Origin of the sequence: Streptomyces sp. NPDC127114 (genome assembly GCF_042677525.1) — a bacterium.
In the GTDB taxonomy this organism is placed as follows: domain Bacteria; phylum Actinomycetota; class Actinomycetes; order Streptomycetales; family Streptomycetaceae; genus Streptomyces.
In genome coordinates this window covers 168,295-225,965 of sequence record NZ_JBHXTJ010000009.1, presented here as the reverse complement: position 1 = coordinate 225,965, position 57,671 = coordinate 168,295, and the positions used below count along the sequence as shown (strand labels likewise).

Sequence of the window (57,671 nt, the reverse complement as noted above, 5' to 3'; positions counted from 1 at the left end):
AAGGCATGCACCAGGCCATCGAGGCCAAGGAAGGCGTGCCGATCAAGGACGAGAACCAGACGCTCGCCACGATCACCCTCCAGAACTTCTTCCGCCTCTACGACAAGCTCTCCGGCATGACCGGTACGGCCATGACCGAGGCGGCCGAGTTCCACCAGATCTACAAGCTGGGCGTCGTGCCGATCCCGACGAACAAGCCCATGCAGCGCAAGGACCAGCCGGACCTGATCTACCGGACCGAGGTCGCCAAGTTCGCCGCCGTCGTCGACGACATCGCGGAGAAGCACGAGAAGGGCCAGCCGGTCCTCGTCGGCACCACCTCGGTCGAGAAGTCCGAGTACCTGTCGCAGCAGCTCAGCAAGCGCGGTGTGCCGCACGAGGTGCTCAACGCCAAGCACCACGAGCGCGAGGCCGCGATCGTCGCGCAGGCGGGCCGCAAGGGCGCCGTCACCGTCGCCACGAACATGGCCGGCCGTGGTACGGACATCAAGCTCGGCGGCAACCCCGACGACCTCGCCGAGGCGGAGCTGCGCCAGGCGGGCCTCGACCCGGTCGAGCACGTCGAGGAGTGGGCCGCGGCGCTGCCGGGCGCCCTGGAGCGTGCCGAGAAGGCCGTGAAGGCGGAGTTCGAGGAGGTCAAGGAGCTCGGCGGACTGTACGTCCTGGGCACCGAGCGCCACGAGTCCCGCCGTATCGACAACCAGCTCCGCGGCCGTTCCGGCCGTCAGGGCGACCCCGGCGAGTCCCGCTTCTACCTGTCGCTCGGCGACGACCTGATGCGCCTGTTCAAGGCGGCGATGGTCGAGCGCGTGATGGCGATGGCGAACGTGCCGGACGACGTGCCGATCGAGAACAAGATGGTCACCCGCGCCATCGCCTCCGCGCAGGGCCAGGTCGAGAGCCAGAACTTCGAGACCCGCAAGAACGTCCTGAAGTACGACGAGGTCCTCAACCGGCAGCGCGAGGTCATCTACGGCGAGCGCCGCCGCGTCCTGGAGGGTGAGGACCTGCACGAGCAGATCCGCCACTTCATGGACGACACGATCGACGACTACATCCGCCAGGAGACCGCCGAGGGCTTCGCGGAGGAGTGGGACCTGGACCGGCTGTGGAGCGCGTTCAAGCAGCTCTACCCGGTGAAGGTCACCGTGGAGGAGCTGGAGGACGCGGCGGGCGACCGGGCGGGCATCACCGCCGAGTTCATCGCCGAGTCCATCAAGAACGACATCCACGAGCAGTACGACGCCCGCGAGAAGCAGCTCGGCTCGGACATCATGCGTGAGCTGGAGCGGCGCGTGGTCCTGTCGGTCCTCGACCGCAAGTGGCGTGAGCACCTCTACGAGATGGACTACCTCCAGGAGGGCATCGGCCTGCGCGCGATGGCGCAGAAGGACCCGCTGGTCGAGTACCAGCGCGAGGGCTTCGACATGTTCACCGCGATGATGGAGGGCATCAAGGAGGAGTCCGTCGGCTACCTGTTCAATCTGGAGGTCCAGGTCGAGCAGCAGGTCGAGGAGGTCCCGGTGCAGGACGCGGCCCCGTCCCTGGAGAAGGACGCGGTCCCGGCGGGCGCGAACGGCCGCCCGGAGATCCGCGCGAAGGGCCTCGACGCCCCGCAGCGTCCGGACCGCCTGCACTTCTCCGCGCCGAAGGTCGACGGTGACGGCTCGGTCGTCGAGGGCGACTTCGTCTCCGACGGCGGCGCGGCTGACGCGGGCGACGGCATGACGCGCGCGGAGCGCCGTAAGGCCCAGAAGAACGCGGGCGGCCGCCGCCGCAAGAAGTAACACGCGGAGCGCGCGGAGCGCGCACGCGGAAAGGGGCCGGTTGCTTGGGCGACCGGCCCCTTGTGTGTGAGGGGGCGCCCGGTCCCGCCCTAAGCACGCCGGGCGGGTGCCCCGCCGTCCGGCCGTGGCGTCGATACGGCGTGAGCTTTGCCGGGCGGCCGGGTGGACCGGGGCATTGCTGGGCCCCAGGGCGGCCCCAGCCCGCCCGGCCCGCCCGGCCGCCCGGCCCGCCCGGCCCGCCAGGCCCGCCAGGCCCTCCGAGGCCCGGCCTTTCCGGGCCTCCGGCCCCGGCCCGGCCCGGGCCGGCGCCCGCCCGATTCCGGGTCCCCAGCCCCGCTCCCCGGGCTCTGACTGGCCCCCCTGGCCCCGCCTCGGGTTCGCCGCGGTTCGCGGCCGCGGGCCGAATCGGGGGCCGGCGCGGCTTGCGGGCGGGAGGGCCCAAGAGGGGGCTCCCTTTGCCGGCCGGTCCGTCTTCCGCCCTCTCCAGGCAGGACTCATTCATCCTTCCGGTGGTCCGGAAACCTGCCCCGGGTGCCCCGGTTGCCCTACGGGCGCGACAGGCCCGGTCGCGGGCCCGGCGGGAGGCCGTCGAGTTCTACGGCCGCGCAGCGCCAGCGGTGGTCCGGGCCGCGTTCGAGGCGGAAGGCCATGGCGCGGACCCGGTCGCCCGTGGCGATGGTCGCGAAGGCTTCGACCGCCGCGTCATGCCCCGGCAGGTGGGCCGTGCAGCGGCGCAGGACCGGGCGGGGGCCGGGGGAGCGGAGCGGGGTGGCCGGGGCGAGCTGGACGAGCTGCTCGTACGCCTCGCCGATGGTGTGGCCGAGCATCCAGTGCACCGGCCGCTCCCCGGTCAGGACCGCGAGCAGCCGCTCCGCGAACATGACGTGCGGCGGGAGCAGACGGCGCGGTGCCGCTCCGGCGCGGCCGCGCGGGTGGGTGCCGGCGGGGCCGGACGGGCCGGACGGGCGGCGTGGTGCGGTGCGTGGGTGGGTGGTCATGCGGGTCCCCGTTCGTCGCGTTGAGTCACCGGCTCGTACCAGTCGGTAACTTCCGTCGGGGATCTTGTACGGGGTCGCCCGCCGAACCGGCAAGTGGCGCTCGGTATCCGCAGGGCGCGCAGTGTGATTCACCTATCAGGGGGACGCCGGGGCAGGCCCGAGGATGCGGAGGGCGGGCGACGGGAGCCGTGACGGGCCCGGGCCGGGGTCCCCTGCCGGAGCTCCGCACGTATCCTGAGGGCGTCTCCGACTACGAAAGCGGCCAGCCATGCGCGTGTACGTACCCCTGACCCTTCCCGGTCTCGCACAGGCGCACAAGGCGGGCGAGCTTGGTCCCGGACCGCTCACCGCCTACGCCGTCACCCCCGCCCTGCGCGAGTGGTACGTCTCCGACGACATCGAGGAGCTGGAGTACGCCGCCCTCAACCGCGCCGCCGCCGCCTCGCTCCGCCTGCTCGCGGGTGACCCCGAGGCCGCGCGCCGCCGGGTCGTCGTCGCCGTCGACGTACCCGACAAGGACGCCGTCGTGGACCCCGACCGCGGCCTCGACCCGAGCTCCCTCGGCGAGGTGCGGATCGCCGCCGCCGTGCCGTTGGCGAAGGCCGCGGCCGTGCACGCCGACGCCGACGACGCCGAGGCGGACGTCTCGGCCGCCGCGGACGCGCTCGGCGCGGCGGACCAGGGCGACGACGACGCCCAGTTCGTCGTCGACGGGGCCGAGGACCACGAGCTGCTCTGGTACGGCGTGCAGGAGATCCCCGCGCTGCTCGGCTGAGGTCCGGGCCGGCCGGACCGGGCCGGACCGCACCGTCCCGGCCGGTACCGTGGCTTCCCATGGGGAAGCACGCGAAGCATCTGGTCTGGGACTGGAACGGCACTCTGCTCGACGACATCGGCGCGGTCATCGGCGCCACCAACGCGGCGTTCGCCGAGCTCGGGCTCGAAGCGATCACCCTCGAGCGGTACCGCGAGCTGTACACGGTGCCGGTGCCGAAGTTCTACGAACGCCTGATGGGGCGGCTTCCCACCGAGGAGGAATGGCTCGTCATGGACGACGCCTTCCACCGCCACTACTGGCAGCGGGCCGACGGCTGCGGGCTCACCGTGGGCGCGGCGGAGCTGCTGGCGGCGCGCCGGGCGTCCGGGTCCACGCAGTCGCTGCTCTCGCTGGCGCCGCACGCCGAGCTGATACCGCTCGTGCGGCGGCACGGGATCGCCGAGCACTTCGTCCGGATGGACGGGAGGGTCGGGAACTCCACGGACGGCAAGTCCGGGCACATGGTGCGGCACCTGGCCGCGCTGGAGAACATCCCGGCGGAGCGGATCGTGGTCATCGGCGACGCGGCCGACGACGCGGTGGCGGCGGCCCACGTCGGCGCGAAGGCGGTGCTCTACACCGGCGGCTCCCACAGCCGGGCCTCACTCGAGCGGGTGGGCGTGCCGGTCGTCGACTCGCTCGCCGAGGCGGTCGCCGTCGCGGACGAGCTGGTCTAGGCGGACCTCGAAGGCAGGGTGGGCCGGGCGTAGGGCAGTGCAGGTCAGGGCCGGGCGTAAGCCCCGCCCCGCCGCGTTCTCCGGCGCTGCGGCAAGCCCGGCCGGCCTCGCGCCCCCGGCGCCTCGGCCGACCCGCCGCGTCCCGACCCCCAGCCTCCCCCGCCCCTACGCCTTCGCCTCCCTCAGGACCTTCAGGAACTCCCTCATCCAGCTCGGGTGGTCCGGCCAGGCCCTCGACGAGACCAGGCGGCCGTCGATCACGGCCTCCGTGTCCTGGAAGGTCGCGCCCGCTGCCTGCATGTCGAGTTCGAGGGCCGGGTACGCCGTCACGCGGCGGCCCTCCAGGGAGCCCAGGGCGGCGGTGAGGAGCGGGCCGTGGCAGATCTGGGCGACCGGCTTGTCGGCGTCGAAGAAGGACTTGAGGATCTTGCGGAGTTCCGGGTCGTTGCGCAGGTACTCGGGGGCGCGGCCGCCCGGGATGACGACCGCCACGTACTCGCCGGGGTCGACCTCCGAGAAGGCCAGGTCGGCGGGCCAGGTGTAGCCGGGCTTCTCCGTGTACGTGTCGTAGCCGGGCTCGAAGTCGTGGACCACGAAGCGGAGCTGCTTGCGGGACGGGGCCGCGATGTCGACCTCGTACCCCTCTTCGAGAAGCCGCTGGTACGGGTACAACACCTCCAGCGACTCCGCCGCGTCTCCGGTCACGATCAAGATCTTCGCCATGGCGACTCCCAGATCCGTCAGAACCCTGATGTCGGTGTGTGCCCCGGGGAAACATTCGTCGCTGTCCACAGTGTCAAACTTCCCGCCCCGCTTTTGTACACATAAGGCTCATGACGGCCGGGGGGGCAACAGCGATAGGCTTCTAACGTGATCAGCGCGATACGCCGAGGGGGCAGCGCAGCCCCCGGCTTCCGTCCGGTCCGCAGTGGCGGCCGGACCGAGAGTGCGTACGCCGATTCCCGCCGGGTGGCCGAGAAGCACCCGGTCATCTCTCATCGCGGCATAACGTCTCTTCCGACCGGTACCACCGCGTCGTGGCGTTGTGTCCTTTCTTCCACCGACGTCACGCAACGGCGCGCGACAGGAGTCAGAGGACATGCAGACCAAGCTGGACGAAGCCAAGGCCGAGCTGCTCGATCGGGCCGCCCGGGTAGCTGAGAACAGCCCGGTCGGGGGGCGACTTCCGACAGGGCCGGACAACGGGAAGCGTCCGGACCACGCGACCGTGCTCGACTACCTCCAGCGCTACTACCTGCACACCGCGCCCGAGGACCTCACCGACCGCGATCCCGTGGACGTCTTCGGCGCCGCGCTCTCGCACTACCGGCTGGCGGAGAACCGCCCGCAGGGCACCGCGAACGTCCGCGTCCACACCCCGACGGTGGAGGAGAACGGCTGGACCTGCAGCCACTCCGTCGTCGAGGTCGTCACCGACGACATGCCCTTCCTCGTCGACTCCGTGACGAACGAGCTGTCCCGCCAGGGGCGCGGCATCCACGTCGTCATCCACCCGCAGGTCCTCGTCCGCCGTGACGTGACCGGCAAGCTCATCGAGGTCCTCGCCAAGCAGCTGCCCAAGGACGAGCTGCCGCACGACGCGCTCAACGAGTCGTGGATCCACGTCGAGATCGACCGCGAGACCGACAAGGCCGACCTCAAGCAGATCACCGCCGACCTGCTGCGCGTCCTGTCCGACGTCCGCGAGGCCGTCGAGGACTGGGAGAAGATGCGCGACGCCGCGCTGCGCATCGCCGACGGCCTGGCCGACGAGCCCACCGCCTCCGACCTGCGGCCCACCGAGGTCGAGGAGGCCCGCGAGCTGCTGCGCTGGCTCGCCGACGACCACTTCACCTTCCTCGGCTACCGCGAGTACGAGCTGGTCAACGGTGACGCCCTGGCCGCCGTGCCCGGCACCGGCCTCGGCATCCTGCGCTCCGACCCGCACCACAGCGGCGACGACCACCACGCCCACCCGGTCTCGCCGTCCTTCAGCCGGCTGCCCGCCGACGCCCGGGCCAAGGCGCGCGAGCACAAGCTGCTGATCCTCACGAAGGCCAACAGCCGCGCGACCGTGCACCGGCCCTCGTACCTCGACTACGTCGGCGTCAAGAAGTTCGACGCCGAGGGCAACGTCATCGGCGAGCGCCGGTTCCTCGGACTCTTCTCCTCGGCCGCCTACACCGAGTCCGTGCGCCGCGTCCCCGTCGTCAAGCGCAAGGTCCAGGAGGTCCTCGAGGGCGCCGGCTTCTCGCCGAGCAGCCACGACGGCCGCGACCTGCTCCAGATCCTGGAGACCTACCCGCGCGACGAGCTCTTCCAGACCCCGGTCGACGAGCTGCAGTCCATCGTCACCAGCGTCCTGTACCTCCAGGAGCGGCGGCGCCTGCGGCTCTACCTGCGCCAGGACGAGTACGGCCGCTACTACTCGGCGCTCGTCTACCTGCCGCGCGACCGCTACACCACGCGCGTCCGGCTGCGGATCATCGACCTCCTCAAGGAGGAACTGAACGGCACCAGCGTCGACTTCACGGCCTGGAACACCGAGTCGATCCTCTCCCGGCTGCACTTCGTCATCCGCGTCGAGCCCGGCACCGCGCTCAGCAAGCTGACCGAGGCCGACGTCGACCGCATCGAGTCCCGGCTGGCCGACGCCGCCCGCTCCTGGGCCGACGGCTTCGCCGAGGCGCTCAACGCCGAGCTGGGCGAGGAGCGCGCCGCCGAGCTGCTCCGCCGCTACGGCAACGCCTTCCCCGAGGGCTACAAGGCCGACCACTCGCCGCGCGCCGCCGTCTCCGACCTGTGCCACCTGGAGGCCCTGGCCGGCAGCGGCAAGGACTTCGCGCTCTCCCTCTACGAGCCGGTCGCCTCCGGCACCGGCGAGCGCCGCTTCAAGATCTACAAGACGGGCGAGCAGATCTCGCTGTCCGCCGTGCTCCCGGTCCTCAACCGGCTCGGCGTCGAGGTCACCGACGAGCGCCCGTACGAGCTGCGCTGCGCCGACCGCACCCACGCCTGGATCTACGACTTCGGCCTGCGGATGCCGCTGCCGGCGGGCAACGGCGGCGACTACCTCGGCGACGACGCCCGCGAGCGCTTCCAGGAGGCCTTCTCCGCCACCTGGACCGGCGAGGCCGAGAACGACAACTTCAACTCGCTCGTCCTGTCCGCCGGGCTCACCTGGCGCGAGGCGATGGTGCTGCGCGCCTACGCGAAGTACCTGCGCCAGGCCGGTTCGACGTTCAGCCAGGACTACATGGAGGACACCCTCCGCAACAACGTCCACACCACCCGGCTGCTGGTCAACCTCTTCGAGGCCCGGATGGCCCCGGAGCGCCAGCGCGCCGGCACCGAGCTGATCGACGGCCTCCTGGAGGAGCTGGACGGCGCCCTCGACCAGGTCGCCTCCCTCGACGAGGACCGCATCCTGCGCTCCTTCCTCACCGTCATCAAGGCGACCCTCCGGACCAACTTCTTCCAGAAGACGGCGGACGGCAAGCGGCACCCGTACGTGTCGATGAAGTTCGACCCGCAGGCCATCCCCGACCTGCCGGCCCCGCGCCCCGCCTTCGAGATCTGGGTGTACTCGCCGCGCGTCGAGGGCGTCCACCTGCGCTTCGGCAAGGTCGCCCGAGGCGGTCTGCGCTGGTCCGACCGTCGCGAGGACTTCCGTACCGAGATCCTCGGGCTGGTCAAGGCGCAGATGGTGAAGAACACCGTCATCGTGCCGGTCGGCGCCAAGGGCGGCTTCGTCGCCAAGCAGCTCCCGGACCCGGCGCTCGACCGTGACGCGTGGCTGGCCGAGGGCGTCGCCTCGTACAAGACCTTCATCTCGGCGCTCCTCGACATCACCGACAACCTGGTCGCCGGCGAGGTCGTGCCCCCGGTCGACGTGGTCCGCCACGACGAGGACGACACCTACCTGGTCGTCGCCGCCGACAAGGGCACCGCGACCTTCTCCGACATCGCCAACGGCGTCGCGGAGTCGTACGGCTTCTGGCTGGGCGACGCCTTCGCCTCCGGCGGCTCGGCCGGCTACGACCACAAGGGCATGGGCATCACCGCCCGCGGTGCCTGGGAGTCGGTCAAGCGGCACTTCCGCGAGCTGGGCCACGACACCCAGACCCAGGACTTCACCGTCGTCGGCGTCGGCGACATGTCCGGCGACGTCTTCGGCAACGGCATGCTGCTCTCCGAGCACATCCGGCTCGTCGCGGCCTTCGACCACCGCCACATCTTCATCGACCCGAACCCGGACGCGGCCACCTCGTACGCCGAGCGCCGCCGGCTGTTCGACCTGCCCCGCTCGTCCTGGGCCGACTACAACACCGAGCTCCTCTCGGCCGGCGGCGGCATCCACCCGCGTACCGCCAAGTCGATCCCGGTCAACGCGCAGATGCGCGCGGCCCTCGGCATCGAGGCCGGCGTCACCAAGATGACCCCGGCCGAGCTGATGAAGGCGATCCTGCAGTCGCCCGTCGAGCTGTTGTGGAACGGCGGCATCGGCACGTACGTGAAGTCCTCCGTCGAGTCCCACGCGGACGTCGGCGACAAGGCCAACGACGCCATCCGCGTCGACGGCCAGGACGTCCGCGCCAAGGTCATCGGCGAGGGCGGCAACCTCGGCGCGACCCAGCTGGGCCGCATCGAGTTCGCCCGCTCCGGCGGACCCGAGGGCGAGGGCGGCAAGGTCAACACCGACGCCATCGACAACAGCGCCGGCGTGGACACCTCCGACCACGAGGTCAACATCAAGATCCTGCTCAACGGGCTGGTCGCCGAGGGCGACATGACCGTCAAGCAGCGCAACAAGATCCTCGCCGAGATGACGGACGAGGTCGGCTCGCTCGTGCTGCGCAACAACTACGCGCAGAACACGGCCCTGGCCAACGCCGTCGCCCAGTCGCCGTCCCTGCTCCACGCCCACCAGCGCTTCATGCGCCGCCTGGGCCGCGACGGAGCGCTCGACCGCTCGCTGGAGTTCCTGCCCAACGACCGGCAGATCCGCGAGCTGCTCAACACCGGCCGTGGCCTGAGCCAGCCGGAGCTCGCCGTCCTCCTCGCGTACACCAAGATCACGGTGGCCGACGAGCTGATCGGCACCGACCTGCCGGACGACCCGTACCTGCGCGGGCTGCTCCACGCGTACTTCCCGACGCAGCTGCGCGAGAAGTTCACCGAGGCCGTCGACAACCACCCGCTGCGCCGGGAGATCGTCACGACGGTCCTGGTCAACGACACCGTCAACACCGGTGGCTCGACCTTCCTGCACCGCCTCCGCGAGGAGTCCGGCGCGTCGATCGAGGAGATCGTCCGCGCGCAGACAGCCGCCCGCGCGATCTTCCGCCTGAGCGAGGTCTGGGACGCCGTCGAGTCCCTCGACAACAAGGTCGCGGCCGAGTTCCAGACCCGGATGCGACTGCACTCGCGCCGTCTCGTCGAGCGCGGCACCCGCTGGCTGCTCAACAACCGGCCGCAGCCGCTCCAGATCGGCGAGACCATCGAGTTCTTCGCGGACCGGGTCGAGCAGGTCTGGGAGAAGCTGCCGCAGCTGCTGCGCGGCGCGGACCTGGAGTGGTACCAGTCGATCCTGGACGAGCTGACCGGCGTCGGCGTCCCGGAGGAGCTGGCGCTGCGCGTGGCCGGGTTCTCGTCCGCCTTCCCGACGCTCGACATCGTCGCGATCGCGGACCGCACGGGCAAGGACCCGCTGGCGGTCGCCGAGGTCTACTACGACCTGGCCGACCGGCTGCGGATCACCGACCTGATGGACCGGATCATCGAGCTGCCGCGGGCCGACCGCTGGCAGTCGATGGCCCGCGCGTCCATCCGCGAGGACCTCTTCGCCGCGCACGCCGCGCTCACCTCGGACGTCCTCGCGGCCGGGAACGGCACCTCCACGCCGGAGCAGCGGTTCAAGGCGTGGGAGGAGAAGAACGCCGCGATCCTGGGCCGTGCGCGCACCACTCTGGAGGAGATCCAGGGCTCGGACGCCTTCGACCTGGCGAACCTGTCGGTCGCGATGCGGACGATGCGCACGCTGCTCCGGACGCACAGCTGATCCGTCTGACGGAAAGGGGCGCCCCCGCCGGTACGAACCCGGCGGGGGCGCCCCCTTTTCCTCTGCGAGTGACGCCGCTACGAGGGGACCGTGGACGTCCACAGGCGGCGTGCGGCGAGCACCGCCGCGGCGACGAGGAGCGAGTTGCGCAGCACCATCACGGCGAGGCCCTGCCAGGTGCCGGCGACGACGTCCAGGTAGAGCACCGGGTACGCGAGGGAGCTGAGGGCCGCGGCCGGGAGGAGCAGCAGGGCGACCGGGCGCATGACCGTGCGGCGTGAGGTGAGGCAGACCGCGGCCAGGCCGAGCAGCCAGATCATGTACTGGGGGCTGATCACCCGGCTGGTGACGGTGAACAGCAGGACGGCGGCGAGGGCCGCGTCGAGCGGGGTGGCCTCGGTCCAGCGGCCGGCCCTGATCCGCCAGAACAGCAGCCAGATGAAGGCGGCGGCGGTCAGGAGCAGCGCCAGGTGGCCGATGGTGGAGACGTACGGGCCGACGTACTCGAAGGCGCCGTAGCGGAACTGGGTGGTGCCCGGCCAGATGCCGGCGGCCCTGGCGAGGGCGAGTCCGGTGCCGCCGAGCGATTCGATCTGGACGCCCCGGCTGCCCTGCTGGCGCAGGAAGCCGAGGGGCTCGGCGAAGAGCAGCGCGAGGACGGCCAGCAGGGTCGTGGCGGTGACCACGGCGGCGGTCCAGGCGTCGCGGGTGGTGCGGCCGCGCGGGGTGCCGATCAGGGCGAGCGCGGGCCAGACCTTGACCATGGCGCCGATGCCGGCGAGCGCGCCGCCGATCCGGTGGGCGGCGGCGGAGCGGGAGGCGAGGGCGAGCAGCGCGAGGACGGCCAGTGCGGTGGTCTGCACGTCGTAGCGGGCGAGCGGGATGTGCAGGAGCAGCGGCAGGCCGAGGGCCCAGTACCAGGCGCCGTGGGTGAGCCGGGCGCTGTCGGCGCGGGCGAGCGCGGCGGTGACGGCGGCGTCGGCGAGCAGGGCGAGGAGGACGAAGGCCTGGAAGTAGGTGAGCCAGGGCAGGGCGCCCGGCGACATGATGACCAGGCCCGCGCCGGGCGGGTACTGCCAGGTGACGTCGCCGGGCGGGAAGGTGCCGTGGGCGAACTGGTCGTACCAGTGCCGGTAGAGCCCGTACACCTCGCTGGCGACGCCGCCGATGCCGAGGCTGTCGCGGACCAGGAGCAGCAGCATCCCGGCGCGGGTGAGCACCCAGACGGCGGCGAGGGCGAGGAGCGGCCCGCTGCCGACGGTCACGAAGGTCGCGGAGGTGAAGGTCTCCGACTCGAAGGGCGAGCGCGTGAGGGCGGGCGGCGCCGGCTCGGTGCGGGTGGGGCCGGGTGGCCCTGACCCGGCACCGGCGTGGGCGGCCGCGTGCGGGGGCGGGCCGGTGGTGCGGGTGGGTTCGGGTGAGGGCGGATCGGTCGTCACCCCACCGCACTGTAGTCCGCTATGTCGCCTTTGTTACGGTCTTGGCGGCCGTTCCGGTGACGCCGCCCGTGAAGCGCTCGTACGCCGCCACCACCTCGTCCGCCGGGCCGTCCATCCGCAGCGTGCCGGCCTCCAGCCACAGCGCCCGGTCGCAGGTCTCGGTGATGGTGGAGTTCGAGTGGCTGACCAGGAAGACCGTGCCCGCCTCGGCGCGCAGCTCGTCGATGCGCCGCCGGCTGCGGCGCCGGAAGGGCGCGTCGCCGGTCGCCAGGGCCTCGTCGATGAGCAGGACGTCGTGGCTGCGGGCCGCGGCGATGGAGAAGCGCAGCCGGGCGCCCATGCCGGAGGAGTAGGTGCGCATCGGGCGCGAGATGGCGTCCTCGTCCTTGTCGTTGATGCCGGAGAACTCGACGATGCCGGCGTAGCGGGCGGCGATCTCCTTGCGGCTCATGCCCATCGCGAGCCCGCCGAGGATGACGTTCCGTTCGCCGGTCAGGTCACCCATCAGGGCCGCGTTGACCCCGAGCAGGGCCGGACGGCCGCGGGTGTAGATCCGGCCGCCGCTGGTGGGCAGCAGGCCCGCGACGGCCTTGAGGAGGGTGGACTTGCCCGAGCCGTTCGAACCGATCAGGCCGATCGCCTCGCCCCGGTACGCGGCGAAGCTGACGCCCCTGACCGCGTGGACGCTCCGGGAGCGGCCACGCTCGGTGTAGGTGACGTGGACGCCGTCGGCGACGACGGTGGGTTCGCGGTCGTGGGGATCGCGGCAGTCCCGGCGCTCCCGGGGGCCCTGGTTCGTGTGTGCGTGGTCAGCCACGGCCGTAGGTCTCCTCCGCCTTCCAGAAGTAGATGAAGCCGCCGGCGAAGGCGAGCAGTGCCCAGCCGGTGGCGAGCGCCCACACGTGCGGCGGGAGCCGGTCGCCGGTGAAGCTCTCGACGAGCGCGAAGCGCATCAGGTCGATGTAGACGGCGGCGGGGTTGGCCTGCAGCGCCAGGACCACCCCGTGCGGCAGGTCGCGGCCCCGGGTGAGATGGGCGATGGACCACATGACCCCGGAGGCGTACATCCAGGTGCGCAGCACGAACGGCATCAGCTGCGAGATGTCCGGCGTACGGGCCGCCAGCCGGGCCGTCACCAGCGCGAGGCCGGTGCTGAACAGGGTCTGGAGCGCCAGCGCGGGGACGGCCAGGAGCCAGCTCGGCCGCGGGAACTCACCGAAGCAGAAGAGGATCACGACCAGCGCGCCGAGCGAGAAGACCAGCTGCTGGAGCTGCTGGAGCGCGAGCGCGATCGGCAGGCTCGCGCGCGGGAAGTGCAGGGCGCGGACCAGTCCCAGATTGCCGCTGATGGCGCGGGTGCCGGTCATGATCGTCTGTGAGGTGAAGGTCCACACGAAGACGCCCGTGAGCAGGAACGGGACGTAGTCCGGGACTCCCCGCTGGACGTCCATCAGGACGCCGAAGATCACGTAGTAGACGGCCGCGTTGAGCAGCGGCGTCACCACCTGCCAGAGCTGGCCGAGCCGCGCGCGGCTGTACTGCGCCGTCAGCTTGGCCGTGGCGAACGCGGTGACGAAGTCCCGGCGGGACCACAGCTGCCGTACGTACGCGGGGAGCGAGGGGCGGGCGCCGCTCACGGTGAGTCCGTGGCGCAGCGCGAGGGCGCGCAGCTCCTCGGAGGAGGGCGGGGCCGGGGGAGCGGGCGCGGTGCGCGCGAGGGTGTCGCTGTGGGTGGTCACGTCACGTGGTTCGCTTTCGATGGAACGGGTCCGTATCGTCGCTACGTGGAGAGTAGGACGGCTCTACGTCGGAACGCAACCGTTCCGTCGTTCCGTGAGCCCGCGCGTAACCGCTGGTTAAGATCCTGTGCATGACGACACCTGACGGAAGCCCGCGAAGCCCTCGCCGCGCCCCCGCGGGAGCCGCCGTGCTCCGGGAGGACGTCACCGAGGCCATCCGCGCCGCCGTCTTCGAGGAACTGGCCGCGGTCGGCTTCGCCCGGATGTCCATCGAAGGCATCGCCCGCCGGGCCGGAGTCGGCAAGACCGCCGTCTACCGCCGGTGGAAGTCGAAGCTGTCGCTGGTCCTCGACCTCGTCGGCGCCCTCGCCGTCCAGGGCCTGCCCACCCCGGCCACCGGCTCCCTGCTCGGCGACGTCCGCGCCCTCCTGGAGGTCGCCGCCCACGCCCTGCGTCACCCGGTGGCCTCGCAGGTCATCCCCGACCTGCTCGTCGAGGCCGCCCGGCACCCCGAGATCGCCGACACCCTGAAGGCCGCCCTGCTCGACCCGCAGCAGGGCGTCGTGGCCCAGGTGGTGCGCGGCGCCGTCGAGCGCGGCGAACTGCCCGGGGACGCCGACCCCGACCGGGCCCTGGACCTCGTCGTCGGCCCGCTCTACTGGCGGCTCGTGGTCGTGCGCACCGAGCTGCCGGAGGGCTACCTCGACGACCTGGCGCGCTCGGCGGTCGCCGCGCTCACGGCGTGACGCTCCTCAGGGCGGCGGCGGCCGCGCTCACGGCGTAACCCCTCAGGCGGTCCTCGCCCTGCCTCGCGCAAGGCCCCTCAGGGCGCCGTCACTTCACGGCGCCCGCCATCACACCGGACACGAACTGCCGCTGGAACGCGAAGAAGACGAGCAGCGGGATCACCATCGACACGAACGCGCCCGGCGCGAGCACGTCGACGTTGTTGCCGAACTGCCGCACCTGCTGCTGGAGCGCCACCGTGATCGGCGGCGACTGGGCGTCCGCGAAGATCAGCGCCACCAGCATGTCGTTCCACACCCACAGGAACTGGAAGATGCCGAGCGAGGCCACCGCCGGACCGCCCAGCGGCAGCACCACCCGGGTGAACAGCCGGATCTCGCCGGCCCCGTCGAGCCGGGCCGCCTCCAGGAGTTCGCGCGGGATCTCCGCGAAGAAGTTCCGCAGCAGGAAGATCGCGAACGGCAGGCCGAAGGCCGTGTGGAACAGCACCACGCCCAGCGTCGTCTCGAAGATCCCGACCGCGCCGAACAGCTTCGACACGGGCACGAGCGCCACCTGCACCGGCACCACGAGCAGGGCGACGACCAGCAGGAACCACCAGTCCCGGCCCGGGAAGTCCAGCCACGCGAAGGCGTAGCCGGCGAAGGCGCCGATCACGATCACCAGGAGCGTGGCCGGGACGGTGATCAGGACCGTGGACACGAGGGAGCCGGTGATCGCGTCGTTCGCGAGCAGATCACGGTAGTTCTCGGTGGTCAGCTGCGCCGGCGCGGTGAAGACCTGCCACCAGCCGCTGGAGGCGATGTCGGAGGGCGAGCGCAGCGAGGACAGCAGCAGCCCGACCGTCGGCATCAGCCAGAACAGCGCGACGAGGACGAGGAAGACCCGCATCGCGCCCGAGGCGGCCCGCGAGGCCAGGCGGGCGGCCGTTCGCGAGGTCGTCCGGGCGGCGGGCCGGGCCGCGGTCCCGCCGGCCGCGCGTGAGGCGAAGGACGTCACCTGCGGTTCTCCCTTCGCATACGGCGGATGTTGACGGCCATCACCGGCAGGACGAGCAGCAGGAGCAGCACGGCGATCGCCGAGCCCACCCCGAGGTCCGCGTCCGTGCCGAACGACGAGCGGTACAGCTGGAGCGCGAGCACGTTCGCGTCGTCCTGCGCCGAGCCCGGCGCGATGATGAAGACCAGGTCGAAGACCTTGAGGACATTGATCATCAGGGTGACGAGGACGACGCCGAGGACCGGCGCGAGCAGCGGCACCGTGATCCGGCGGAACACCTGCCACTCGTTCGCGCCGTCGACCCGGGCCGCCTCCAGGACGTCGCGCGGCAGGCCCGCGAGCCCGGCGGCGATCAGCACCATCGCGAACCCGGCCCACATCCACACGTAACTGCCGATGATCGCCGGGGTGACGAGGTTCGGGCCGAGCCACGCGACGCCGTTGTACTGCTCGCGGAAGTTGCTCGCGGGCAGCCGCAGCACCGCGCCGTCGGCGGCGGCCGGCAGGGTGAAGCTGCCGTCGGCGGCGGCCGACGCCCGGGCCACCACCCGGCCGTCCTTCACGGCCTCGATGCGCAGCCCCTTGAGGCCGAGCTCCTTCGGGTCGACGGCGTTCGGCTTCCCGCCGCCGCCCCGGGTGAAGTCCAGCCACGCCGTGCCGGAGATCCCGCCGCCGTCGCCCGAGGCGGCGGGGGTACGGGCCGGGCGGGCGTCCTCGGGCATCCGCGCCGGCGGCACGCCGATCAGCGGCAGCGCGACCGGCTCCCCGGCGCGCACCGGCGACTTGGTGACGTACGCCCCGCCGCCCGCCGCCTTCAGCGGGTGCACCGGCAGCGGCCTGGCGCGCGGGAAGCCCGACGACTCGGCGAAGGTGTCGTGCACCCCGACCCACACGGCGTTGGCCACGCCGCGGTCCGGGTCCTGCTCGTAGACCAGCCTGAAGATGATCCCCGCGGCGAGCATGGAGATCGCCATCGGCATGAAGACGACCAGCTTGAACGCCGTTCCCCAGCGCACCCGTTCGGTGAGCACCGCGAAGATCAGCCCGAGGGCCGTCGCCACGGCCGGGGCGACGACCACCCAGACCAGGTTGTTGCGGACGGCGGTGCGGATGGTGTCGTCCGTGAACAGCGTGACGTAGTTGTCCAGGCCCGCGAAGGAGTCCCCGGACCGGTCGAAGAAGGAGCGCTGGACCGAGTACCCGATGGGATAGACGACGAGCGCGCCGAGCAGGAGGAGGGCGGGGAGCAGGAACGCCGCGGCCGTGACGGTCCTGCGGTGACGGGTACGCGTGCCGCTGCGGACGCCGGCGGCGGGGGCCGGCCCGGGCGGCCGGCCGGATCCGTCGCCGACGTCGGTGCGGGTGGTGCTGGGTGCGCCGGCCACCGGTCAGCCCTTGTACGCCTTGGCCGCCTCGGCCTCCAGCCTGGCCTGCGTGCCCGCCACGTCCTTGGGGTTCTTCAGGAAGTCCTGGAGCGCCTTCCACTCGCCCTTCCCGGGCGTCCCGCCGAACGACTGCGGCATCTGGTCCGACATGTCGAAGCGGAAGGCGTCACCCGCGCCGATCAGCGACGTGGCGATCTTCCGCTGGACCTCGTTCGGGTACGCGGCCGGGTCGAGCGCCTTGTTCGGCGACAGGAAGCCGCCCTCGGCCGCCCAGATCCGCGCCGCGTCCGGCGAGGCGAGGAAGGTCAGCAGCGCCTGCGCGCCCTTGGTGTCCTTCAGCGCCACGGCCGCGTCGCCGCCGGTCACCACGGGCGGCTGGGCGCCGTCGCCGACGGCGGGGAACGGGAACACCTTCGCGTCCGTACCGATCTTCGCGCCGGTCTCCGCGATGTTCACCGCCGAGAAGTCACCCTCGAAGACCATCGCCGCCTTCGCCTGGTCGCCGCCCGTGAAGGTCTGCGTCACGGAGACGGGGAACTCGGTCTGCAGCGCGCCGTTCGTGCCGCCCGCGAGGAGGTTCGGCTTGCCGAACAGCTCGCCGAGGGTGGTGAGCGCCTGGGCGACGGACGGGTCCGTCCACTTGAGGGTGTGCTTGGCCAGCTGGTCGTACTTCTCCGGACCCGCCTGGGAGAGGTAGACGTTCTCGAACCAGTCGGTGAGCGTCCAGCCGTCCGCGCCGCCGACCGACACCGGCGTGACGCCCGAGGCGGAGATCGTCTCGGCGGTGGCGAGGAAATCCTTCCAGGACTTCGGCTCGGTCGCGCCCGCGTTGTCGAACGCGGCCGCGTTGTACCAGACGAGGGACTTGTTGGCCGCCTTGAAGTAGACGCCGTACGACGTGCCGTCGACCGCGCCGAGGTCCTGCCAGCCCTTCGAGTAGTTCTTCGCGAGCTGGGCCTTCGCCTCCGGGCCGAGCGGCTTGAGCCACTTCTGGGCGGCGGCCTGCTGGATCGCGCCCACCTGCGGCAGCATCGCCACGTCCGGCGGCGAGCCGCCCGCGATCTTCGTGCCGAGGAAGTTCACGATCGGGTCCTGGGCGGGCACGAAGGTGACGGTCGCGCCCGTGCGCTTCTCGAACTCCTTAAGGACCTTGGTGAAGTTCGCCTGTTCGGGGCCCGTCCAGACGGCGGCGACCTCGACCTTCTCACCCTTGAGGGAGGGCAGCGCGACGCCTGGCGCGCCGCCCGGGGCCGAGGTGCCGGGCGCGGTGCCGTCGCCACCGCCGCCGTCACCACCGCAGCCCGTGGCGGCGAGCACGGCGACCGCCGCCACGACACCGAGTCGAAGAGTTCTGCCGTTACGCATCCGAGCCCCGCCTCTCCCGCGTCTTCCGGTCCCGTGCGCTCAGGTCTACGCCGGGTGCCGGAGGGCCGCAATACCGCCTTCCGTGTCAAGTGGGCATTCGTGATGCGCTCGTGACGTCGGGTCAAGCGCGGATCGAGGCGGGGTCCGCCGGTGTGCGAGCCACCGACCTAGGCCGTCTCTTCCGGATCTTGCCGGGCTCCCGGCGTGATCCGAAAGAAGCGGCCTAGGCGTGCGTGGGTGAGACCAGCGGCGGTATCGGAGTGGCCTCCACGGACCGCGCGGCCCGGTCCAGGGCGCTGGCTAGCAGGGCCAGGTCCGTCGGGCCGTTGCCCAGCTCGCGCACCGGGCGGCGGGCCGGCGGGTCGCCCATCCGCTCCCACTCCAGCGGGACGACGGTCGGGCGCAGCGTCGCCGTGCGCGGGATGCGCCCGGTGACCCGGCCCGTCTGGAACGGCGTGACCCGGCCGTCCGGGTGACCGAGGCGGCCCCGGCCCGGCTGCGGCTCGTCCGGGCCGGGCGCGGCGGGCGGCGGCGCGTCGAGCACGATCCGCAGCCGGGCGCCGTGCGCCAGCTCCGTGTCCGCCGTGCGGTCCGGGCGCGCCGAGGCGGCGATCAGATGCACCCCGAGCCGCGCCCCGTTCCGCGCGACCGCCTCGAGCGCGCGCACCACCGAACCGGCCGCCGGCCGGCCGGGCGCGCCGAGCGCGGGCGCGACCAGCGCGTCGAAGTCGTCCACGAGCACCACGAGCCGCGGCAGCGCGCCCGCGCCCTCGGCCGCCGGCCCGCTGCGCACCGGGTCGGTGCGGCTGCTCGGCGCGTCGCCCAGGGTCCCGTCGGCGGTCAGCCGCAGGGTGCGGCTGCTGGGCCGGTCGCCGAGCAGGTCGGAGCCGGGCGGCGGTGTGCGGTACGGGGCGGTGTCGGCCTGCTGGTCGTACACCTCGCGCGGGCGCGCGGTCCGGCCGCTCGCCGTGTCGCCGAGCGGCAGCGCGCCGGTGCGGTGGGTGCGGCCGCCGGGCGTGTCGCCGACCGCGCCGTCCGGCGCCACGCGCAGGGTGCGGCCGCTGGCCCGGTCGCCGAGGAGGTCCGAGCCGGGGGGCGGCGTGCGCTCGCCCAGGAGGTCCGAGCCCGGGGGCGGCGTGCGCTCGCCCGCCTGGCCCGGGCCGCTTCCGTTGCCCGTCCCGGTGCCGGTGCCGGTGGCGCGGCCGTGGGGGTGGCCGCCGGCGGTGTCCGTCGGGTCCGCCGCCGAGCGGGCGTCCGGGATCCGGGCGTCCGGGATCCGGGCGGAGGCGCGGCCGGCGGCCGGCACGGATTCGGCCGGGCTCGCGGAGCGCTGGCCGATCAGCCGGGTCGAGCGGCGGTCGGCGAAGTGGGTGTCGCCGAGGAGCTCGGCGCGGCGCTTCAGCTCCGCGCCCAGAGCCTGCGCGAACTCCCGCATCCGCACCGGGTCGGAGGCCACCAGGTGCTCGGTCGCGTGCGGCAGCTCCGTACAGGCCGCGAGGCCCTCGCCGCGCTCGCCGCCCGCGCCGTCGACCAGGAGCAGGCCGAGCCGGTCGGGGCGGGCCCCGGCGGCCAGCGAGGCGGCGATCGACCGCAGCAGCTCCGTACGGCCGCTGCCCGCCGGGCCCTCGATGAGCAGGTGCGGGCCCTCCTGCGTGAGGTCCACGGCGACCGGGCCGCGCGGGCCCGCGCCCAGGACCGCGGTGCCGTCCGCGGCGGAGGCCCAGCGCGCCATGAGGGACGCGGGAGTGGCCCGGGCCAGGCCGAGCTCGTCCAGGAGCCGGGCGGACGGCGGCAGCGCGGCGGCCGTCCGGCCCTGCCCGGTACCCCCGGCCGTCTCCGTACGCAGCGGGGCCAGGGCCCGGCCGAAGCGCTCCGCCCAGGCGACGGACACGGCGTCGACGACGCCGACCGTGCCGTGCCCCGCGGCCCGGCCGCCGGCCGTCCGCAGCAGCCGCAGCGCGGTCGCCACGTCGCCGCTGAGCAGTGCCGCCGCCCCGCACTCGCGGAAGGCGAGGGAAGCCGCGCAGGCCGACTCGTAGGTCGCGGCGACGGGCGAGGCCGGTGAGGCGGCGGGCGCCTCGGCGAGGCAGAGCAGGTGGATGCCGGAGGCCGGTCCGGCCCCGGCGAGCCGCGCCGCCGTCTCGCGCAGCGCGGCGGTGCCCGGGTCGCCGTCGACGATCACCACGGTCGCGGGTCCCTCGTGGCGCGCGGCGGCCTTGGCGACGGCCGTCCGGTCGGCGCTGGGCCAGCCGGGGCCGAGCGGGCCGTCGTCGAGGCGCCGGGTGAGCTCGGTGAACCGCGCGTGGGCCTGGTCCCGGTCGTAGGCGAGGAGCAGCCGGCAGTCCTGGCCGTGCGCGGGCCGCGTGTGGGGGAGCCAGCCGAGCCAGGCCCAGGACCGGCGCCGCTCGTCGAGCGGCCGGTTCCGGTCGGCGCTGACCAGGACGATCTCCAGGTCGCCGGGGGCGTGCAGGGCGGCGAGCTGGGCCACGACGGAGCGGGCGAGCCCGGCGAGCCGCGGCGCGGGTCCGGCGAGGCCGAGCGAGCCCACCTCGCGCAGTCCCACGGTGACGGGCACCCCGGACAGCTCGGCGCGGTCCGTCGTGCCGAGCCGGACGACCAGGGCCTCGGGGTGGCCCGGGGGCCGCTCCCACAGGCGCGGGCCGGGGCCGAGGGCGGTGAGCAGCACGGCGGCGGGATCCGGCCAGGTGTCGGGCGGGGTGCCGGCGCCGCTGCCGGGCGCGGAGCCCGGGCGGGCGCCGGCGAACGCGGGCACGGGAGTCACGCCGTACTCGCCGTCCCCGGCGTCGTCCCGGCCGCCCGCGAGCCGCCGGGCCCAGGCGCCGAGCCCGCGCCGCCGGGTCTGCCGGGTCCTGCTGTGGGACTCGATCTCACCCTCGGGTTCGGCGGGCTCCTCCGCGCGCGCGTGCCCGTGTCCGGCGTCGGAGCCGGTGCCGGGGTCGGAGGCCGGGGCGGTGCCGAGGCCGGGGGAGGCCAGGCCGTCGGTCCGGCCGGGCGCCCGCTCCTGCCCGTACACCCTGCCCTGTCCGTGGGTGGCGTCCTGGCTGCCCGGTCCCGCCTCCGCGCCGTACGGCGGGGAGTACGCGCCGGGAGCGGGGCCCGTCCCGGCCGGGGAGGCGGTGCCGGGGGCGGCGTCCTCGGTGAGGGTCACCCGCAGGTGGCCCTCACCGTCCGGCGCGGTCGCGAGGGCCGTCTCCGGACCGCCGGGACCGCCGGGACCGCCCGGGCCGGTCAGGCGCAGGGCGGACTCGCCGACCCGCAGGGTGCCGCCGGGCGGGAAGCGGACGGGGCGCGGGCCGACCGCGGTGCCGTCGAGCGTCGTGCCGTTCGTGGAGCCCTCGTCGGTGACCGTGACCCGGCCGTCGGGGCCGACCGTCACCGTGCAGTGCGCACGGGAGACGTCCGGGTCGTCGAGCGGCACGTCCGCGTCCACAGAACGGCCGATTCTGATCGCTCCGCCGTGCAGCAGATGCACACCGCCGGCGTCCGGTCCCGACACCACGTGGAGCCGGGCCGGGGCGCCCTCGCCTATGGCGTCGTCCGGGCCCGGCACCTGGAGAGAGAGCACGGCCCCGTCGACCAGCGGGGGCTCGCCGAGCAGACGGCGGCGGCTGTCGAGCCGCTCCCCGCCCGCGTACAGCACGGTGGTCCCGGAGGAGGAGGTGTCGGGGCCGGAGACGGCCGCGGCGAGCGAGGAGGCCACGGCGGCCAGCTCGGTCCCCGCGGGCGCGGTGACGAGCACGTCGCAGGCGCGCCCGGCGCCGTGGCCGGCGTGCGGCGCGAGGACGGTCAGCCGGATCTGCATCGCCGTCAGCGGTCCCTTCTGCGCGGCGCACCGGGCAGGGGACCGGACCACTGGCTCCCCCCGCCCCGTACGGACGCGTCGTCCGGTACAGGTCGGCACGGCGCGGGGCTCCCGACCCCGACACGACGTGCTGCAGGCATCCTCGCACCTGCCACTGACAACCCGCCCCCGGGTCGCCCGGAAGTGATCTTGTTCGGTCGCGCATGGACGCTATTTCGCCTGGTTGCGTACGTCTCGCCGTCCTTCCCGCAACCCGGGCCCTGTGCAGGGCGTCTCTTTTCCGGACACGTACGGCGTGGGAATCGGCCATCCCGTGGACGGTCGATGACCCGTTCGGCGGCACTAAAGTGGGTCGGACACCCGGACGGGTCACAGAACACACAGGGACTCCGGGGAGACTTCGACGCACCACCCCGGGAACCCGTCCCGGGTCCCCAGGACCACGATCAGCAGGGAGCGCGTGACGTGCGGCCTATCGGCAGCAAGTACCTGCTCGAGGAGCCGCTCGGCCGCGGCGCCACGGGCACCGTCTGGCGAGCCCGCCAGCGGGAGACGGCCGGCGCGGAGGCGGCGGTGCCGGGCCAGCCCGGCGAGACCGTCGCGATCAAGGTCCTCAAGGAGGAGCTGGCCAACGACGCGGACATCGTCATGCGCTTCCTGCGCGAGCGGTCCGTGCTGCTCCGGCTCACCCACCCCAACATCGTGCGCACCCGCGACCTGGTCGTGGAGGGCGACGTCCTCGCGCTCGTCATGGACCTCGTCGAGGGCCCCGACCTGCACCGCTACATCCGGGAGAACGGCCCGCTCACCCCGGTCGCCGCCGCCCTGCTCACCGCGCAGATCGCCGACGCGCTCGCCGCCAGCCACGCCGACGGCGTCGTCCACCGCGACCTCAAGCCCGCCAACGTGCTGCTCGCCGAGCGGGACGGCGCCATGTTCCCGATGCTGACCGACTTCGGCATCGCGCGCCTCGCCGACTCCCCGGGCCTGACCCGCACCCACGAGTTCGTCGGCACGCCCGCCTACGTCGCCCCCGAGTCCGCCGAGGGCCGCCCGCAGACCTCGGCCGTCGACATCTACGGCGCCGGCATCCTCCTGTACGAGCTGGTCACCGGCCGTCCGCCGTTCGCCGGCGGCACGGCCCTGGAGGTCCTGCACCGCCATCTGAGCGAGGAGCCGCGCCGCCCCTCGACCGTCCCGGGCCCGCTGTGGACGGTGATAGAGCGCTGCCTCAGCAAGGACCCGGACCGGCGGCCCAGCGCCGAGAACCTGGCCCGCGGACTGCGCACGGTCGCCGCCGGCATCGGGGTGCACGCCACCCCGGCCCAGATCGAGGCCGCCGACGGCGTCGGCGCGCTGCTCGCGCCCGACCCGGCCCCGGCGCCGGTCCCGGAGACCCCGGGCGTCGACCCGGCCGGTGCCACCCAGGTGCTGCCCAGCGGCTCGGCCGCCCCGGCGGGCGCCCCGCAGCCGCCGCAGTACGACCCGGCGGCGCCGACCAGCGTGATGCCGACCAGCGGCCCGGCCGGCGGCCCTGCGGACGTCGCCGACCCGACCGCGGTCATGCCGCCCGTACCGCAGGACGCGCCGGGCGAGCAGCCGCACCCCTGGCAGACCCAGCTGGGCGCGCTGCGCGACCGCAACGAGCAGACGCAGGTGCAGTACCTCGACCCGAGCGAGGACCCGCTGCGCCGCCGTCCGCAGCGGCGCCCGCAGCCGCCGCAGGGCGCGCCGCAGCAGGGCTACGGGCAGGGATACGGGCAGCAGCAGCCGCAGTACCGGCAGCAGCAGCGTCCGCCGCAGGCGCCGCAGCCGTACCAGCAGGCCCCGCAGCCCCAGCCGTACGCCCCGCAGCCCCCGCAGCGGCAGCAGTACGCGCCCCAGCCGCCGCAGCAGCAGTACGTGCCGCCGCAGCCGCCGCCCCAGGCGCCCGCGCCCGCCCCGGCGCCGCGCGAGCCGCGCCCGCCGCGTCAGCGCAGCGCCAACCCGATGCGCATCCCGGGCCTCGGCTGCCTCAAGGGCTGCCTGTTCACGATCCTGCTGTTCGTGGTCGCGGGCTGGCTGATCTGGGAGCTCACGCCGCTCCAGGACTGGGTCGCCCAGGGCAAGGGCTACTGGGAGGCCATCGGCGACGCGATCAGCTCCTTCACCGACTGGGTCTCCTCGCTCGGCGACAGCGCGGGCGGTACCGGCGGCAGCGGTGCTACCGGCGGTACGGGGCAGTGACGGGGCGGTAGCGGCAGGCCACGACATCGATTTGTCGACTTCCGAGGGGTGATTTCCCCTCGGAAGTGCCGGTCGGCGCCTTCGGACGCGTAACTTTGAGCCGAACCGCAGCCGCTGAGGGAGCAGTCTTGGCACGGAATATCGGCAGCCGCTACACGGCCCACCAGATCCTCGGGCGGGGCAGCGCCGGCACGGTGTGGCTCGGCGAGGGCCCCGAGGGCCCCGTCGCCATCAAGCTGCTGCGCGAGGACCTCGCCTCCGACCAGGAACTCGTCGGGCGCTTCGTCCAGGAGCGCACCGCGCTGCTCGGACTCGACCACCCGCACGTCGTCTCCGTCCGCGACCTCGTCGTCGACGGCAACGACCTCGCGCTCGTCATGGACCTGGTCCGCGGCACCGATCTGCGCACCCGCCTCGACCGCGAGCGCCGGCTCGCGCCCGAGGCGGCCGTCGCGATCATCGCCGACGTCGCCGACGGCCTCGCCGCCGCCCACAAGGCCGGCGTCGTCCACCGCGACGTCAAGCCGGAGAACATCCTGCTCGACATGGAGGGCCCGCTCGGGCCCGGCGGCGCCCACCCCGCCCTCCTCACCGACTTCGGCGTCGCCAAGCTCATCGACACCCCCGGCCGCACCAAGGCCACCCGGATCATCGGCACCCCCGACTACCTCGCCCCCGAGATCGTCGAGGGCCTGCCGCCCCGCGCCGCCGTCGACATCTACGCCCTCGCCACGGTCCTGTACGAGCTGCTCGCCGGGTTCACGCCGTTCGGCGGCGGCCACCCCGGCGCCGTCCTGCGCCGCCACGTCACCGAGACCGTCGTCCCGCTGCCCGGCATCCCCGAGGAGCTGTGGCAGCTGATCGTCCAGTGCCTGGCCAAGGCCCCCGCCTCCCGGCTGCGCGCATCCGAGCTCGCGAGCCGGCTGCGCGACGTGCTGCCCATGCTCAAGGGCATCCCGCCGCTCGACGTCGACGAGCCGGACGCGGACCCGGCGACCGAGCCCGGCCACGAGGAGGACCCGTACGCGACGGGCGGAGCGGGCGCGGGGACCGCGGGCGAGCCCGCCCCGCGTAGGGCGGCCGTCCCCCTGGTCCCCGGCGCCTCCACCGACTCCAACCGCGACACCCACACCTCCATGCGCGTCCCCGGCCCCGACGAGCTCTCCGGCGGCCCCCTGGGCACCGCGCGCGCCCCGCGCCCGGCGGGCGCCCGGCGGCCCGGGTCGGCGCGCCACAAGGCCGACGCGGTCCGCAAGCGGCGGATCACGCTCACCGTCACCGCGGTCGTGATCGCGGGCGCGCTGGGCGTCGGCGGCTACGTGGCGGCCTCGGGCGGCGAGGAGGCCCCGCCGCAGGACTCCAAGCAGTCCCAGCAGCCGTAGGGCCCGTCGGGCGGATCAGGGCCCGGGTCCGCGGCCCGGTCCGCCGGGCAGGCACCGGCCCGGGCCGCCGCGGGAGGCGCGTCGCGGACCTGAGGGCCGTGGGGGAGTCCGGGTCCCGGCCGGGAGCCGTTACGCTGGACGCGTGGCAGTCGTCGATGTATCCGAAGAGCTGAAGTCCCTCTCCTCGACCATGGGGTCGATCGAGGCCGTCCTGGACCTCGACAAGATGAGGGCAGACATCGCCGTGCTCGAAGAGCAGGCCGCGGCCCCGTCCCTGTGGGACGACCCGGAGGCGGCGCAGAAGATCACGAGCAAGCTTTCGCACCTCCAGGCCGAGGTGCGCAAGGCCGAGGCACTGCGCGGCCGCATCGACGACCTCGCGGTCCTCTTCGAGCTGGCCGAGGAGATGGACGACCCGGACACCCGGGCCGAGGCCGAGACCGAGCTCGTGGCCGTCCGCAAGGCGCTCGACGAGATGGAGGTCCGCACCCTCCTCTCCGGCGAGTACGACGAGCGCGAGGCCCTGGTCAACATCCGGGCCGAGGCCGGCGGCGTGGACGCCTCCGACTTCGCCGAGCGCCTCCAGCGCATGTACCTGCGCTGGGCCGAGCGCCACGGCTACTCGACGGAGGTCTACGAGACCTCGTACGCGGAAGAGGCCGGCATCAAGTCGACCACCTTCGTGGTCAAGGCCCCGTACGCCTACGGCACCCTCTCCGTCGAGCAGGGCACCCACCGTCTGGTCCGCATCTCGCCCTTCGACAACCAGGGCCGCCGCCAGACCTCCTTCGCGGGCGTCGAGATCCTCCCGGTCGTCGAGCAGTCCGACCACGTCGACATCGACGAGTCGGACCTGCGCGTCGACGTCTACCGCGCCTCGGGCCCCGGCGGCCAGGGCGTCAACACGACCGACTCGGCCGTGCGCATCACGCACATCCCGACCGGCATCGTGGTCTCCTGCCAGAACGAGCGCTCCCAGATCCAGAACAAGGCGAGCGCCATGAACGTCCTCCAGGCGAAGCTCCTCGAGCGCCAGCGCCAGGAGGAGCGGGCCAGGATGGACGCCCTGAAGGGCGACGGCGGCAGCTCCTGGGGCAACCAGATGCGCTCGTACGTCCTCCACCCGTACCAGATGGTCAAGGACCTCCGCACCGAGTTCGAGGTCGGCAACCCGCAGTCCGTCCTGGACGGCGAGATCGACGGCTTCCTGGAGGCGGGCATCCGCTGGCGCAAGCAGCAGGAACAGGGCGCCGGCGCGTAAGACCGCGCGCTTCCCGGCACGTTGCGGACGGGCCCCGCTCACGATGGTGAGCGGGGCCCGTCCGCGTACGGCGACCTGACGGTCCGTTCGCGGGAGCAAGCGGCGATCGGGCGATGCTGACGCTTTGTCGACAAGGGAACTGCTGTGGTGGGGGCCGGAGTTCCGGGTTTACGTCACAGTTGCATCCCCGCATGGCGGGCACAAGGTGATCTTTCGGGCATCGCACGCGCAACGACCTTGACGCGCCATCGGAAACTCGGAAGGGTGGCATGCGGCATGCGTGTTTCTGGGGCGCGTGCGAACGGGGGCGGGTCCAGTACGTGTGACACCCCCTGTGTCCGGAGCCCCGCGCGCGGCTCTACAGACGATTTCAGCTACTGGGGGTAGCAGCCAGATGACCAAGAAGACGCGGGTCCGCGTCGCGCGGATAGCTGCCGGTGCCGTGATCGCGGCCGGCGCGTCGCTGACCGTCGCGGGTGCCGCTCAGGCCGTGGGCGGCGTCGAGGCCGACATCACGGTGACGAACCAGGGCGTCGACGCGGGCCTCGGCATCAACGAGGACGGCGGCGCGGAGAGCGGTGGCACGGGCCCCGGCGGTGTCGACGCCGGTACGTCCACGGGTACGTCGACCGGCACCTCGACCGGTACGTCCACGGGTACCTCGACGGGTACGTCCACCGGTACCTCGACGGGCACCTCGACCGGCACGTCCACGGGCACGTCCACCGGTACGTCCGAGGGCACGTCCACGGGCACCTCGACCGGTACGTCGACGGGTACGTCCACCGGTACCTCGACGGGTACGTCCACGGGTACGTCGACCGGCACCTCGACCGGTACGTCCACGGGTACCTCGACCGGCACCTCGACGGGTACGTCGACCGGCACCTCGTCCGGTACGTCCACGGGTACGTCGACCGGCACCTCGTCCGGTACGTCCACGGGCACGTCGACCGGCACCTCGACCGGTACGTCCACCGGCACCTCGTCCGGCACCGGCAACAACGGTGGTACCGGGAACAACGGTGGTACCGGTGACAACGGCGGCACCGGCGACAACGGTGGCACCGGCGACAACGGTGGCAACAACGGCGGTTCCTCCACCACCGGTGGTTCCTCCACCGACGGTGGCGCCGGTACCTGCACCGTCGACCTCGACGGTGCCGAGTGCGCCGACAACAACCCGGGCACCAACAACGCCGGCTCGCAGCCCGTCGAGCAGGGCAAGGCCAAGGAGGAGCTGGCCGAGACCGGCGCCGCCGAGACCTCGTTCCTGATCATCGGCGCCGCCACCATGATCGCCGGTGGCGTCGGCTTCCGCTTCCTGCCGCGCCTCGTCGGCGGGCGGACCGCCGCCTGAGGCCGTGAGAGCCTGAGGCGCGCGCAGCGTGCGTGAAAGGGCCGGAGGTGCTTCCCGCACCTCCGGCCCTTTCTCTACGCCTTTCAGGGGCCCCTACGCGCCCTCGTCCGCGCCTATGCGCCCTGTACGACCGCCAGCAGGGCCATCGCCGCCACCAGGGCGATCACCAGGGTCAGCAGCATCGCCGGGGTCAGACCCGCGGGCTGGGGCAGTCGCTCGCGGTTCGCGCGGCAGACGGGGCAGCGGCCCTCCGCGACGGGGGCCGCGCAGTTGGCGCACACCAGCCGGTCATAGGTCATGCGCTCTCCTCCTCCCGCAGGGGTCCGTATCAGGACAACGCCCGGCACGATCCGAGCGTTCCCTTTACCACTGTGCCAGCTCCCGAGCTTTTCGGCGCGCCCCGTGGGAGTGCGAGCGGAAGGACGAAAAGGATAAAGCACGCAAGCCCGGACCGCGACTGCACGGGCCATCCCGACTCGCGTATGGTCACGCACACCTACTCCCGGCCGACCGTGGTGCATCCGTGATCCGATTCGACAACGTCTCCAAGTCCTATCCGAAGCAGAACCGCCCCGCGCTCCGGGATGTCTCCCTGGAGATCGAGAAGGGGGAGTTCGTCTTCCTCGTCGGTTCCTCCGGCTCCGGAAAGTCGACCTTCCTGCGGCTGATCCTGCGCGAGGAGCGCGCCAGCCACGGACAGGTCCACGTCCTGGGCAAGGACCTCGCCCGGCTGTCCAACTGGAAGGTGCCTCACATGCGCCGCCAGCTCGGGACGGTCTTCCAGGACTTCCGACTGCTGCCCAACAAGACGGTCGCCGAGAACGTGGCCTTCGCGCAGGAGGTCATCGGCAAGCCGCGCGGCGAGATCCGCAAGGCCGTGCCCCAGGTGCTCGACCTGGTCGGCCTCGGCGGCAAGGAGGACCGCATGCCGGGCGAGCTCTCCGGCGGTGAGCAGCAGCGCGTCGCCATCGCCCGGGCCTTCGTCAACCGGCCGATGCTGCTGATCGCGGACGAGCCCACCGGCAACCTCGACCCGCAGACCTCGGTCGGCATCATGAAGCTGCTCGACCGCATCAACAGGACAGGGACCACCGTCGTCATGGCGACCCACGACCAGAACATCGTCGACCAGATGCGCAAGCGCGTGATCGAGCTCGAGAAGGGCCGCCTCGTCCGCGACCAGGCGCGCGGCGTCTACGGCTACCAGCACTGAGCGGACAGGGGAAAGTCACACCATGCGCGCTCAGTTCGTGCTCTCGGAGATCGGGGTCGGTCTCCGGCGCAATCTGACGATGACGTTCGCCGTCATCGTGTCCGTGGCCCTGTCGCTGGCCCTGTTCGGCGGTGCCCTGCTCATGCGCGAGCAGGTCAGCACGATGAAGGACTACTGGTACGACAAGGTCAACGTCTCCATCTTCCTCTGCAACAAGAGCGACGGCGCCACCTCGGCCAAGTGCGCCAAGGGCGCGGTCACCAAGGAGCAGGCCGAGCAGATCGAGGCCGATCTGAAGAAGATGGACATCGTCGAGACGGTCCACCACGAGTCCGCCGACGAGGCCTACAAGCACTACAAGGAGCAGTACGGCGACACGGCCATCGCGTCCGTCGTCACGCCGGACCAGATGCAGGAGTCGTTCCGGGTCAAGCTCAAGGACCCGGAGAAGTACAAGGTGGTCGCGACCGCCTTCGCCGGGCGTGACGGCGTCGAGTCCGTCCAGGACCAGCGCAACATCCTGCAGAACCTCTTCGACCTGATGAACGGCATGAACATCGCCGCCCTCGGCGTCATGGGCCTCATGCTGGTCATCGCGCTGATGCTGATCGTCAACACGGTGCGCGTCTCGGCCTTCAGCCGGCGCCGGGAGACCGGCATCATGCGCCTGGTCGGCGCGACCAACTTCTACATCCAGATGCCGTTCATCATGGAGGCCGCCTTCGCGGGTCTCCTCGGCGGCGCCGTGGCCTGTGTGATGCTCCTCGTCGGCCGCTACTTCCTCATCGACCACGGCATCGCGCTCGCCGAGAAGATGCAGCTGGTGAACTTCATCGGCTGGGACGCCGTCTTCGCCAAGCTGCCGCTCGTCCTCGCGATCGGTCTGCTGATGCCGGCTCTGGCCGCCTTCGTCGCGTTGCGCAAGTACCTGAAGGTGTGACAGTTCACTCCTCGTGAGCGCATGGCGTCGTACGGCCAACCCCCGTACGGCGCCATCTGCTTGTCCTAGAGTGGGCGCCATGCGTGCCGGTGCCGGCCCCGAGTTCTGTCGAAGGCCCCGCGGAGTCCTCCGTGGGGCCGCTCTGACGCTGGTCTTCGCGGGTGTGCTCGGCACGGCCGCCGCCACCGGCGCGCTGCCCCGCGGGGAGCAGGCCTACGAGCCCGTGCCCGCCTCGGCGGCGACCGGCGACGTCACCGGCCGCGAGGCCGCCGGTCGCGACGCCGCAAGCCGGGACACCGTCGACCGCGCCGCGCTCGCCCGGGCCGCGGCCGAGGCCATGGCCGACGGCAAGTCGGGCAAGAAGGCCGCCGAGGACTTCGTCAGCCGCAGCGGCGACCGCTGGGGCGCGGTCTACGACAAGCAGGAGTACGCCGAGTTCGAGCAGGCCCTCGGCGGCTCGTACACCGGAGTGGGGCTCTCCGCCCGCCGGGCCGCGCGGGACCGGGTCGAGATCAGCCGGGTCACGCCCGGCGGACCGGCCGAGCGGGCCGGGCTGCGGCCCGGTGACCGGATCACCGCCGTGGACGGCCGCCCGGTCGACGCGCTCTCCGTCTCCGAGATCGTCTCGCTGCTGCGCGGCGACGGCGTTCCCGGCTCCACCGTGGCCCTCGGCGTCCAGCGCGGCGGGGACGCCTGGACCCGGTCGCTGCGCCGGGCCCGGCTCGCCGTGGACCCGGTCACGGTCCGCCGGCTCGACGACCGCACGGTGCTGATCCGGGTCACCGCCTTCACCAAGGGCACGGGGGACCGGGTACGGCAGGCCGTGCGCTCCGCGCCGGCCCACGCCGGCGTCCTGCTCGACCTGCGCGGCAACTCCGGCGGACTGCTCGCCGAGGCCCGGACGGCCGCCTCCGCCTTCCTGGACGGCGGTCTGGTCGCCACCTACGACGTCGACGGCCGGCAGCACGCGGTGTACGCGGAGCGCGGCGGCGACACCGCCCGGCCCCTGGTGGCGCTGATCGACGGCGGCACCATGAGCGCGGCCGAGCTGCTGACCGGCGCCCTCAAGGACCGGGGCCGGGCCGTGACGGTCGGCTCGCGCACCTTCGGCAAGGGCTCGGTGCAGATGCCGAGCACCCTGCCCGACGGCTCGGTGGCCGAGCTCACCGTCGGCCACTACCGCACGCCCTCCGGGCACGCGGTGGACGGCCAGGGCATCACCCCGGACCTCGTCGCCGGCGACGAGGGCGGCGGAGCGGCCGGCGACCGGGCGCAGGAGCGGGCCCGCACGGTATTGAGTGGCCTCGGAGGGGGCTCGTAGTGCGAAAATGACCGCACTATGGCTAAGGGACTCGTCAACGTGCAGGGCAAGCCTGCGAAGAAGAAGAGCCAGGACAAGGGGCCTGAGCGCAAGCTCATCGCGCAGAACAAGAAGGCGCGGCACGACTACCACATCCTCGACACCTACGAGTGCGGTCTGGTGCTCATGGGCACCGAGGTGAAGTCGCTGCGGATGGGCCGGGCGTCGCTCGTCGACGGCTTCGTCCAGATCGACGGCGGTGAGGCCTGGCTGCACAACATCCACGTTCCGGAGTACTCCCAGGGGAGCTGGACCAACCACTCGGCGAAGCGGAAGCGCAAGCTGCTGCTGCACCGCGCCGAGATCGACAAGCTGGAGCAGAAGTCCTCGGAGACGGGTCACACGATCGTGCCCCTGTCGCTGTACTTCCTGGGCGGCCGGGTGAAGTGCGAGATCGCGCTCGCCAAGGGCAAGAAGGAGTACGACAAGCGCCAGACGCTGAAGGAGAAGCAGGACACCCGCGAGGCGAGCCGTGCCATCGCGGCGGCCCGGCGCCGGCAGCGGGCGGCGGACGCCGCCAGGTGACCCTGGCCGGTCACCCGGCGACGGCCGCCGGGAATACGCTGGCAACCGTGCGTGTTGGTCACGTACGATGGGCCACGCACCCCACAGAGGGTGCACGCGCTCCTAGAGGGCGCATTGAAAAATCAACATGGGGATGATCGGTTTCGACAGCGGATGTCGAAGCAGGGGAAGCGTGTCGAGGAAGCGGCAATGATCTCGTTAACCACGCGCCGAAACCAATAATCGCCAACACCAAGCGCGATTCCTTCGCCCTCGCTGCCTAAGTAGCGACTCGCGAAGTGTCAGCCCGGGGCTGTTCCCGACCCGGATCCTGGCATCAGCTAGGGGACTAAACCTTGATCCCGGTCACGGGGTGAAGAGGGAAATCAAACAGTGACTGAGCCCGTTCCGGACTTGTCTGGGTGATCCGGAGGGCCGAGAAACTCGTACCAGACTGCACACGGAGAAGCCCTGGTTCCGCACCGTTGGACGCGGGTTCGATTCCCGCCATCTCCACTCATCCCATGTGGGCACAGGCCCGGTGGTCGCACGCGACCGCCGGGCCTTTGTCATGCCCTCTTGTGGGATTGGTCTGGACCTGACACCCTGCGGTCGCCGCCCCCCATGCCACGGCATCCCCGGAGGTACGTATGCGCCACAAGGGACTCCTCGCGGTCCTGCTCATGCTCCTCGCCCTCTTCGTCCCCGCCGCCCCGGCCGCCACCGCCGCCGCGCCCGTGCAGATCTACGGCGCCTGGCACTGCGGTGACGACTACTGCACCTGGGCCACACCCCGTACCGTCGCCGAGTTCGACGCCAGGAACCACTGGATCATCGACCGCGGCGACGGGCGGCCCTCCGTCAACCTGGTCGTGCTGAGCTTCGTCGAGCCGCTGAAACTGCTGCACCGCACCACGGACGCGGGCACCGCGAACGGAGTGCCCGTCGGCATGAGCCGCGAGATCGTGCAGTACTTCACCTCGCACGGGATCCGCGTGATGCTCTCCATCGGCGGCATCACCTACACCGACGAGTGGGACGCCGCCCTCGCCGAGGACCCCGCCGGCCTCGGCCGCAACGCGGCCGCCGTCGCCGCCGACCTCGGCGTCGGCATCGAGATCGACTACGAGCAGAACACCGCCCCGAACCTGGCCGGGCTGCAGGCCTTCATCGACGCCTACCGCTCCGTCCACCCGTACGACGCCTCCGGCGCGAACCCGGCCGCGCGGCTGACCATCGACACGGCGGCGGGTGACCGCTGGCTGATCGACATCAATCGCAAGGCCACAGCCGACTGGCTGCGCACCGACCGGCCGGTGCTCGACTACGCCAACGCCATGGTCACCGCCCGGCCCACGTCGGCGGCCTCGCACATCGCCAACTGGCAGGAGCACCTCGACGGAAAGGCGCAGTACTCCCCGCCGGTCGCCCCGCTCGCGCCGGCCAAGTTCACCGCGGGCCTCTACATCGCGTACGGGCGCAGCCCGCTGCCCGAGTGCACCGACTACGCCAACTCGCTGCAGCGGGCGACGGCGGACTGGGTGAGGAACGCGGCCCCGAACGGGGCCGGGACCACGGCCGGCCTGCTCGGCTACATGTTCTGGGCGGCGGAGAAGCCCTCCACGCGCGGCCTCGGCACCCAGGAGCCGGACGGCTGCGAGGCCGGCGTCGGCGCGGGCGCCACGGCCTTCGGAGTCCAGACCCCGATGGGACCGCTGCGGCAGAGCTGATCAGCGCGGTCCCGGCCTCCACGGCGGCCGGGGCCGGTCAGCCGGAGTAGTAGTGGTGGCGGGCCTGGAGGATCTTCACTTCCTTCTCGTCGGCCCGGTAGACCAGCCGGTGCTCGTCGTCGATCCGCCGGGACCAGTAGCCGGAAAGGTCGCCCCTGAGGGGCTCGGGCTTGCCGATGCCGGTGAACGGATCGCGCTGGATCTCGCCGATCAGGCGGGTGATGCGGCGAGCCGTCTTCCTGTCGGAGCCGAGCCAGAAGAGGAAGTCCTCCCAGGCCGCCGGGTCGAAGTGGACACTCCTCACTCCTCGCCTCCGGCCAGCTCCTGGAGTTCGTCGAGCGTCCGCGTGATCTGAACGGAGCCCGCCCGGTCCCGGTCGACGGCTTCCATGAGGCGCCGGGCGTTCGCCGGGGTGCGCAGGAGGTAGATCGTCTCCTGCCAGGAGTCGTAGTCGTCGGCGGACATCAGGACGGCGTCGCCGCCCTTGGAACTGATCCGGACCGGGGTGTGGTCGTCGTTGACGCGCTTGATCAGGGGGAAGAGGTTCTGGCGAGCCTCGCTGGCGCTTATGGTCATGACCCTTGCTCCCTGTCGTACGAGGTTCCGGTACCTCTAATGTACCGTTTTCCGGTACCGATAGTGGTCAGACACAGCGCGAGCGCCACGGCCGCCGCCGTCGGCGGGATCACGTAGCCGTACGTCGTCGAGGGTGCGTGTTCCGCGAGCCAGCCGCCCGTGGCCGAGCCGGTCGCGATGCCGCCGAGCAGGGCGGTGACCGCGAGCGTCATGCCCTCGTTGAGGCGGCCCGGCGGGGTGAGCCGCTGGATCAGGCCCATGCCCGTGAGCATCGTCGGGGCGATCGCCATGCCCGCCGCGAGCAGGGCGGCCGCGAGGGCGAGGAGCGAGCCGCCGGCGGCGGCGAGGAGCGGGAGGGCCATCAGGGCGGTCATCGCGGCCAGGCAGGCGGCGAGCGGGGCCGTGCGGCGGGCGCGGCCGTAGAGCAGGCCGGCCGCGGCGGATCCGGCGGCCTGGAGGGCGAGCACCGGGCCCGCGACGGGACCGTTCACGTGCGCGAGGGTGACCACCTCCATCGCGCCGAAGACCGCGCCGGTGGCGAGGAAGACCGCGAGCAGGGCGGGCATGCCCGGGGCGCGCAGCGGGGAACCGGCCGCGGTGCGCGGGGCGACCGGCGGTTCGGTGGCCCGCTGGGCGGCGAAGAACAGCATTCCGGAGAGGAAGAGGAGCGCGGCGACGAGCGTGCCCGCCTCAGGGAAGAGCGCCGAGCAGAGGAACGCGGCCAGGACGGGCCCGAGCATGAAGCACAGCTCGTCGGCGGCCTGTTCGAAGGCGTTCGCGGTGTGCAGGGCGCCCGGGTCGGCCCGGAGCAGATGCGCCCAGCGGGCCCGCGACATGCCGCCCGTGTTGGGCGCGGTGGCGCCGAGCACGGCGGCGGCGAACAACGTCCACGCGGGCGCCTGGGCGTGGGCGCACAGCAGCAGCACCAGCTGTCCGAGGACGGCCCAGGCCGTGGCGGGGACCGCGACCCTGGCCTGGCCGTGCCGGTCGACGAGCCGGGCGATCCAGGGCGCGGTGAGGGCGCCCGCGAGCAGGCCGGCGGCGCTGACGGCCCCGGCGAGGGCGTAGGAGCCGTACGATCCGGCGATCATCACGACGGCGCTGACGCCGAACATGCCCGCGGGCAGCCGGGCGATCAGGTTGCCGGCGGTGAAGGCACGGGTGCCGGGGAGGGCGAAGAGGCGGAGGTAGGGGCTGGTGGGAGCGGCGCGTTCCACGTAGCGGGGCGCCAGAGCGGGGCCGGCAGGCGTCAGCGTCAGGTCGGATGGCGGCATGGACCCAGGCTCCGTTGGCATGACCCTGGCGGTCCAACACCTATTCCGTGGCGATTGACTCACTCCTGTTGTTAATGTGCGGCGGTGACCCGACCGGACGACCTCGACCCCCGCCTCCTGCGCGCCTTCCTCGCCGTCGCCGAGGACCTCCACTTCACCCGCGCCGCCGGCCGGCTCCTCGTCGCCCAGCAGGCCCTCAGCCGGGACATCCGCCGGCTCGAACGCACGCTGGGCGCCGAGCTGTTCGTGCGCACCACCCGCCAGGTCGCGCTCACCCCGGACGGCGAACGGCTCCTGCCGTACGCGCGCCGGGTCCTCGCCGCGTACGACGAACTCGCCGAGGCCTTCCGCGGCGCACCGCGCCCGCTGCTCGTCGACCTCAACAGCGCGGGCCTCGGACACGAGCGGGTCCTCCACCGCGCCCGCGAACTCGCCCCGGACATCGAGCTGATGGCCCGCTACGAGAGCGGACTCACCGGCGCCGCACGCGAGATCGTCGCCGGTCGGCTCGACGCCTCCTTCGGGCGGTACGGCGGGCTCGCGCCGGCTCTCCGGGCCGGTCTGGAGGCGCAGTTCGTCGGGTACGAGCCGATGGCCGTGCTGCTGCCCGAGGGCGACCCGCTGGCCGGGCTCCCCGAGGTGCCGCTGGACGCGCTCGCCGGCCGTGACGTCTACGCCGGCGCCGGCAACGACCGCACGCCCGAGTGGACCGGATTCGCCGAGCTCCTCTTCGCCGGGCGGGGCATCCGCGTCGCCGCGCCCGCGCCGCTCGCCGTCGGCAAGGAGGAGTTCCGCCGGATCATGGCCAAGGCCCCGACCCCGGTCCTCGCCGTGGTCGGCTTCCCGCCCATGCCGGGCAGCGTCCTGCGTCCCCTCGTCGACCCCGTGCCCCTGTCACCCGTGAGCCTGGTGTGGCGCAAGGGCCTGCGGCACCCCGGAATCGACGCCCTGCGCCGGGCCGCCGCCGAGCTCGCCGTCCGCGAGGGCCGGCACGCCCGCCCGGCCGGCTCCTGGCTGCCGGAGGGCGAAATCCTCGGGAGCGACCCAGGGGCGCTCACAGCGGGCCCGCGCTCCGGGTGAGAGCAAGGTTCCGCACCCGTCACTTCCCGCCACCGCCCTGAAACGCGCGCTTCCTAGCGTCGGCCGTACAGGAAGACGACACAGCGGAGCACAGCGGAGGTGCGGGATGGGCGGTCGGTGGATCGAACGCTGGGAGCCGGAGGACGAGACCTTCTGGCGTGAGCAGGGCGAGCGGATCGCGCGCCGGAACCTGTGGTTCTCGGTGCTCGCCGAGCACATCGGCTTCTCCGTCTGGAGCCTGTGGTCCGTCATGGTGCTCTTCATGGGACCGCAGTACGGCGTCGACCCGGCGGGCAAGTTCTTCCTGATCGCAACCGCCACCCTCGTCGGCGCCTTCATCCGCGTCCCGTACACCTTCGCCGTCGCCCGCTTCGGCGGCCGCAACTGGACGGTGATCAGCGCCCTGCTGCTCCTGCTGCCGACCGGGCTCGCCTTCGCGGTGATGGAGCCGGGCACCTCGTACGGCACCTTCCTTCTCGTCGCGGCCCTCACCGGCATCGGCGGCGGCAACTTCGCCTCCTCCATGACCAACATCAACGCCTTCTTCCCGCTGCGGAAGAAGGGCTGGGCGCTGGGGCTCAACGCGGGCGGCGGCAACATCGGCGTGCCCGTCGTCCAGCTCGTCGGCCTCCTCGTCATCGGCACCGCCGGCGCCATGCACCCGAGGATCGTGCTGGGCGTCTACCTGCCGCTGATCGCCGTCGCCGCCCTGTGCGCCGCCCTCTTCATGGACAACCTGGCCCCCGTCAGGAACGACACCGGCGCGGTGCGGGAGGCCGTGAAGGCCCGCCACACCTGGATCATGGCCTTCCTCTACATCGGCACCTTCGGCTCCTTCATCGGCTACAGCTTCGCCTTCGGCCTGGTCCTCCAGACCCAGTTCGGCCGCACCCCGCTCCAGGCCGCCTCGCTCACCTTCGTCGGCCCGCTGCTCGGCTCGCTCGTCCGGCCCGTCGGCGGCTGGCTCGCCGACAAGCACGGCGGCGCCCGGATCACCCTCCTCACCTTCGCGGCGATGGCCGTCGCCGCCGGGATCGTCCTCTACGCCTCCGTCGTGGAGTCGCTCACGGTCTTCCTGGTCGGCTTCATCGGGCTCTTCGCGCTCAGCGGCCTCGGCAACGGCTCCACGTACAAGATGATCCCGGCGATCTTCCTCACCCAGGGCCACAGCAAGGGCCTCACGGGCGAGGCGGCGGAGGCGTACGGGCGGCGGCTCTCCGGCGCCTCCATGGGCCTCATCGGCGCCGTCGGCGCGCTCGGCGGCCTCGGCATCAACCTCGCCTTCCGCCAGTCGTTCCTCACCGTCGGCTCCGGCACCGGCGCCTTCGTCGCCTTCCTGCTCTTCTACGCGGCGTGCATGACCGTCACCTGGGCGGTATACCTTCGCCGGCCGGCCGCCGTGGCGCCCGTACCGGACACGGCCGCCGGTGTGGAGCCGGACCGCGCACCCGCCGAGGTGTGAGTCACAGTGGCCCCGCACGGCCGTAACGACCAGGAAATAATGGTGAACCGAGACCGACACGCGACCCCGGCAGTCTCGGCCGACAGGGACGAGCACGACAGGGGCGACGACATGGACGAGCGGCAGGAACAGGGCCACGGGCCGCTGGCGGGTTTCACCGTCGGGGTCACGGCGGCACGGCGCGCCGACGAGCTGATCGCGCTGCTGCGCCGCCGGGGCGCGGGCGTGGTGCACGGTCCCGCGCTGCGGATCGTGCCCCTCGCCGACGACACCGAACTCCTCGCCGCCACCAAGGACCTCATCGACCACGCCCCGGACGTCGTCGTCGCCACCACGGCGATCGGCTTCCGCGGCTGGGTCGAGGCGGCCGACGGGTGGGGGCACGGCGAACAGCTCCTCGACCGGCTGCGCGGCGTCGAACTCCTCGCCCGCGGCCCCAAGGTGAAGGGCGCCGTCCGGGCGGCCGGGCTCACCGAGTCCTGGTCGCCCTCGTCCGAGTCGATGGCCGAGGTCCTCGACCGGCTGCTCGGCGAGGGCGTCGCGGGCCGGCGGATCGCGCTCCAGCTGCACGGGGAGCCGCTGCCCGGCTTCGTCGAGGCGCTGGTCGCGGCCGGCGCCGAGGTCGTGCCCGTACCCGTCTACCGCTGGATGCCGCCCGAGGACATCGGCCCGCTGGACCGGCTGCTCGACGCGACCGTCGCCCGCGCCCTGGACGCGGTGACCTTCACCAGCGCCCCGGCCGCCGCCTCGCTCATCGACCGGGCACGCGAACGCGGGCTGCTCGACGAGCTGGTGACGGCACTGCGGCACGACGTGCTCGCCGTGTGCGTGGGCCCGGTGACGGCGCTGCCGCTGCAGGGCCTGGACATCGACACCCACCAGCCGGAACGCTTCCGGCTCGGCCCGCTCGTCCAGCTGCTCTGCACGGAACTGCCCGCCCGGGCCCGGGTCCTGCCGGTGGCGGGCCACCACGTCGAGATCCGCGGCCACGCCGTCCTCGTCGACGGCGCGCTGCGCCCGGTGCCGCCCGCCGGGATGGCCCTCCTCGGGCTGCTCGCCCGCCGCCCCGGCTGGGTGGTCGGCCGCCCCGAGCTGCTGCGCGCGCTGCCCGGCGCGGGCCGGGACGAGCACGCCGTGGAGACGGCGATGGCCCGGCTGCGCACCTCGCTCGGCACGCCCAAGCTGATCCAGACGGTGGTGAAGCGCGGCTACCGGCTGGCGCTCGACCCGGCGGCGGACACGAAGTACGGGGACGGGGCCTAGGGCCTGCCCGGCGTGGGCGGGGCGGGTGCGGGCGGATGTCGAAGGCGCGGGAGTCGCGGGCGGAGGCCGGTGGCGCAGGCGGAGGCCGGTGGCGCAGGCGGAGGCCGGAGGCGTGGGCAGGGCGCGGGCGTCTACCGTACGCGGATGACCACGAGCATGATCAGGATCAGACCCGCGGATCCCGGATCCGCCGCCGACGCCGCCGCGCTCGCCGCCGCCCTGCTCCGCAACCGGGCCCATATGCGCCCCTTCGAGCCGGAACGGGCGGAGGCGTACTACACGCCCGAGGCCCAGGCGGGCCGGCTCGCCGACGGCGGGCGGCGCTGGTTCGCGGTGGACGGGGAGCGGATCGTCGGGTCGGCGACGCTGTCCGGGATCGTCCTGGGACCCTTCCGCAGCGCCTCGCTCGGCTACTGGGTGGACGGGGAGTACACGGGCCGGGGCGTGGCCACCGGCCTGACGGAGGAGGTCTGCCGCGCCGCGCGCGAGGAGCTCGGCCTCCACCGGATCGAGGCGTGCACGCTTCTCGACAACCACGCCTCGCAGCGTGTCCTCGCCAAGTGCGGCTTCACCCGGATCGGGACGGCTCCGGACTACCTCCACATCGCCGGTGCCTGGCGCGAGCACCATCTCTTCCAGCGGATCCTGCACGACGACCCGCCGCCGGTCGGCTAGCGGGAGCCTTCCGGGGGCCTGGTCGCTGCCCGCAGCACCGGGGCGCGGACGTGGGACCTCTGGAGGCCGGGGCGGAAGATCATGATGATCATGCGGGCGCCCGGGGCGGTGAGCGGCTGGGCGGCGCAGATCGTGACGTGTCCGGGGCCCAGGAGGGCGTGGCGCAGCGGGCGTTCGTCGCCGTCGGGGGAGATGTGGAAGCCGCCTGCCTCCCACAGCGGGCCGAGGAAGGGCTCGGCCCGCACCTCCCGCTCGATCGCCCGCAGGGTCTCGTCCTCGGGGCGCGCGGCGAGCGCGGCGCGCAGTTGGGGCAGGATCAGCGGGGCCCACACGGTGTGCCAGTCGATGAGGGTGTCCTCCCGCGCGCTCTCGTCCAGGAGCATCCACCGGATGGTGTTCGCGGGAGCCCGGCCGCCCGGGTACATCTCGGCGAAGTGCCGGTTGTGGGCCAGCAGGTTCCAGGAGGCGTCGGTGACGTACGCCATGTGGCCGATGCCGTCGACGGCCTCCTGCCAGGCGCCGGGGACCTCGAGCCCGGAGGACGGGTTGAGCGGGCCGGGCGGGTCGCCGATGCCCGCGTACCGGCAGAGCGAGACCCACTCCTGTTCGTTGAGGCGGAAGAGGCGGCCGACCTGCCGCAGGTAGTCGGCGGGCGGGTTCGGGTAGCGGCCGGTCTCCAGGCGGTTGTACGTGTCGACCGCGCGGCAGGTCAGCTCGTCCACCTGCTGCTGCGACAGGCCACGGGCACGCCGGCCGCGGCCTGTGGGCCGGGAGAGGCCGTGCGTTTCGGGGGCGATGAGCTCACGGCGCTCCTTGAGCAGTGCCCGTAGTGCCGTCCTGTTCACCTGGCCTCCCGAATTGTCCGCGTGCGAATTTGTAGGAAAAACGACCCGTAGATAATAGACAGTTCAACATTCATGCTGTGGGTGCCTCGCGCTGCGGTCCCGGTGGACCGCGCTGACCTGCGAGGACACCACGGACACCGGACAGCACTCCCCCGAGCGGTCCGGTTGTCGGTCGGCCCGGGCGGCTCCCCCGTACGCCCGGGCCGACCGCTGTCCGCGCCCTCCTACGGCCCTTCTCCGCGAGCCGGCCTGGCCGCCCTCCGCGGTCCGGGCTCGGCGGAACACCCCCTAGCCAGCTCCGCTCGCCAGGAGCACTCTGGTCCCGGCCCGCCCGGAGCCGGGTCCGCGCGGAGCAGGAGGTGGCAGGGGCATGACAGAAGGCTGGGACTCCGGACGCGTCTGCCTCGACCTCGCCGTCGCGCCCCTCGACAGCCCCGAGGCCCTGGCCGGCTTCCTCCGCGGCACCGGGCTCGTCCCGCCCGCCACCCGGCTGCGCACCCTCGACTCCCGCTGGCTCGGGCCCTTCCGTGAGCTGCGCGACTGCGTCGCCGGCCTCGTCGCCGCCCAGCTGGACGGCCGGCCGGCCCATCCCGCGGCCCTGGAGCTGCTCAACGCGCTGGCCGCCGCCTCCGCCCCGCCCGCGCCCCGCGCCGTACGCACCCGCTCCGGGACCCTGGTCCGCGCCCTCAGCGGCGAACCCGACTGCCGCGCCCTGCTCGCCGCGGTCGCCCGCGACGCCGTCGACCTGCTCACCGATCCGGCCGCCCGCGCACTGCTGCGCCGCTGCGAGGGACCCGGCTGCCGCCGCTGCTATCTGGACACCTCGCGGGGCCGGCGCCGCCGCTGGTGTTCGAGCGCGGCGTGCGGCAACCGCGCCCGGGTCGCCCGGCACCGCGCCGCGCATCCCCGGACCGGCCGCCGCCAGGCCTGACATATCGCCCCCTGGTGGCGTACGCTCGACGGCTGCCCAGTGCACGTCAGAAGGGGGCCCGGTGGCCGCGCAGGAAGCCGTCGACACGGTCAGAGACCGTGAGATCGGTGTCGAACAGGAACATCTGGATCAGGTCTACCGCCGCCTCGAGGAGAAGATCCACGAGGCCGAGTTCCTGATGCAGGACGCCGCGCAGCGGGGCCAGGTCGGTACGCCCGGCGCCCTCGCCGAGCGCGACGCCCAGGTGTTCCGGGCCGGCATCCACCTCAACCGGCTCAACAACGAGTTCGAGGACTTCCTCTTCGGCCGCATCGACCTCCTCCACGGGAAGGACGGCAAGAAGGGCCCCGACGGCGCGTTCACCTCCGTCGAACCCGCCGCGGACGCCGTGCGCCCGGACAACACCGCCGAGATCGGCGAGACCCTGCACATCGGCCGCATCGGCGTCCTCGACGCCGACTACGCCCCGCTCGTCATCGACTGGCGCGCCCCCGCCGCCGCCCCCTTCTACCGCTCCACGCCCGTCGACCCCGGCCGGGTCGTGCGCCGCCGCGTCATCCGCTCCAAGGGCCGCAAGGTCCTCGGCGTCGAGGACGACCTGATGCGCCCCGAGCTCAAGGCCACCCTCGACGGCCGCGAGCTGCCCGTCATCGGCGACGGCGCCCTCATGGCCGCGCTCGGCCAGGCCCGCGGCCACACCATGCGCGACATCGTCGCCTCCATCCAGGCCGAGCAGGACCTGGTCATCCGCGCTCCCGCCGCCTCCGTCACGTACGTCGAGGGCGGCCCCGGCACCGGCAAGACCGCCGTCGCCCTGCACCGCGCCGCCTACCTGCTCTACCAGGACCGGCGGCGCTACGCCGGCGGCATCCTCATCGTCTCGCCGACCCCGCTGCTCGTCTCGTACACCGAGGGCGTGCTGCCCTCGCTCGGCGAGGAGGGCCAGGTCGCCATCCGCGCCCTCGGCTCGCTGGTCGACGGCGCCGAGGCCGACGCGTACGACGAGCCCGCCGTCGCCCGCGTCAAGGGCTCCTCCCGCATGGTCGCCGTGCTGCGCAAGGCCGCCCGCGGCGCCCTGGAGACCCCCGCGCCCAAGGCCCAGCTCACGCTCGGCGAAGACGACGAGGCCGACGAGGCCGGGACCCCGGCGGCCCGCGCCGGCACGCCCACCCTCCTGCGCGTCGTCGCCTTCGGCCGCCGCCTGGAACTGGGCGCCGACGAGCTCCGGCGCATCCGGCAGAACGTGCTGTCCGGCACCGCCCCCGTCAACCTGCTCCGCCCGCGCGCCCGCCGGCTGCTGCTCGACGCGCTGTACGCCAGGTCCGGCGCCGCCGGCCGCCACAGCGACCCCGAGCTCGCCGCCGAACTGCGCTCCTCCTTCGACGAGGACGTGTCGACCGAGGACTCCTTCCTCGGCTTCCTCGACGCCTGGTGGCCCGAGCTCACCCCGCGCCAGGTGCTCGACGCGATGGCCGACGAGAAGCGGCTCGGCCGCTGGGCGCGCCGGATCCTCAACCCGGGCGAGGTCCGCCGGCTCGCCCGCTCGCTGCGCCGCCCCGGGCTCTCCGTGCACGACGTGGCCCTGCTCGACGAGCTGAACACCCTGCTCGGCGCCCCGGCAAGGCCCCGCAAGAAGCGGGAGTACGACCCGCTGGACCAGCTCACCGGCCTGGAGGAGCTGATGCCGGTACGGGAGGAGACCCAGCGCGAGCGGGCCGAGCGGCTGGCCGCCGAGCGCACCGAGTACGCCCACGTCATCGTCGACGAGGCCCAGGACCTCACGCCCATGCAGTGGCGCATGGTCGGCCGCCGCGGCCGCCACGCCACCTGGACGGTCGTCGGCGACCCGGCCCAGTCCTCCTGGTCCGACCCGGACGAGGCCGCCGAGGCCCGTGACGAGGCCCTTGGCACCCGGCCCCGGCGCCGCTTCGAGCTCACCGTGAACTACCGCAACCCGGCCGAGATCGCCGAGCTCGCCGCGAGGGTGCTCGCGCTCGCGATGCCCGGCAAGGAATCGCCCAAGGCGGTCCGCTCCACGGGCGTCGAGCCCCGCTTCGTCGCGGTGGGGGAGAAGGGCGAGCTGGCCGAAACCGTACGGTCCGAGGCGGAGCGGCTGCTCGGCGAGGTGGACGGCACGGTCGGCGTCGTCGTCGCCATGGACCGGCGCGCCGAGGCCGCCCGCTGGCTCGACGGGCTCGGCGACCGGGTGGTGGCGCTCGGCTCCCTGGAGGCGAAGGGCCTGGAGTACGACGCCACGGTGGTCGTCTCGCCCGCGGAGATCGCGGACGAGTCGCCGGCCGGTCTGCGGGTGCTCTACGTGGCGCTGACCCGCTCCACGCAGGCGCTCTCGGTGATCTCGGGCGAGCGCGACCTGCCGGACACGGACGGCGTACCGGACCTGCTGCGGGACTGACGGCGTGAGCCTGACGGCGTGGCTGACGGCGTGAGCCTGACGGCGTGGGCGGACGGCGTGCGCCTGACGGCTGGGACGCGACTGCCGCCGGCCGGCGGGCGGCGCGGGGCTGATTTCGGTCAACCCGCGCCGCAGGAATCACTTCCCGGCCCGGTTTGTTAGCCTGGTCGTGACACCGGCTCGATCCAAGCCCCCGGGCCCAACCTTCGTCCCTTAGAGGGACCACTTGCCGCGAGGCGAGCATGGCGGGTCGGTGTCGCTTACGTGCGGAGAGGCCCTCGTCACCTTCGGGTGGCGGGGGCCTCTTCTGTTTCCCGCCCATCTCTCGTATGGTGGAAACTACTTTCCGAAAACGAAATGACCGTATTACCTGCTACCCGCAGGTAGGTGCGACGATCGGAGGGCGCCGCCCGGCGACCAGCCGGGCCGGCGTAGCAACGAAGCTAGGGAAAGCAGAGGAACACGGCCATGGCAACGGCGCCCAGCGTCTCGTACTCGATGACGGTCCGGCTCGAGGTGCCCGCGAGCGGCACCGCGGTCTCCCAGCTCACCACGGCGGTCGAGACCCACGGCGGCTCCGTCACCGGCCTCGACGTGACGGCCTCCGGGCACGAGAAGCTGCGCATCGACGTCACCATCGCCGCCACCTCCACGGCGCACGCCGACGAGATCGTCGAGCAGCTGAAGAACATCGAGGGCATCGTCGTCGGCAAGGTCTCCGACCGTACGTTCCTGATGCACCTCGGCGGCAAGATCGAGATGGCGTCCAAGCACCCCATCCGCAACCGTGACGACCTGTCCATGATCTACACCCCGGGCGTGGCCCGCGTGTGCATGGCGATCGCCGAGAACCCCGAGGACGCCCGCCGCCTCACCATCAAGCGCAACTCCGTCGCAGTCGTGACGGACGGCTCCGCCGTCCTCGGCCTCGGCAACATCGGCCCCAAGGCCGCCCTGCCCGTCATGGAGGGCAAGGCGGCCCTCTTCAAGCGCTTCGCCGGCATCGACGCCTGGCCGATCTGCCTGGACACCCAGGACACCGACGCCATCGTCGAGATCGTCAAGGCCATCGCCCCCGGCTTCGCGGGCATCAACCTGGAGGACATCTCCGCGCCGCGCTGCTTCGAGATCGAGGCCCGGCTGCGCGAGGCCCTCGACATCCCGGTCTTCCACGACGACCAGCACGGCACCGCCATCGTCGTGCTCGCCGCCCTGACCAACGCGCTGCGCGTGGTGGGCAAGGGCATCGGCGACGTACGGGTCGTCATGTCCGGTGCGGGCGCCGCCGGTACGGCCATCCTGAAGCTGCTGATCGCGGCCGGCGTCAAGCACGCCGTCGTCGCCGACATCCACGGCGTCGTCCACGCGGGCCGCGAGGACCTGGTCGCCGCCCCGGCCGACTCGCCGCTGCGCTGGATCGCCGACAACACCAACCCCGAGGGCGTCACCGGAACCCTCAAGCAGGCCGTCGTCGGCGCCGACGTCTTCATCGGCGTCTCCGCCCCCAACCTGCTCGGTGCGGACGACGTGGCCGCCATGGCCGAGGGCGCGATCGTGTTCGCGCTCGCGAACCCGGACCCCGAGGTCGACCCGGCGATCGCCCGTCAGACCGCCGCCGTCGTCGCCACCGGCCGTTCGGACTTCCCGAACCAGATCAACAACGTCCTGGTCTTCCCGGGCGTCTTCCGCGGTCTGCTCGACGCGCAGTCCCGGACGGTGAACACGGACATGATGCTGGCCGCCGCCAGTGCCCTGGCCGACGTCGTCTCCGAGGACGAGCTCAACCCGAACTACATCATTCCCTCGGTCTTCAACGACAAGGTCGCGGGAGCGGTCGCGGGCGCCGTGCGCAACGCGGCCAAGGCCGCGGGCGCCTGAGCCCCCGCAGCGGCCTCCGGGGCGGCCCCGGCGCGCGTGTCGCGGGTCGCCGCATCCCAAACCCGCCTTTAGGGTGGTAGTTCGGCTCCGCACCGTCCGTGCGGAGTCGACGCTACGTCACCATCGAGGGGCACTGGCGCTTTTCGTGTGACCCCAGAGGGTGCCGGATTGGCGTTCCCGCCGCTGGTGGGGGCAGGATGCGGTCTGGGCGCGAGGGTCTGTCACCAGACCCGGGTCCGGGCACTGTCCGAGGGCCCTGGCAGCATCGGCTTCGCAGTGCCCATCATGCGGCCCCGCCGCGTGGCCCGCCTCACAGGCAACCCGCCTCACAGGCAAGAAGAAATACGGGAGTAACGAAATGAACCGCAGTGAGCTGGTGGCCGCCCTGGCCGACCGCGCCGAGGTGACCCGCAAGGACGCCGACGCCGTGCTGGCCGCCTTCGCCGAGATCACCGGCGAGATCGTCGCCAAGGGCGACGAGAAGGTCACCATCCCCGGCTTCCTGACCTTCGAGCGCACCCACCGTGCCGCTCGCACCGCCCGGAACCCGCAGACCGGCGACCCGATCAACATCCCGGCCGGCTTCAGCGTCAAGGTCTCCGCGGGCTCCAAGCTCAAGGAAGCCGCCAAGGGCAAGTAAGCAGCCTGTAGGCAGCAGAAAGGGCGGCCACCCTGTCAGGGGGTGGCCGCCCTTCCGTTTGCCCTTCAGAGGCCGCGTACAGCCGCGTACGGCCGCGTACGGCCGCGTACGGCCGCTCAGACCAGCGCGCTGCCCGGGAGCTCGACCTTCGCGCCCAGCTCGACGAGCTTCTCCATGAAGTTCTCGTAGCCGCGGTTGATCAGGTCGATGCCGTGCACCCGGCTGGTGCCCTGGGCCGCGAGGGCGGCGATCAGGTACGAGAAGCCGCCGCGGAGGTCCGGGATGACCAGGTCGGCGCCCTGGAGCTTGGTCGGGCCGCTGACGACCGCCGAGTGCAGGAAGTTGCGCTGGCCGAAGCGGCAGTCCGAGCCGCCCAGGCACTCCCGGTACAGCTGGATGTGCGCACCCATCTGGTTCAGCGCCGAGGTGAAGCCGAGCCGCGACTCGTACACCGTCTCGTGGACGATCGACAGGCCCGAGGCCTGGGTCAGGGCCACCACCAGCGGCTGCTGCCAGTCGGTCTGGAAGCCGGGGTGCACGTCCGTCTCCAGGGCGATCGCGTTGAGCGAGCCGCCCGGGTGCCAGAAGCGGATGCCCTCGTCGTCGATCTCGAAGGCGCCGCCGACCTTCCGGTAGGTGTTGAGGAAGGTCATCATCGAGCGCTGCTGCGCGCCGCGCACGTAGATGTCGCCCTCGGTCGCGAGCGCCGCCGAGGCCCAGGACGCCGCCTCCAGGCGGTCGGAGAGGGCGTGGTGGTTGTAGCCGCCGAGCTTGTCCACACCGGTGATGCGGATGGTGCGGTCGGTGTCGATGGCGATGATCGCGCCCATCTTCTGCAGCACGCAGATGAGGTCCTCGATCTCCGGCTCGACCGCCGCGTTGGACAGCTCGGTGACGCCCTCGGCGAGGACGGCCGTGAGCAGCACCTGCTCCGTCGCGCCGACGGACGGGTACGGCAGGGCGATCTTGGTGCCGCGCAGCCGCTGCGGGGCCTCCAGGTACTGCCCGTCCGCCCGCTTCTCGATCGTCGCGCCGAACTTGCGCAGCACGTCGAAGTGGAAGTCGATCGGCCGGCCGCCGATGTCGCAGCCGCCCAGGCCCGGGATGAAGGCGTGGCCGAGGCGGTGCAGCAGCGGGCCGCAGAACAGGATCGGGATCCGGGAGGAGCCGGCGTGGGCGTCGATGTCGGCCACGTTGGCGGACTCGACGTGCGTCGGGTCGAGGATGAGCTCGCCCGGCTCCTCGCCGGGGCGGACCGTCACCCCGTGCAGCTGGAGCAGTCCGCGGACCACGCGGACGTCACGGATGTCGGGCACGTTGCGCAGTCGGCTCGGCTCGCTGCCGAGCAGGGCGGCGACCATCGCCTTGGGCACGAGGTTCTTCGCGCCGCGGACGCGGATCTCGCCCTCCAGCGGGGTTCCGCCGTGGACAAGCAGGACATCGTCTGTGCCGGTCATGAATCTCGCGTTCCGGGTCGTCGGTCGGGTGGCCAGAGAAAAGAGTAAGGGGCCAGGAGACCTCACTTGTGTGGCTCGGGGGGCCCGGCGAACGTAATGAATTCGGCACAACACCCTCCGTCCCCGTGATCTTGCGGAGCGTTACCGTCCGCTTCTCCCCGGCCCTGCTTCCGCGCCGCACGCCCCGGCCCGGCCCGGTCCCGGCTGACCTGCGTCGGCGCCCGCCTACCCCGGACCCGTGCGGACAACCCCCGCGAACGCCGAAAGTGCGGAATCATGTGTCGCATGACCGAGGTGTCCTCGCTCACAGGCCGGCTGCTCGTCGCCACCCCCGCGCTGGCGGATCCCAACTTCGACCGCGCGGTGGTCCTGCTGCTCGACCACGACGACGAGGGCTCTCTCGGCGTGGTCCTCAACCGCCCGACCCCGGTGACCGTCGGCGACATCCTCGCCCCTTGGGCCGCCCTGGCCGGCGAGCCCGGCGTCGTCTTCCAGGGCGGCCCGGTCTCCCTCGACGCCGCCCTCGGCATCGCCGTCATCCCCGGCGACGAGGGCCCGCTCGGCTGGCGCCGGGTGTACGGCGCCATCGGCCTGGTCGACCTGGAGACCCCGCCCGAGCTCCTCGGCCCGGCCATCGGCGCCCTGCGCATCTTCGCCGGCTACGCGGGCTGGGGCCCCGGCCAGCTGGAGGCCGAGCTGCGCGACGGCGCCTGGTACGTGGTCGAGTCCGAACCCGGCGACGTCTCCTCCCCGCGCCCCGACACCCTCTGGCGCCAGGTCCTCCGCCGCCAGCGCGGCGAACTCGCGATGGTCGCGACGTACCCGGACGACCCTTCGCTGAACTGAGCCCCGCGTCTTTCAGTACGCTTGGGTCCTATGAGCACTCTCGAGCCCGAGCGCGGGGCAGGTACGGGGACCCTCGTCGAGCCGACGCCGCAGGTGTCCCACGGTGACGGCGACCACGAGCGCTACGCCCACTACGTCCAGAAGGACAAGATCATGGCGAGCGCCCTCGACGGCACTCCCGTGGTGGCACTGTGCGGCAAGGTCTGGGTACCGGGGCGCGATCCCAAGAAGTACCCGGTCTGCCCGATGTGCAAGGAGATCTACGACTCCATGGGGTCGGGCGGCGACAAGGACAAGGGCGGCAAGGACGGCAAGTAGTCCGGACTTCCGCGGTCGGGACGGTCCCCGGCACGCGTACCAGTCACTGGTGCGCGCGCCGGGGACCGTTCTCGTTTCCGGGCCGTCCGTCCGGGGCGCGGAGCGGGCTGCGGAGTGGGTCGCGGAGTCGTGCGGAGTGGGGCGGACCGGGGCGGAGTGGTCGAGACCACTTGTCGTCGCGGTGGTCCGGCCCTAACCTCACGCGTGTTGTGCACTGCGAAACGCTCGTTGCGTATGTTGCAACGCTGCTTGGAGGGGAACCGCCGTGAAGCTTCCTGCCCGCATCGCCGTAGCCACCGCCCTCGTCACCCTCACCGCCTGCGCCCCGCAGACCTCCGGCGGCCCCGCCGCCACCGACGACAAGACCGGCACCCTGCGCGTCTGGCTCTTCCAGGAGGTCGCCAACAAGCCCAAGGAACAGGTCGTCGACCGGGTCGTCGCCGCCTTCGAGCAGCGGCACCGGGGCGCGAAGGTGGAGGTCGAGTACATCCCCGTCGAGACCCGCGCCCAGCGCGTCAAGGCCGCCTTCAACGACCCCGCCTCCGCGCCCGACCTCGTCGAGTACGGCAACACCGACACCGCCGGATACGTCAAGGACGGCGGACTCGCCGACGTCACCGCCGAGTTCGCCGCCTGGCCCGAGGCCCAGGACACCGACCCCACCGCCAGGGCCTCCGTCACCGTCGGCGGAAAGGTGTACGGCGCCCCCTTCTTCGTCGGCGTCCGCGCCCTCTACTACCGCACCGACGTCTTCCGGGAACTCGGCCTCGCCGCGCCCAAGACCCAGGACGAGCTGATCGCGACCGCGAAGAAGGTCCGCAAGGCCCGGCCCGAGCTGTACGGGGTCGCGGTCGGCGGCGCGTACACCTACGGCGCCCTGCCCTTCGTCTGGGCCCACGGCGGCGAACTCGCCACCGCCGAAGGGAACTCGTACCGGTCGGCGATCAACAGCGAGGCCGCCCGCAAGGGCATCACCGCCTACACCTCCCTCTTCGGCGACGACAACTGCCCGGCCGCCAAGTGCGCCCAGATGGGCGGCAACGCCACCGTCACCGCCTTCGCCTCCGGCAAGGCGGCCATGGCCATCGGCGGAGACTTCAGCCACGCGGCCGTCGAGGCCGGCGCGGTCAAGGGCAGGTACGCGGTCGTGCCGCTGCCCGGCACCACGCCCGGATCCATCGCACCCGCCTTCGCCGGCGGCAACAACATCGGCGTCCTGAGGAGCACCACCCACCGCACCCTCGCCGTCGACCTCATGAAGGCCCTCGCCGGCAAGGACACCCAGGCCCGCCTCTTCGACGCGCTCGGCTTCCTGCCCACGTACACCGACGTGCGCCGGCGGGCCGCGGAGAGGCAGCCGTTCGTGAAGCCGTTCATCGACTCCCTCGGCGCCGACGCCAGGTTCGTCCCCGCCTCGGCGGCCTGGGGCCGGATCGACGCCTCGCTCGTGCTGCCGACGATGTTCCAGGAGGTCGTCAGCGGCCGAAAGGACGTCAGGACGGCGTCGGACGAGGCCGCGAAGAAGATGGACGCGGCCTTCGCGGCGGCGGGCTGAGGCGTACGAGATGACCCTCACGGCACCCCGTACGGCGAGACCCGCCCCCACGCGGCCCCCGCGCCCCGCGCCACGGCGGACCGCCCGCCGCACCGGCTCCGCCCGGACGCCCTGGCTCTGTCTGCTCCCCGCCCTCGTCGTCCTCGGCGGGCTCCTCGTCTACCCCCTCTACCAGCTCGGCCTGATCTCGTTCCTGGATTACACCCAGGCCCAGGTCAGCGGCGGCCGCCCCACCTCCTTCCAGGGCCTCGGCAACTACACCGCCCTCTTCTCCGACCCCCGGTTCCGGCAGGTCCTCCTCGCCACCGTCCTCTTCGCCGCCGCCTGCGTCGTCGCCACCCTCGCCGTCGGCTGCGCCCTCGCCGTCCTCCTCACCCGCGTCCGCGCCCTGCCCCGGCTCGCCCTGATGCTCGCCGCGCTCGGCGCCTGGGCCACCCCCGCCGTCACCGGCTCCACCGTCTGGGTCTTCCTCTTCGACCCCGACCACGGCCCGGTCAACCGGATCCTCGGCCTCGGCGACTTCTCGTGGACGTACGGGCGCTACAGCGCCTTCGCGCTGGTCCTCATGGAGGTCGTCTGGTGCTCGTTTCCCTTCGTGATGGTCACCGTCTACGCGGGCATCAGAGCCGTCCCGGCCGAGGTCCTGGAGGCCGCCGCCCTCGACGGCGCGTCACCGTGGCGCACCTGGCGCTCCGTCACGGCGCCGATGCTGCGCCCGATCCTGGTCGTCGTCACGATCCAGTCGGTCATCTGGGACTTCAAGATCTTCACCCAGATCTACGTGATGACGGGAGGCGGCGGCATCGCCGGCCAGAACCTCGTCCTCAACGTGTACGCCTACCAGACGGCCTTCGCCTCGTCCCAGTACGGCCTCGGCTCCGCCATCGGCGTCGTGATGCTGCTGATCCTGCTGGCGGTGACCCTGGTCCACCTCCGGCTGATGCGCCGCCAGGGAGAGGACCTGTGAGGCCCGTGAAGCCGCCGGAGCCCGTGAGGTGCGGGGGACAAGTGCGGGCCGTGAGCGCCCTCCGCGTCCCCGGAGTCCGCAGGCCCGGGCGGCTCGCTGCCGAGGCCGCGGCCCTGCTCGTCGCCGCCGCGGTCGCCTTCCCGCTGTACTGGATGGTCCTCTCCGCCCTCAAACCGGCCGGCGAGATCCAGTCGGTCCGGCCCCGGCCGTGGACCCTCTCCCCGTCCCTCGACTCCTTCCGCCGGGTCTTCGCACAGCAGGACTTCGGCCGCTACTTCCTCAACTCGCTGCTCGTCGCCGGCACGGTGGTCCTCGCCTCCGCCGTCATCGCCTTCCTCGCGGCGACCGCCGTCACCCGGTTCCGCTTCCGCTTCCGGACCACCCTGCTCGTGATGTTCCTGGTCGCGCAGATGGTCCCCGTCGAGGCCCTGGCCATCCCGCTGTTCTTCCTCATGCGCGACCTCGGACAGCTCAACACCCTGGGCTCGCTGGTCCTCCCGCACCTCGCCTTCTCGCTGCCCTTCGCCGTCTGGATGCTGCGGGGCTTCGTGCAGGCGGTGCCCGAGGCGCTGGAGGAACAGGCGATGATCGACGGCGCGAGCCGCACCCGCTTCCTGTGGCAGATCCTCTTCCCGCTGGTCCTCCCGGGGCTCGTCGCGACGAGCGTCTTCTCCTTCATCTCGACCTGGAACGACTTCCTCTTCGCGAAGTCCTTCATCATCAGCGACACCTCGCAGTCGACCCTGCCGATGGCGCTGCTCGTCTTCTTCAAGCCCGACGAGAACGACTGGGGAGGCATCATGGCCGGCTCGACCGTGATGACGGTCCCGGTGCTCGTCTTCTTCGTACTCGTACAGCGCCGCCTGGTCTCGGGACTCGGCGGGGCGGTGAAGGACTGACCCGATGCTTTCCGAACTGGACCTGATTCCCGCACCGCTCGCCGCGGACGTCCGCGCCGGCGCACCCGGCTGCTTCTCCCTCGGCGAGCGCACCACCATCGACGCGGGGCCCGGCACCCACGACACCGCCCGCTGGCTGCGGGCGACGCTCGGCGCCGCGACCGGCCTGCCGCTGGCCGACGGCTCCGGCCCGCACGCGATCCGGCTGCGGATCAGCGCGGACGTGGCGCGGGAGCACGGCCCCGAGGGCTATCTGCTGTCCACCGACGGCTCGGTCGCCGACGTGGCGGTCGCCGTCGAGGGCGGCGGCCCCGCCGGAGTGTTCTGGGCGGCCCAGACCCTCAGACAGCTCCTCGGGCCCGACGCCCACCGCAAGGCGCGCCTGGTGCGCGGCGAGCGCGACTGGGACCTGCCCGTGGTCACCGTCACGGACGCGCCCCGCTTCCCCTGGCGAGGCCTCATGCTCGACGTCGCCCGCCACTTCATGCCCAAGGACGACGTCCTGCGCCAACTCGACCTGATGGCCGCGCACAAGCTGAACGTGCTGCACCTGCACCTCACCGACGACCAGGGCTGGCGCGTCGAGATCAGACGGCACCCGCGGCTCACCGAGGTCGGGGCCTGGCGGGCGCGGAGCAAGTGGGGGCACCGGGCGTCGCCGCTGTGGAACGAGACGCCGCACGGCGGCCACTACACGCAGGACGACATCCGCGAGATCGTCGCCTACGCCGCCGACCGGCATATCTCGGTCGTCCCCGAGATCGACGTGCCCGGCCACTCGCAGGCCGCCATCGCCGCGTATCCCGAACTCGGCAACACCGACGTCATCGACACCACCGCCCTCTCCGTCTGGGACACCTGGGGAGTCAGTCCGAACGTACTCGCCCCCACTGACAAGGTCCTCCGCTTCTACGAGGGCGTGCTGGAGGAGGTCCTCGACCTCTTCCCGGCGGACACCTCGCCCTTCGTCCACATCGGCGGCGACGAGTGCCCCAAGGACCAGTGGAAGGCCTCGCCCGCCGCCCAGGCCCGGATCAAGGAGCTGGGCGTCGGCGACGAGGACGGGCTCCAGTCCTGGTTCGTCCGGCACTTCGACCGCTGGCTCGCCGAGCGCGGCCGCCGGCTCATCGGCTGGGACGAGATCCTGGAGGGCGGACTCGCACCCGGCGCCGCCGTGTCCTCCTGGCGCGGCTACGCGGGCGGGATCGCCGCCGCCGAGGCCGGCCACGACGTGGTGATGTGCCCCGAGCAGCACGTCTACCTGGACCACCGTCAGGCGCCCGGCGACGACGAGCCGATGCCCATCGGTCACGTGCGGACGCTCGCGGACGTCTACCGCTTCGAGCCCGTCCCGCCCGGCCTGTCCGAAGCGGCGGCGGCCCACGTCATGGGCACCCAGGCCAACCTGTGGACCGAGGTGACGGAGAACCGGGCCCGCGTCGACTACCAGACACATCCCCGCCTCGCCGCCTTCGCCGAGGTCGCCTGGTCCCGGCTGCCCGCCCCCGACGCACGGGATCTCGCCGACTTCGAGCGCCGCATGACCGCCCACTACCGGCGTCTCGACGCCCTCGGCGTCGACTACCGGCCGCCCTCCGGCCCCCGCCCCTGGCAGCGCCGCCCCGGCGTCCTCGGCCGTCCCCTCGACGGGGCGCCCCCGAACGTGTGACGGCACCTATCGCCCCGGTGTCACCCAAGAGCGGCAAAACGGAAGTCCCGGTCCCCGGCGGGGCCTCCCGGCATCCTGGACGGAACCGTCCTTCGCGGACCCTCGCGACGTACGGCTCGGAAGATGTGCCAGAGTTGCCACGTCCGGGCTGTGAGCACGTACGGTACGCCCACACAGGCGTGACACAGGCGTGACAGCCGGGGACGGTCGGGGATCACCGGGACACCGGGAAGGGGCAGCGGGTTGACCACGCACGCACCACAGACGGCATCACGGGCGGCGCGAGCCGTGACGCTGCCCGCCTCGCTCGACGAGGCCGTGGCGGCGCTCACGGCCATGCCGGCCGCCGTTCCCGTGGCCGGCGGCACCGACCTGATGGCCGCCGTCAACCGCGGGCAGCTGCGACCCGCCGGACTCGTCGGACTCGGCCGGATCAACGAGATCCGCGGCTGGCAGTACCAGGACGGCCACGCCCTGCTCGGCGCGGGCCTCACCCACGCCCGGATGGGCCGCCCCGACTTCGCGGCCCTCATCCCGGCCCTGGCCGCCGCCTCGCGCGTCGCGGGCCCGCCGCAGATCCGCAACGCGGGCACCCTCGGCGGCAACATCGTCTCCGCCGCGCCCACCGGCGACTCCCTGCCGGTGCTCGCCGCCCTGGAGGCCGACCTGGTCGTCGTGGGCCCGCTCGGCACCCGCGAGCTGCCCGTCGGCCACCTTCTGGCCGGCCGCGACATGCTGGCGCCCGGCGAGCTCGTCGCCTTCGTGCGCGTCCCGCTGCTGCACGCCCCGCAGGTCTTCCTCAAGGCCACCGGCCGCACCGGCCCGGCCCGCGCCACCGCCTCCGTCGCCGTCGTCCTCGACCCGGCGCGCCGGGGGGTGCGCTGCGCGGTCGGCGCGATCGCGCCGATGCCGCTGCGGCCCCTTGAGGCGGAGCAGTGGATCGCCTCGCTGGTGGACTGGGACGCGGAGCGGGGACTGGCACCGGAGGCGCTGACGGCGTTCGGCGAGTACGTCGCCGCCGCGTGCATCCCGGACCCGGAGGGCGACGAGCCGTTGCCGCCCGCCGTACTGCACCTGCGGCGCACGGTCGCCGCGCTGTCCCGACGGGCACTGGGGAGGGCGCTGTCGTGAGCGACGAGACACAGGGGAACCACGGGGGCTCCGGCGGCCACGGGGGCCACGGAACGGGCGGCTGGGAGCCGATCCCGCAGAGCGAGGGCTACGACGGCGACGCCACGGCCTTCGTGCAGCTGCCGCCCGACTTCATGCTGGACGGCATCCCGCTGGAGGCGCCGGGCCACGGCTACGTGCCGCCGATGATCGTTCCGCTGACGCCCCTGGCGACGGCGGACCCGTCGGCGACGGGCACCTGGCCGGTGCAGCCGCCGGTGGCGGCGGAGCACGTACAGGAGCATGTGCAGGGCCCCGTGCGGCAGCCCGTACAGGAGCACGGGCAGGGGCATGGGCCAGGGCACGTACAGGGGCTCGTGAGGGAGCACGGCCAGGAGTACGCGCACGAGTACGCGCAGGAGGGCGGGTTCGAGGCTCCTGCGGGCGGGGCGGCTCCGGGCGGGGCGCCTGGACCCCTGGGTGCGGCGCCCGGATATGAGCCCGCGCCCGCGTACGAGCCCGCGCCCGGGTCGACCGGGCAGTGGACCATCCCGACGGTCGAGGACGGCGCGGACGGACTCGACGACTCGGGCGAGTACACGGCGTCCCGGCTCGCGCAGTACGCGAGCAGCGCGCCCGCGACCCTGCCGGGCGGCGCGCCGGCGCCGTGGGCGGTGACGGAGCCGGAGCCGGAGCCGGTCAGGGAACCGGAGCCGGTTGCGGTGGAGGCGGCGGTCACGGAGGCGGCGGAGCCCGCATCCGTACCCGTGTCCGTGCCCGTACCGGAGCCTGTGGACGTGGAGCCGCAGCCGGAGCCCGATACGGGCGACGCGGCCCACGCAGGCGAAACCGTCGGCGCCGGCGGCGCGGAGGGCGCCGAAAGCGCGGAGGGCGCGGATGGCGCGGACGGCGTCGACACCGCCGACACCGCCGACCGTGCGGACATCGGTGACATCCAGAACAGTCCGAACATCTGGGACAGTCGCGACAGCGACGAGCACCCCACCACCGCGTACACGCTGCGCGTGAACGGCGTCGACCGGCCCGTCACCGACTCCTGGATCGGCGAGTCGCTGCTCTACGTGCTGCGCGAGCGGCTCGGGCTCGCCGGGGCCAAGGACGGCTGCTCCCAGGGCGAGTGCGGCGCGTGCAACGTGCAGGTCGACGGCCGGCTCGTCGCCTCGTGCCTGGTCCCGGCGGCGACGGCGGCCGGTTCCGAGGTCCGGACGGTCGAGGGGCTGGCCGTGGACGGCGAGCCGTCCGACGTGCAGCGGGCCCTGGCGAAGTGCGGGGTGCAGTGCGGCTTCTGCATCCCGGGCATGGCCATGACCGTGCACGACCTGCTCGAGGGCAACCACGCGCCGACCGAGCTGGAGACCCGGCAGGCGCTGTGCGGCAACCTCTGCCGCTGCTCGGGCTACCGCGGCGTCCTCGACGCCGTGAACGAGATCGTCGCGGGGCGGGAGGCCGCGGCGGAGTCCGCGTCGTCGGCGTCGCCCTCGGACGAGACCGCCGCCCGTATCCCGCACCAGATTCCCCACCCGCACGACGGAGGCACGGCGTGAGCAGCGACCCGACGACCACGGAGCCCGAGGGCCTCGGCCTGGGTCTCGGCGTCTCGCTCCCGCAGGCCGACGCGCGGGCGAAGACCGAGGGCACCTTCCCGTACGCCTCCGACCTGTGGGCCGAGGGCCTGCTGTGGGCGGCGATCCTGCGCTCGCCGCACCCGCACGCCCGGATCGTGTCGATCGACACGTCGGCGGCGGCCGAGATGCCCGGCGTGCGGGCCGTGGTCACGCACGCCGACGTGCCGGGCGCCGCCACGTACGGCCGGCAGGTGGCCGACCGCCCGGTCTTCGCCTCCGACCTCGTCCGCCACCACGGCGAGGCGATCGCCGCCGTGGCCGCGGACCACCCGGACACGGCGCGGCTCGCGGCCGCCGCCATCGCGGTCGAGTACGAGGTCCTCGACCCGGTCACCGACCCCGAGAAGGCCTTCG

General features: G+C 72.9%; 46 protein-coding genes and 1 other RNA gene (2 of these 47 only partly in view). 32 read left to right on the top strand and 15 right to left on the bottom strand.

Features of this window, described 5'->3' with window-relative positions; translation table 11 throughout:
* Nucleotides 1-1,787: the 3' portion of a preprotein translocase subunit SecA gene (gene secA, locus ACFVGS_RS12885; protein ID WP_384421408.1), read on the top strand. Its footprint begins 1,027 nt before the window's first position; the window shows 1,787 of its 2,814 coding nt (coding positions 1,028-2,814); its start codon lies beyond the left edge, outside the window; it ends in the stop codon at nt 1,785-1,787.
* Nucleotides 1,788-2,332: 545 nt separating this feature from the next.
* On the opposite strand, the gene ACFVGS_RS12880 is transcribed toward secA, so the two are convergent.
* Complete coding sequence (locus ACFVGS_RS12880) at nt 2,333-2,785, bottom strand: Rv3235 family protein (RefSeq protein WP_385692486.1); 453 nt, start codon at nt 2,783-2,785, stop codon at nt 2,333-2,335.
* 268 nt (nt 2,786-3,053) lie between these two features.
* Here ACFVGS_RS12880 and ACFVGS_RS12875 point away from each other — a divergent pair, with 268 nt between their 5' ends.
* Nucleotides 3,054-3,560, top strand: coding sequence for a DUF6912 family protein (locus ACFVGS_RS12875; protein ID WP_384421404.1), 507 nt, complete (start codon nt 3,054-3,056; stop codon nt 3,558-3,560).
* A 59-nt stretch (nt 3,561-3,619) separates the two neighbouring features.
* Complete coding sequence (locus ACFVGS_RS12870; RefSeq protein WP_385692485.1) at nt 3,620-4,279, top strand: HAD family hydrolase; 660 nt, start codon at nt 3,620-3,622, stop codon at nt 4,277-4,279.
* Nucleotides 4,280-4,444: 165 nt separating this feature from the next.
* Here ACFVGS_RS12870 and ACFVGS_RS12865 read toward each other — a convergent pair whose 3' ends face one another.
* Nucleotides 4,445-5,002: a DJ-1/PfpI family protein gene (locus ACFVGS_RS12865; protein ID WP_384421400.1), complete on the bottom strand. Its 558-nt coding sequence runs from the start codon at nt 5,000-5,002 to the stop codon at nt 4,445-4,447.
* A 376-nt stretch (nt 5,003-5,378) separates the two neighbouring features.
* Here ACFVGS_RS12865 and ACFVGS_RS12860 point away from each other — a divergent pair, with 376 nt between their 5' ends.
* A complete protein-coding gene (locus tag ACFVGS_RS12860) occupies nt 5,379-10,340 on the top strand; it encodes an NAD-glutamate dehydrogenase (protein ID WP_385692484.1) in 4,962 nt (1,653 codons plus the stop codon).
* A gap of 77 nt (nt 10,341-10,417) precedes the next feature.
* Here the strand turns inward: ACFVGS_RS12860 and ACFVGS_RS12855 are convergent, their stop codons facing one another.
* From ACFVGS_RS12855 to ACFVGS_RS12845, 3 genes are all read right to left on the bottom strand, one after another.
* Entirely contained in the window at nt 10,418-11,542 is a 1,125-nt protein-coding gene (locus ACFVGS_RS12855; protein ID WP_385692497.1) for a glycosyltransferase 87 family protein, read from the bottom strand.
* Between the two features lie 256 nt (nt 11,543-11,798).
* Nucleotides 11,799-12,596, bottom strand: coding sequence for an ABC transporter ATP-binding protein (locus ACFVGS_RS12850; RefSeq protein WP_385692483.1), 798 nt, complete (start codon nt 12,594-12,596; stop codon nt 11,799-11,801).
* Complete coding sequence (locus tag ACFVGS_RS12845; RefSeq protein WP_384421394.1) at nt 12,589-13,518, bottom strand: ABC transporter permease; 930 nt, start codon at nt 13,516-13,518, stop codon at nt 12,589-12,591. The genes ACFVGS_RS12850 and ACFVGS_RS12845 overlap by 8 nt, the downstream gene beginning before the upstream one ends.
* Nucleotides 13,519-13,649: 131 nt before the next feature.
* Between ACFVGS_RS12845 and ACFVGS_RS12840 the strand changes: the two genes are divergently transcribed.
* A complete protein-coding gene (locus tag ACFVGS_RS12840; protein WP_385692482.1) occupies nt 13,650-14,264 on the top strand; it encodes a TetR/AcrR family transcriptional regulator in 615 nt (204 codons plus the stop codon).
* A gap of 88 nt (nt 14,265-14,352) precedes the next feature.
* On the opposite strand, the gene ACFVGS_RS12835 is transcribed toward ACFVGS_RS12840, so the two are convergent.
* The 4 genes from ACFVGS_RS12835 to ACFVGS_RS12820 form a co-directional block, all read right to left on the bottom strand.
* The gene (locus ACFVGS_RS12835) at nt 14,353-15,264 is read right to left on the bottom strand and encodes a carbohydrate ABC transporter permease (protein WP_384421390.1); all 912 of its coding nucleotides are present in this window, start codon (nt 15,262-15,264) and stop codon (nt 14,353-14,355) included.
* Complete coding sequence (locus tag ACFVGS_RS12830; RefSeq protein WP_385692481.1) at nt 15,261-16,649, bottom strand: carbohydrate ABC transporter permease; 1,389 nt, start codon at nt 16,647-16,649, stop codon at nt 15,261-15,263. Before ACFVGS_RS12830 ends, ACFVGS_RS12835 begins: the two co-directional genes overlap by 4 nt.
* 3 nt (nt 16,650-16,652) lie before the next feature.
* On the bottom strand, nt 16,653-18,014 hold the full coding sequence (locus ACFVGS_RS12825) for an ABC transporter substrate-binding protein (RefSeq protein ID WP_384421386.1): 1,362 nt from the start codon (nt 18,012-18,014) through the stop codon (nt 16,653-16,655).
* Nucleotides 18,015-18,237: 223 nt separating this feature from the next.
* A complete protein-coding gene (locus ACFVGS_RS12820; RefSeq protein ID WP_385692480.1) occupies nt 18,238-21,837 on the bottom strand; it encodes an FtsK/SpoIIIE domain-containing protein in 3,600 nt (1,199 codons plus the stop codon).
* Between the two features lie 465 nt (nt 21,838-22,302).
* Between ACFVGS_RS12820 and ACFVGS_RS12815 the strand changes: the two genes are divergently transcribed.
* From ACFVGS_RS12815 to ACFVGS_RS12800, 4 genes are all read left to right on the top strand, one after another.
* Complete coding sequence (locus ACFVGS_RS12815) at nt 22,303-24,063, top strand: serine/threonine-protein kinase (protein ID WP_384421382.1); 1,761 nt, start codon at nt 22,303-22,305, stop codon at nt 24,061-24,063.
* A 128-nt stretch (nt 24,064-24,191) separates the two neighbouring features.
* A complete protein-coding gene (locus ACFVGS_RS12810) occupies nt 24,192-25,445 on the top strand; it encodes a serine/threonine-protein kinase (RefSeq protein WP_385692479.1) in 1,254 nt (417 codons plus the stop codon).
* A 142-nt stretch (nt 25,446-25,587) separates the two neighbouring features.
* Nucleotides 25,588-26,706: a peptide chain release factor 2 gene (gene prfB / locus ACFVGS_RS12805; RefSeq protein ID WP_385435717.1), complete on the top strand. Its 1,119-nt coding sequence runs from the start codon at nt 25,588-25,590 to the stop codon at nt 26,704-26,706.
* Nucleotides 26,707-27,100: 394 nt separating this feature from the next.
* A complete protein-coding gene (locus ACFVGS_RS12800) occupies nt 27,101-28,066 on the top strand; it encodes a hypothetical protein (RefSeq protein WP_385692478.1) in 966 nt (321 codons plus the stop codon).
* 113 nt (nt 28,067-28,179) lie between these two features.
* On the opposite strand, the gene ACFVGS_RS12795 is transcribed toward ACFVGS_RS12800, so the two are convergent.
* Entirely contained in the window at nt 28,180-28,365 is a 186-nt protein-coding gene (locus ACFVGS_RS12795) for a hypothetical protein (protein WP_128983759.1), read from the bottom strand.
* 224 nt (nt 28,366-28,589) lie between these two features.
* On the opposite strand from ACFVGS_RS12795, the gene ftsE reads away from it, so the two are divergent.
* From ftsE to ACFVGS_RS12765, 6 genes are all read left to right on the top strand, one after another.
* The gene (gene ftsE / locus ACFVGS_RS12790) at nt 28,590-29,279 is read left to right on the top strand and encodes a cell division ATP-binding protein FtsE (protein ID WP_345487862.1); all 690 of its coding nucleotides are present in this window, start codon (nt 28,590-28,592) and stop codon (nt 29,277-29,279) included.
* 22 nt (nt 29,280-29,301) lie between these two features.
* Entirely contained in the window at nt 29,302-30,219 is a 918-nt protein-coding gene (ftsX, locus tag ACFVGS_RS12785) for a permease-like cell division protein FtsX (protein ID WP_384408902.1), read from the top strand.
* 79 nt (nt 30,220-30,298) lie between these two features.
* Nucleotides 30,299-31,540 carry a S41 family peptidase gene (locus tag ACFVGS_RS12780; protein ID WP_385692477.1) on the top strand — a complete coding sequence of 414 codons (1,242 nt, stop codon included), beginning with the start codon at nt 30,299-30,301 and terminating at the stop codon, nt 31,538-31,540.
* A gap of 18 nt (nt 31,541-31,558) precedes the next feature.
* Nucleotides 31,559-32,104: an SsrA-binding protein SmpB gene (gene smpB / locus ACFVGS_RS12775; RefSeq protein ID WP_384408907.1), complete on the top strand. Its 546-nt coding sequence runs from the start codon at nt 31,559-31,561 to the stop codon at nt 32,102-32,104.
* A gap of 129 nt (nt 32,105-32,233) precedes the next feature.
* Nucleotides 32,234-32,602: a transfer-messenger RNA gene (gene ssrA, locus ACFVGS_RS12770) on the top strand.
* Nucleotides 32,603-32,733: 131 nt separating this feature from the next.
* Nucleotides 32,734-33,813 carry a hypothetical protein gene (locus ACFVGS_RS12765; protein WP_384408909.1) on the top strand — a complete coding sequence of 360 codons (1,080 nt, stop codon included), beginning with the start codon at nt 32,734-32,736 and terminating at the stop codon, nt 33,811-33,813.
* Between the two features lie 37 nt (nt 33,814-33,850).
* Here the strand turns inward: ACFVGS_RS12765 and ACFVGS_RS12760 are convergent, their stop codons facing one another.
* Genes ACFVGS_RS12760 through ACFVGS_RS12750 form a run of 3 tightly spaced genes read right to left on the bottom strand, consistent with a single transcriptional unit; the run spans nt 33,851 to nt 35,663 of the window.
* Nucleotides 33,851-34,117 (bottom strand): Txe/YoeB family addiction module toxin, encoded by a 267-nt coding sequence (locus ACFVGS_RS12760; protein ID WP_384408911.1) that lies wholly within the window; start codon nt 34,115-34,117, stop codon nt 33,851-33,853.
* Nucleotides 34,114-34,389: a type II toxin-antitoxin system Phd/YefM family antitoxin gene (locus ACFVGS_RS12755; RefSeq protein WP_384408913.1), complete on the bottom strand. Its 276-nt coding sequence runs from the start codon at nt 34,387-34,389 to the stop codon at nt 34,114-34,116. Before ACFVGS_RS12755 ends, ACFVGS_RS12760 begins: the two co-directional genes overlap by 4 nt.
* Nucleotides 34,386-35,663 carry an MFS transporter gene (locus tag ACFVGS_RS12750; protein WP_385692476.1) on the bottom strand — a complete coding sequence of 426 codons (1,278 nt, stop codon included), beginning with the start codon at nt 35,661-35,663 and terminating at the stop codon, nt 34,386-34,388. The genes ACFVGS_RS12755 and ACFVGS_RS12750 overlap by 4 nt, the downstream gene beginning before the upstream one ends.
* Nucleotides 35,664-35,747: 84 nt before the next feature.
* Here ACFVGS_RS12750 and ACFVGS_RS12745 point away from each other — a divergent pair, with 84 nt between their 5' ends.
* The 4 genes from ACFVGS_RS12745 (at nt 35,748) to ACFVGS_RS12730 (ending at nt 40,143) form a co-directional block, all read left to right on the top strand.
* Nucleotides 35,748-36,743 carry a LysR family transcriptional regulator gene (locus ACFVGS_RS12745; protein WP_385692475.1) on the top strand — a complete coding sequence of 332 codons (996 nt, stop codon included), beginning with the start codon at nt 35,748-35,750 and terminating at the stop codon, nt 36,741-36,743.
* 106 nt (nt 36,744-36,849) lie between these two features.
* Nucleotides 36,850-38,205 (top strand): nitrate/nitrite transporter, encoded by a 1,356-nt coding sequence (locus ACFVGS_RS12740; RefSeq protein WP_385692474.1) that lies wholly within the window; start codon nt 36,850-36,852, stop codon nt 38,203-38,205.
* Between the two features lie 111 nt (nt 38,206-38,316).
* Nucleotides 38,317-39,468: a uroporphyrinogen-III synthase gene (locus ACFVGS_RS12735; protein WP_384408920.1), complete on the top strand. Its 1,152-nt coding sequence runs from the start codon at nt 38,317-38,319 to the stop codon at nt 39,466-39,468.
* 144 nt (nt 39,469-39,612) lie between these two features.
* Nucleotides 39,613-40,143 carry a GNAT family N-acetyltransferase gene (locus ACFVGS_RS12730; protein WP_385692473.1) on the top strand — a complete coding sequence of 177 codons (531 nt, stop codon included), beginning with the start codon at nt 39,613-39,615 and terminating at the stop codon, nt 40,141-40,143.
* Here the strand turns inward: ACFVGS_RS12730 and ACFVGS_RS12725 are convergent.
* On the bottom strand, nt 40,140-40,988 hold the full coding sequence (locus ACFVGS_RS12725; RefSeq protein WP_384408924.1) for a helix-turn-helix domain-containing protein: 849 nt from the start codon (nt 40,986-40,988) through the stop codon (nt 40,140-40,142). The two genes, ACFVGS_RS12730 and ACFVGS_RS12725, sit on opposite strands and share 4 nt — an antisense overlap.
* A 370-nt stretch (nt 40,989-41,358) precedes the next feature.
* Between ACFVGS_RS12725 and ACFVGS_RS12720 the strand changes: the two genes are divergently transcribed.
* The 4 genes from ACFVGS_RS12720 (at nt 41,359) to ACFVGS_RS12705 (ending at nt 46,850) form a co-directional block, all read left to right on the top strand.
* A complete protein-coding gene (locus ACFVGS_RS12720) occupies nt 41,359-41,919 on the top strand; it encodes an ABATE domain-containing protein (protein WP_384408926.1) in 561 nt (186 codons plus the stop codon).
* 61 nt (nt 41,920-41,980) lie between these two features.
* Entirely contained in the window at nt 41,981-44,332 is a 2,352-nt protein-coding gene (locus tag ACFVGS_RS12715) for a HelD family protein (protein ID WP_384408928.1), read from the top strand.
* A 468-nt stretch (nt 44,333-44,800) separates the two neighbouring features.
* Complete coding sequence (locus ACFVGS_RS12710) at nt 44,801-46,210, top strand: NAD-dependent malic enzyme (RefSeq protein ID WP_384408930.1); 1,410 nt, start codon at nt 44,801-44,803, stop codon at nt 46,208-46,210.
* Nucleotides 46,211-46,568: 358 nt separating this feature from the next.
* Nucleotides 46,569-46,850 carry an HU family DNA-binding protein gene (locus ACFVGS_RS12705; RefSeq protein ID WP_128983783.1) on the top strand — a complete coding sequence of 94 codons (282 nt, stop codon included), beginning with the start codon at nt 46,569-46,571 and terminating at the stop codon, nt 46,848-46,850.
* 116 nt (nt 46,851-46,966) lie between these two features.
* On the opposite strand, the gene murA is transcribed toward ACFVGS_RS12705, so the two are convergent.
* On the bottom strand, nt 46,967-48,307 hold the full coding sequence (gene murA, locus ACFVGS_RS12700) for a UDP-N-acetylglucosamine 1-carboxyvinyltransferase (protein WP_384408932.1): 1,341 nt from the start codon (nt 48,305-48,307) through the stop codon (nt 46,967-46,969).
* Between the two features lie 285 nt (nt 48,308-48,592).
* Here murA and ACFVGS_RS12695 point away from each other — a divergent pair, with 285 nt between their 5' ends.
* The 9 genes from ACFVGS_RS12695 to ACFVGS_RS12655 all read left to right on the top strand — a co-directional run.
* Nucleotides 48,593-49,153: a YqgE/AlgH family protein gene (locus ACFVGS_RS12695; protein WP_384408934.1), complete on the top strand. Its 561-nt coding sequence runs from the start codon at nt 48,593-48,595 to the stop codon at nt 49,151-49,153.
* A gap of 30 nt (nt 49,154-49,183) precedes the next feature.
* On the top strand, nt 49,184-49,471 hold the full coding sequence (locus ACFVGS_RS12690) for a DUF3039 domain-containing protein (protein ID WP_384408936.1): 288 nt from the start codon (nt 49,184-49,186) through the stop codon (nt 49,469-49,471).
* Between the two features lie 265 nt (nt 49,472-49,736).
* The gene (locus ACFVGS_RS12685) at nt 49,737-51,026 is read left to right on the top strand and encodes an extracellular solute-binding protein (protein WP_384408938.1); all 1,290 of its coding nucleotides are present in this window, start codon (nt 49,737-49,739) and stop codon (nt 51,024-51,026) included.
* A gap of 10 nt (nt 51,027-51,036) precedes the next feature.
* Nucleotides 51,037-51,993, top strand: coding sequence for a carbohydrate ABC transporter permease (locus ACFVGS_RS12680; protein WP_384408940.1), 957 nt, complete (start codon nt 51,037-51,039; stop codon nt 51,991-51,993).
* Nucleotides 51,994-52,043: 50 nt separating this feature from the next.
* A complete protein-coding gene (locus ACFVGS_RS12675; RefSeq protein WP_385692472.1) occupies nt 52,044-52,892 on the top strand; it encodes a carbohydrate ABC transporter permease in 849 nt (282 codons plus the stop codon).
* Nucleotides 52,893-52,896: 4 nt separating this feature from the next.
* Nucleotides 52,897-54,561, top strand: coding sequence for a beta-N-acetylhexosaminidase (locus ACFVGS_RS12670; protein ID WP_385692471.1), 1,665 nt, complete (start codon nt 52,897-52,899; stop codon nt 54,559-54,561).
* A 243-nt stretch (nt 54,562-54,804) separates the two neighbouring features.
* Nucleotides 54,805-55,692, top strand: a complete 888-nt coding sequence (locus ACFVGS_RS12665; protein ID WP_384408946.1) for an FAD binding domain-containing protein — start codon at nt 54,805-54,807, stop codon at nt 55,690-55,692.
* Nucleotides 55,689-57,236: a (2Fe-2S)-binding protein gene (locus ACFVGS_RS12660; RefSeq protein WP_385692470.1), complete on the top strand. Its 1,548-nt coding sequence runs from the start codon at nt 55,689-55,691 to the stop codon at nt 57,234-57,236. Before ACFVGS_RS12665 ends, ACFVGS_RS12660 begins: the two co-directional genes overlap by 4 nt.
* Nucleotides 57,233-57,671, top strand: the start of a protein-coding gene (locus ACFVGS_RS12655) for a xanthine dehydrogenase family protein molybdopterin-binding subunit (RefSeq protein ID WP_384408950.1). The gene runs 1,844 nt beyond the window's last position; 439 of the gene's 2,283 nt are visible here — the first part of the coding sequence; the start codon lies at nt 57,233-57,235; its stop codon lies beyond the right edge, outside the window. Before ACFVGS_RS12660 ends, ACFVGS_RS12655 begins: the two co-directional genes overlap by 4 nt.

What these genes read in the sequence shown, in the direction of transcription:
- ACFVGS_RS12880 (WP_385692486.1), bottom strand. Translation starts at nt 2,785, where the DNA reads ATGACCACCCACCCACGCACCGCACCACGCCGCCCGTCCGGCCCGTCC.
- ACFVGS_RS12875 (WP_384421404.1), top strand. Translation starts at nt 3,054, where the DNA reads ATGCGCGTGTACGTACCCCTGACCCTTCCCGGTCTCGCACAGGCGCAC.
- ACFVGS_RS12870 (WP_385692485.1), top strand. Translation starts at nt 3,620, where the DNA reads ATGGGGAAGCACGCGAAGCATCTGGTCTGGGACTGGAACGGCACTCTG.
- ACFVGS_RS12865 (WP_384421400.1), bottom strand. Translation starts at nt 5,002, where the DNA reads ATGGCGAAGATCTTGATCGTGACCGGAGACGCGGCGGAGTCGCTGGAG.
- ACFVGS_RS12860 (WP_385692484.1), top strand. Translation starts at nt 5,379, where the DNA reads ATGCAGACCAAGCTGGACGAAGCCAAGGCCGAGCTGCTCGATCGGGCC.
- ACFVGS_RS12855 (WP_385692497.1), bottom strand. Translation starts at nt 11,542, where the DNA reads ATGCTGCTGCTCCTGGTCCGCGACAGCCTCGGCATCGGCGGCGTCGCC.
- ACFVGS_RS12840 (WP_385692482.1), top strand. Translation starts at nt 13,650, where the DNA reads ATGACGACACCTGACGGAAGCCCGCGAAGCCCTCGCCGCGCCCCCGCG.
- ACFVGS_RS12825 (WP_384421386.1), bottom strand. Translation starts at nt 18,014, where the DNA reads ATGCGTAACGGCAGAACTCTTCGACTCGGTGTCGTGGCGGCGGTCGCC.
- ACFVGS_RS12820 (WP_385692480.1), bottom strand. Translation starts at nt 21,837, where the DNA reads ATGCAGATCCGGCTGACCGTCCTCGCGCCGCACGCCGGCCACGGCGCC.
- ACFVGS_RS12800 (WP_385692478.1), top strand. Translation starts at nt 27,101, where the DNA reads ATGACCAAGAAGACGCGGGTCCGCGTCGCGCGGATAGCTGCCGGTGCC.
- ACFVGS_RS12795 (WP_128983759.1), bottom strand. Translation starts at nt 28,365, where the DNA reads ATGACCTATGACCGGCTGGTGTGCGCCAACTGCGCGGCCCCCGTCGCG.
- ftsX (WP_384408902.1), top strand. Translation starts at nt 29,302, where the DNA reads ATGCGCGCTCAGTTCGTGCTCTCGGAGATCGGGGTCGGTCTCCGGCGC.
- ACFVGS_RS12780 (WP_385692477.1), top strand. Translation starts at nt 30,299, where the DNA reads ATGCGTGCCGGTGCCGGCCCCGAGTTCTGTCGAAGGCCCCGCGGAGTC.
- smpB (WP_384408907.1), top strand. Translation starts at nt 31,559, where the DNA reads ATGGCTAAGGGACTCGTCAACGTGCAGGGCAAGCCTGCGAAGAAGAAG.
- ACFVGS_RS12765 (WP_384408909.1), top strand. Translation starts at nt 32,734, where the DNA reads ATGCGCCACAAGGGACTCCTCGCGGTCCTGCTCATGCTCCTCGCCCTC.
- ACFVGS_RS12755 (WP_384408913.1), bottom strand. Translation starts at nt 34,389, where the DNA reads ATGACCATAAGCGCCAGCGAGGCTCGCCAGAACCTCTTCCCCCTGATC.
- ACFVGS_RS12750 (WP_385692476.1), bottom strand. Translation starts at nt 35,663, where the DNA reads ATGCCGCCATCCGACCTGACGCTGACGCCTGCCGGCCCCGCTCTGGCG.
- ACFVGS_RS12740 (WP_385692474.1), top strand. Translation starts at nt 36,850, where the DNA reads ATGGGCGGTCGGTGGATCGAACGCTGGGAGCCGGAGGACGAGACCTTC.
- ACFVGS_RS12735 (WP_384408920.1), top strand. Translation starts at nt 38,317, where the DNA reads ATGGACGAGCGGCAGGAACAGGGCCACGGGCCGCTGGCGGGTTTCACC.
- ACFVGS_RS12730 (WP_385692473.1), top strand. Translation starts at nt 39,613, where the DNA reads ATGACCACGAGCATGATCAGGATCAGACCCGCGGATCCCGGATCCGCC.
- ACFVGS_RS12720 (WP_384408926.1), top strand. Translation starts at nt 41,359, where the DNA reads ATGACAGAAGGCTGGGACTCCGGACGCGTCTGCCTCGACCTCGCCGTC.
- ACFVGS_RS12710 (WP_384408930.1), top strand. Translation starts at nt 44,801, where the DNA reads ATGGCAACGGCGCCCAGCGTCTCGTACTCGATGACGGTCCGGCTCGAG.
- ACFVGS_RS12705 (WP_128983783.1), top strand. Translation starts at nt 46,569, where the DNA reads ATGAACCGCAGTGAGCTGGTGGCCGCCCTGGCCGACCGCGCCGAGGTG.
- murA (WP_384408932.1), bottom strand. Translation starts at nt 48,307, where the DNA reads ATGACCGGCACAGACGATGTCCTGCTTGTCCACGGCGGAACCCCGCTG.
- ACFVGS_RS12695 (WP_384408934.1), top strand. Translation starts at nt 48,593, where the DNA reads ATGACCGAGGTGTCCTCGCTCACAGGCCGGCTGCTCGTCGCCACCCCC.
- ACFVGS_RS12690 (WP_384408936.1), top strand. Translation starts at nt 49,184, where the DNA reads ATGAGCACTCTCGAGCCCGAGCGCGGGGCAGGTACGGGGACCCTCGTC.
- ACFVGS_RS12680 (WP_384408940.1), top strand. Translation starts at nt 51,037, where the DNA reads ATGACCCTCACGGCACCCCGTACGGCGAGACCCGCCCCCACGCGGCCC.
- ACFVGS_RS12670 (WP_385692471.1), top strand. Translation starts at nt 52,897, where the DNA reads ATGCTTTCCGAACTGGACCTGATTCCCGCACCGCTCGCCGCGGACGTC.